Source organism: Actinopolymorpha sp. B9G3 (genome assembly GCF_040120725.1).
Taxonomy (GTDB): Bacteria; Actinomycetota; Actinomycetes; order Propionibacteriales; family Actinopolymorphaceae; genus Thermasporomyces.
Genome location: NZ_JBEEAB010000013.1, coordinates 1 through 56409, shown reverse-complemented (window position 1 = coordinate 56409; position 56409 = coordinate 1). Strand labels below are relative to the sequence as shown.

Below are 56409 nucleotides of genomic sequence, written 5' to 3'. Positions count from 1 at the left end.
GGCTTCGGCGCGCTGTCCTATGCGGCACGCAATCCCGGGTTCTTCCGTGCTGCCGCCTCGTACAGCGGCGTCGTCGACAACCGGCACACCCCCGGTGCAGCCGGGACGATCCTGGGTTTCGTCCGCCGATACAACCTGGATCCCCTTGCCCTGTGGGGCGATTCGGGTACGCAGGCTGACATCTGGGCCGCACACAACCCCGTCGACCTGGCCCACCGGCTGCGCAACATTCCCGTCTACCTGTCGTGCGGAAACGGCGAGAACGGACCGCTGGACCCGCCCGACGTCTCGGGCGGGATCGAGGTCCTGCTGGAACAGGAGAACCTGCTCCTGGCCGATCGGCTCGAGGAGGTCGGCGCACGACACGTGGTGACGCACTTCTACGGTCCAGGAACGCACGCGTGGGCGTACTGGGAACGCGAGCTCCGCTTGTCCCTACCGCTCCTGCTCGAAGCCCTGCGCTGACGCCGAGTGCGGTCAGGCGGCGCTGTGGGATGAGGAGGCCCTTCCTACGAACCTTTCCCATGAAGGGCCCCCTCACCCACGAGGAAGCGCTGGGCATGAGTTTGCGGCATTGACGCATCCCGCGGCTTTCGTTGCTGGTTCACCCCAAGTTCCCGCAATCAGGTGAGAAGAGCCGTAGCCTTGGCGTGGGGTCATCCGTTGACCACTGTGGGGATGGGACCACACAGCTCATCCAGGCCGCCGGCTCTACCCGACCGGTTGGACCGCCGGCCGCTGAAAGGAGCGTCATGAGCACCGCTGCCGTCGACATCGCCGATTCCCCCACGGTCGTTGTCGCGCCCGCTGAGCCCGTCACTCGCGTCGAAATCCTTGATGTCCTCGATGACGCCTTCGCCGTTGGCCCGGCGTCGCGTGGACAGCTGGTGAACGCCGCACGAGCACAGGGCGCTCGCGCAGAGCTTGTCGCACTGCTCGAGGAACTGCCCGACCGTCAGTACGTCCACCAGCGTCAGCTCTGGGTCCACATGCCGAACGTTCCGGTCGGCCTCTGAGCAGTCGGACAACCAGTTCGAGGGCTGCGCAGGTCGGGACCCGCACCACCCTCCAACGCAGCTGAGGCAGACGCCTCGGCGACGTTCTCGCGGCATCGGAGAACGTCGCCGATCCGTTTGCCGCGAAGCAGTGTCGGCGCTGCCCGGTCAGCCGGCAGACGGCGTCCACCGGCGGGTGAGCCTCAGCCGCCGATGATGAGGCTCATCGCCTCCGCCCGGGTCGCCGCATCGCGCAACTGTCCCCGCACGGCAGAGGTGACCGTCTTCGCCCCTGGCTTGCGTACTCCCCGCATGGTCATGCACAAGTGCTCACACTCGATCACGACGATCACGCCTCGAGGCCGAAGGATCTCCTCCAGCGCGTCGGCGATCTGGCTCGTCAACCGCTCCTGCACCTGTGGGCGCTTGGCAAACACGTCCACGAGCCGGGCGAGCTTCGAGAGCCCGGTGATCTGTCCCTGGGTATTGGGAATGTAGCCGACGTGCGCCGATCCGGTGAACGGCACCAAATGATGCTCACACACCGACCAGACCTCGATGTCCTTGACGAGCACCATCTCGTCGTGCCCGATGTCGAACGTCGTGGTGAGGACTCCCGCCGCGGTCATCCGCAGCCCGGCGAACATCTCCGCGTAGGTCCGGGCCACCCGGGCCGGTGTGTCCTTCAACCCGTCACGATCGGGATTCTCGCCGATGGCGAGCAACAGCTCACGGACCGCCCGCTCGGCGCGTTCGTGGTCGAACGGCGGTACGTCGGCCGGGCTCCCATCCGTCGCGTTCACCGCTGCCGTGCTCTCGTCCGGCACATCCGCACCTGGTGGGCTCACGCTGCCGCTGGGCTCACGCGGGTCCGGCTGCCGGGCCAGGCTCGCCCGGAGGTGCGCCCGTACGGCCCTCCTGGACGTCAGGCTCGCCATCCGGCGCCGGGCCGATCACGAGACCACCTTCCGGGCCCTGGCCGTTGGGCGACAGCGCCGCCTTCGGCGTCTCGACCGGTGGGATCTCCGACGGCCGCCGGGTCGGCGAGCCGGTCCAGGCCGGCCGGATCTCCCGGCGCCGCACCGGCTCGAAGACCGTGGCGAGCTCTGCCTTGTCGAGGGTCTCGTGCTCGAGGAGCTCCAGGACGAGGTTGTCGAGGACGTCACGGTTCTCGACCAGGACGTCGAAGGCCTCCTGGTGCGCCGCGTCGACCAGCCGGCGGACCTCCTCGTCGACGAGCGCGGCCACTTCCTCGGAGTAGTTGCGCTGGTGGCCCAGCTCGCGGCCGAGGAACGGCTCGGAGTTGCTGTCGCCGAACTTGATCGCGCCGAGGCGTTCGGTCATGCCGTACTGCGTGACCATCGCCCGGGCCAGTCCGGTCGCCTTCTCGATGTCGTTGGCCGCACCGGTTGTCGGGTCGTGGAAGACCAGCTCCTCGGCGGCCCGGCCACCCATCATGTAGGCGAGCTTGTCGAGCATCTCCGAGCGCGTGGTGCTGTACTTGTCCTCGTCGGGCAGCGCCATCGTGTAACCGAGGGCCCGCCCGCGCGGCAGGATCGTGACCTTGTGCACCGGGTCGTTGCCGGGCAGGGCCGTGGCGACCAGGGCGTGTCCGCCTTCGTGGTAGGCGGTGATCTTCTTCTCCTTGTCGCTCATCAACCGGGTCCGCTTCTGCGGTCCGGCGATGACCCGGTCGATCGCCTCGTCGAGGGCGTCGTCGTCGACGAGCTTCTTGTTCTGCCGGGCGGTGAGCAGGGCCGCCTCGTTCAGGACGTTGGCGAGGTCGGCACCGGAGAATCCGGGAGTACGACGCGCCACGGCGAGCAGGTCGACGTTCGGCTCGACGGGCTTGCCACGGGCGTGGACCTGGAGAATCTTGTGGCGGCCGATGAGGTCGGGCGCCTCGACGCTGATCTGCCGGTCGAACCGGCCCGGGCGCAGCAGCGCCGGGTCGAGGATGTCGGGCCGGTTGGTGGCCGCGATGAGAATCACACCGCCGCGGACGTCGAAACCGTCCATCTCGACCAGCAGCTGGTTGAGGGTCTGCTCGCGCTCGTCGTGCCCGCCACCGAGCCCGGCGCCACGGTGCCGGCCCACGGCGTCGATCTCGTCGATGAAGACGATGGCCGGCGCGTTGGCCTTGGCCTGCTCGAAGAGGTCGCGGACCCGGGATGCGCCGACACCGACGAACATCTCCACGAAGTCGGAGCCGGAGATGGAGTAGAACGGCACGCCCGCCTCGCCGGCCACCGCACGGGCCAGGAGGGTCTTGCCTGTGCCGGGCGGGCCGTAGAGCAGGACGCCCTTGGGGATCTTGGCGCCGACCGCCTGGAACTTCGCGGGCTCCTGGAGGAACTCCTTGATCTCCCCGAGCTCCTCGATCGCCTCGTCACAGCCCGCGACGTCGGCAAACGTCGACTTCGGGGTGTCCTTGCTGATCAGCTTGGCCTTGGACTTGCCGAAGTTCATCACCCGGCTGCCGCCGCCCTGGAACTGGTTCATCAGGAAGAGGAACAGCAGGGCGATGAGGATGAACGGCAACAGGGTGGAGATGAGCGAGCCGAGCAGGCTGGGCCGGGAGATCTCGACGTCGTAGCCCTCGGGGAGCTTGTTCTGGTCGGCCTTCTGCTGCAGCAGCTTCTGCAGCTCGAGGTCCTGGCCGTTGACCCAGGCGGCCTTCATCTTCTCGCCGCCCTTGGTGGTCACCCTGATCTCCTGGTCGGTGCCGCCGACGATCACCGCCGACGTGACCTTGTCCGACCGGATCTGGTCGACCACCTTGTAGGTGTCGGTCTGTTGGAAACCGCCCGATCGGGTCACGAGGTCGCCGATGAACAGGATCACGATGATGAGCACAGCGATCCAGAAGATCGGCCCACGGAAGAAGCGCTTAAGGTCCATACTCCCGGGACTTGCGGCCCCGTCCCTCCTGCTCATCCACCCAGAAACGCCGAGTAGGCGCTGCGGTTCTCCAGAACGACGTCGGTCATTCGAGTGGTCACCGCATCACACTCGCCCCACGGCGTGGGGAGAGTACGACCGTACACCGGGCTTATTGCCGGTACGGCAGCGGCGTACTCGAAGTTCTCCTCCTCATCAGCGAAACGTTGCAGCCGAGGTCGGGTGTTCCCAGCGGCTTCGGACAGGCCGGCCGAGCACGCCCATTTGGGATACCTGGCGCCACCCGGATCGGGCCCGGGCGTGGCAAATGCGCTCGAGCCCATGATCATCGCGAGGGATGACCAGCATCGTCAAACGCTGGTGTAGACGTGCGGCGCGAGAGTACCGACACAACGCAGGTTGCGGTACTTCTCGTTGTGATCGAGGCCATATCCGACCACGAACTCGTCAGGTATGTCGAATCCGACGTACTTCACCGAAACCGACATCTTCACCGCCTCCGGCTTGCGCAGGAGGGTGCAGATCTCGACCGACGCCGGACCGCGGGAGCGGAGGTTCGTGACCAGCCACGACAGGGTGAGGCCGGTGTCGATGATGTCCTCGACGATCAGCACGTTGCGGCCGGTGATGTCGGTGTCGAGGTCCTTGAGAATGCGTACGACCCCCGAGGACTCGGTACCCGAGCCGTAGGAGGAGTAGGCCACCCAGTCCATCTCCACGTGGCGGCCGAGGGCGCGGGCGAAGTCGGCCATCACCATGACGGCACCCTTGAGTACGCCGACCAGGAGGAGGTCCTGTCCTGCGTAGTCTCGTTCGACCGCGGCGGCGAGTTCGCGAACTTTGGCCTGGATCTGGTCCTCGGGAAGCAGGACGGTCTTGAGGTCGTGGTCGATCTGGTCGGGATCCACGTGGGGTCTCCGGCGAGTGTCGAACGGACGGTGGAGGAGAAGTACTCGGCGAGGCACAGCTGTAGCTGTCTGTACCTGTGGGCGCCTCGAACCTCACTGCGATGGCCAGCGTGCCACAGCAGGTTCGGACTCGGACGGTCAGCCCTGTCCGTCGACTCGCGCTGGTTGGTGGGGCGATCAGGCGGAGCCGTAAATGACCACGCTGAGCAGGCCCTCGGTACGCGGACCATGCGTCGGCACCTGTCCTGGCACCACGAGCCTGCTCAGCGTGGTCATTCGCGGCGCGCAGGCTGCTCAGCGTGGTCATTCGCGACACCGAGCCTGCTCAGCGTGGTCATTCGCGACACCGAGCCTGCTCAGCGTGGTCATTTGCCACGAGGGTGGTGGGACGCGGCGGTGAAGCAGAGCAGGTCGGTACGACGGTGCGCCCGGACCCCACCCGGCAGGTCGACCCAGGCCTGGCCACGCCACTCGACGACCAGCGCGTCCACGGCGGCGACGTGGCTCGCGAACAGGTCCGTGCCCGGGCAGCCGGCGCGGAGTGCGGCCCGGTGGATGACCCGCCGCCGGACGGCCGCGGGCACCGCCACCAGCCGGTCGACGTGCAGGGCGAGGTTCGGCGCCGTGTCGTCCGTCACGCAGTCGGCGTACGCACGATCCGCCCACGCGTCGAGGGCGTCGGCATCGTCGCGGAGCAGGTCGGCGGTACGGGCGAGCGCGGAGGCGACGCCCGGGCCCAGCTCGCGTTCCAGCACCGGAAGGACCCGCTGCCGCACGCGCACCCGCGTGTACGCCGGATCCGTGTTGTGCGGGTCGTCCCAGATGGCGAGCCCTTCGGCGGTGCAGGCGGCACGGGTCGTCTCGCGGTCGAGGCCGAGAAGCGGACGGCGGTACGCACCACCTGCGAGGGCGCGGCCCGGCATCCCGGAGAGAGACCGGGCACCGGATCCGCGAGCCAACCCGAGAAGGACGGTCTCGGCCTGGTCGTCTCGAGTATGACCCAGCAGCACGGCGACGGCACCCAGCCGCGCGGCGGCCTCGTCGAGCGCGGAGTAGCGGGCGCGGCGGGCGGCGGCTTCCGGACCTCCGGATCCGTCGACGCGCACTCTCGCGATCTCGACCGGATCCAGCCCGAGGGAACGCAGGAGGTCCGCGACAGCGGCAGCGCGTTCGGCCGAGCCGTCCTGCAGGCCGTGGTCGACCGTCACCCCACCCACCCGCCACGCACCCCGACGCGCCTCGAACGCCGCGGCGGCCGCGAGCGCGGTCGAGTCGGCACCGCCCGAGCCGGCCACCAGGACGAGCACGCCGGCGTCGAGGTCGGCGAGCGACCGCCGGACGGCCAGGCGTACGGCCGCCACCGCCGGGTGGGGACCCATCACCGCCGACCGGGGACCTGGCTCGCCCAGACCCGTTCGGTCACCGCGCCGCGTCCCACGTCGCTGCCGTCCTAGTTTCTAGGACGTGCCGCGCATGCGGCTCACCCATGCGTCCGGGTCGGCGATCTCCGCCTTGCTGGGCAGATGGTCCGGCGATTCCCAGACCTTGTTGAAGCCTTCCTGCCCGGCCGAAGACACGACCGCGCGGACGAACGCGGCGCCGTCGCGGTACTGCCGAAGCTTGGCATCGAGACCCAGGACCCGCTTGAGGAACTGGTCGAGCCAGTTGCCGCCACCGCGCCGCTGCTGGAACCGCTCACGGATCGTCGCGACCGACGCGATGACCTCCGGGCCGACACCGTCCATCACGACGTCGGCATGGCCCTCGAGCAGCGACATCACCGCGGTGACCCGGTCGATGATCTCCCGCTGGGCAGGCGTCTGGACGAGGTCGATGAACGACACCTCGTCACCGCCACCGCGGGCGATCCGGCCGAGTTGTTCGACACCCTGGCGGAGCTGGGAGAACATCGCGCCCGGGTCGAGGTCGGTGTGCTCGAGGAACCCGCGGATCTCTCCTCGCAGGTGGTCGCGCAACCAGGGGACGGCGGTGAACTGCACCCGGTGCGTCTCCTCGTGCAGGCACACCCACAGACGGAAGTCGTGCGGGTCGACGCCGAGGTCGCGTTCGATGTGGACGACGTTGGGCGCGACCAGCAGCAGCCGTCCCGCCGGCGCCAGGCTGGGTACGAGATCGCCGCCGCTCGACGTCGCACCACCACCACGACCACCATTGCCACCGCCGTTGCCACCGCCGTCAGGAGTGGCGCCCGGTTGGCCCGGCGCCGCGGCACCGTCGTCGGAGCTGGTCCGCGGCGCGGGGACCGCGCCCACCGTGTCGTCGGACCAGAACGGGTCGAACTGCCCCAGGACCTTGCTGGAAAGGAACGCGAGCAGGGCGCCGGCCTCGACCCCTGTCACCCGGGAGCCGAACGCACCCATCATCCCGCCGGTGGCATCGCTCCGGCGTTCCCGGACCTTCTCGACCAGGGGTTCGAGGATCTGCCGAAACGCATCGACGTTCGCCTGGACCCAGCCCACCCGGTCGACCACGACGACTGGCGCCCGGGCACCGCTGGCGTGCAGGCCGGTGTAGGTGCGGACATGCCCCTCTGCCTTGCGGGCGAACTCGCGGAGATCCGCCACGACCTCACGGGCCTCGTCGAGGCTGACGTCGGGTCCGGGTCGCAGCAGGCGGTGAGCGGTGGTGAGGGCAACGTCCCAGTCGACCATCTCGCCGCCGTCGGATCCTGCACCGTTGCGGTCTCGGGTGTCTCCGGGCCCTGGGCTGTCGGGGTCCGGGGTCCACCCCGGTCCTGCACGGTTGCTCATGGCCTCCACCGTACGCGGTCGGGCAGCGCCGGCTCGGACTGATCCGGAAGTGCCCGACACACTCGCTAACGGCAGCCGCAGCTGGCGAGTGCGGACGCGGCCTGGTCGATCGAGGGGCGCGGATCGTTCTGTCGTGCCTGGTCCGACATGACGGCGAAAGCCAGTAGGGCACCGTCCTTCGTCGTCACGACGCCGGCGAGCGACGAGACCGCGCTCAACGTGCCGGTCTTGGCGCGGACGATCCCGACACCCGGCGCGGACGCGTCACCGGCGAACCGGTCGTCCAGGCTGCCGGTGTAGCCCGCCACCGGGAGACCGGTCACCACGGCTCGCAGGTCGGGGAACTCCGGCCGCGCGGCCGCCGCGAGTGTCTGGGTGAGGACGTCCGCGCTGATCCGGTTGTCCCGCGACAGGCCACTTCCGTCGTACAGCTTGATGCCGGAGAGGCCCTCCACGCCCAGCCGGCTGAGGACGGCCTTGATCGCCTCCCCCGCTCCGGCGAAGGTCGCCGGCCGCCTCTCGGCAACCGCCACGTGGCGGGCGAGAACCTCGGCGCCGTCGTTGTCGCTGACGAGCAGAACGTGTTCGACGATGTCGGCGAGCGGTGGCGAGGAGACGGCGGCGAGCTCGCGGGCCTTGGCGGGGGCTTTGGACCGGGCGAGTTCGCCGCGGACGGTGATGCCCGCCTTCCGCAGCATCTGGAGGTACGCCTGGGCGGCTGTCATCGCCGGATCCGCCGCGCGGGGGCGGTGGGAGGGCCACGAGACCTTCGCCTCGTCGACCCAGAGCGCGGAGACCGGTCCGACCACACCGGTCGGGACGTACTGGCTCTCCCACGTCGGGCTCACCGGCTCGCGGAAGAGCGTGTCGTCGACGCGGACCGTCACCTGGGTGGTGCCGGACGCGCGCAACTGCCGGGCGGTGCGTACGGCCAGGTCCTCGATCGTCACGGGCACTCCCGTGCCGCGCGTCGCGTCCGTGGCGCGGGCCCGGGCGGCCGCGGTCGCGAGGAGCGGGTCGCCGCCGCCGACCAGCACGATCTCGCCTGGCACCGCTCCCGCCACCACCGTCGTCCTGAAGCGGTGCTCCGGACCGAGCACCGCGAGGACCGCCGCGCTCGTGAGGATCTTGGTCGTGGACGCCGGGATGTAGGCACCCGCGGGGTCCTTGCCGTAGAGCAACCGGCCGGTTCCGAGGTCACGCACGGCCACCGAGGCGTGCGGGCCGAGGTTGACCGGACCGATCGCCGCCGCGAGCGCACGCTCCAGACCGGCCCTGGTCGGCACTTCCGACCGGCCGGTAAGGGGAGCCAGCACCGGCCCGGCGGGTGGCCGGGTCGGGGTGGGACTCGGTGTCGGCCTGCCGACCGGCGTCGACGTCGCCGGCGTCGCGGGCCCTTGGCCCGCGCCCGCCCAGCTGAACGTCACACCGCCGGTATAGACCGCGCCGGCACCGGCCCCCACTCCCGTCAGGACGAGCAGCACCACCATCGTCAGTGCCCGCCGGCCGCGCGGTCGCTTCGGTTGTTCGGTCACGCTGGCTGACCCTTCCCCTGTTCTCACGTGCGTACGCCGGCCAGGAAACGCCGGCGGGCGCTCGTGACACCCCCGGAACGGTGAGGAGCCGGCGTGCCGGCGCCCTTCCGCACCACATACCCCGGTGGAGGGACCTTACGTGCCGGGCCCGACACCGCGTCACACGGGCGTACCCTCCGGGTTCTTCCCTCCGCCGCCGGCACAGCCCGACCACACCGCGCGGTGTGGTCGGTGTACCCCGAGGAGGTGTGCGGTGAAAAGCTGGGTCCGGCATTGATCTCACACCGGTCAGGAGCTGTCGTGGACGTCGACGTGACGATCGAGATTCCCAAGGGCCAGCGGAACAAGTACGAGATGGACCACGCCACAGGGCGGATCCGCCTCGACCGCACGCTCTTCACCGCGACGCAGTACCCCGCCGACTACGGCTTCATCGAGCACACGCTCGGCCAGGACGGCGACCCGCTCGACGCCCTTGTCCTGCTGCAGGAGCCGACGTTTCCCGGCTGCCTGATCCTCTCCCGCCCCATCGGGATGTTCCGGATGCGGGACGAGAAGGGCCGCGACGACAAGGTGCTCTGCGTACCCGCGGGCGACCCGAGACTCGACCACCTGCGCGAGATCGACCAGGTGGCCGAGTTCGACCGGCTGGAGATCGAGCACTTCTTCACCGTCTACAAGGCGCTCGAGCCCGGGAAGTCGGTCGAGGGCGCCACCTGGGTCGGCCGGGCCGAGGCGGAAGCGGAGATCGTCGCCTCGCAGCAGCGTCTGCGCGATACCCCGCAATCCCACGCATGAGTACCGGAACGGCTACCAACGCCCTGCCGGGCAGAAGGAGAGGGTCACCGTGGCTCTGACAGTCGACGAACGCGAGCAGTTCCTGGCCGAGCCGCACATCGCTGCCCTGGCGGTCGTCTCCGGGCAGGATCGCGGCCCGCTGACGGTTCCGATGTGGTACCAGTACACCCCCGGCGGGGAGGCGTGGATCCTCACCGGGGTCGACTCCCGCAAGACCGCACTCCTCAAGGCGGCCGGGCGGTTCACGCTCATGGTGGACCGGGTGACCCCGACCATCCGGTACGTCTCCGCCGAGGGTCCGGTGACCCGGATCGTCCCCGGGACGACGGAACATCTGCAGGAGATGGCGGGACGATACGTGCCGGAGGACAAGCGCGCCGCCTACGTCGAGGTCGCCCTCGCCGAGCACGGCGAGCAGGTCGCCATCTTCATGCGGCCGGAGCGCTGGGTCTCCTCCGACCTGGGCAGCCTCTGAACGACGCGTCAGCGTTGGGTCCGCCGGGTGTCAGGTCGGGCGGACCAGTCGTACGAGGTCGCCGAGCTTCGCGTTCAGGCGTACACCCGCGTCACCGCAGTTGACCGCGAGCGCGAGCCGGCCGTCGGAGTCGAGGTAGACGACCAGCTCCCCCACCGCGACGTCGGCGAAGGTCCGCCCCACCTGGGCATGGTCCACCAGGTCACCGACCTGGACATCAACCGTGCCTTGCGTACCCAGCGCGCCGACGGCGGCGAGCTCGGCCGGCCCACCGGCAAGCTGGACATTGCCGAACCGGTCGAGGTAGGTGACCTCCGCCGTCAGCGCGTCGCCGGCGAGCTCGCAGCGTGGCGCCGGCAGCCGGACCAACTCTGCCGGCGGCAGCGGTTCGCCGACCCGCCCGACCTCGCCGCCGCTCGCGAGATGGCCGGCAACCGGCGCGAAGACATCCCTTCCGTGGAAGGTCGGATCGACGTCGGGCAGCCAGAGCGCGACGTTGGTGAGGGCGTACGCCTGACGGACACCGCCGAGGATCTCGGCGGCCGGGATGAGCAGGCCGTTGTCGGGTCCGAGGAGCAGGCTCGGTCCGGCGAGCAGGGCGACACCCCGGCGCGACGTACCCACTCCAGGATCGACGACACCGACGTAGATCGCCGGCGGAAGGTAGGGCGCCACCCGGGCGAGCACCGCGGCGCCGTGCCGCACGTTCTGCGGCGGGACATCGTGGCTCACGTCGAGCACCCGGGTATCAGGCGCCGAGCGGGCCAGAATTCCGTGGCACACGGCGACGAACCCGTCCCGGGTGCCGTAGTCGGTGAGGAACGCGATGAGCCTGCGCATGAGGCTCACAGTCTCCCAGGACGCTCAGCGGACCTGCGCGACGTGGGTGGGCGTCCCCATGTACCACAGGGACCTCCGCTCGACATCGCGTCCCGGTCGTGGAGCATGGACCATCCGGCCGCGCCCGAGGTACATCGCCACATGGTGGATCGTGTTCGAGTCCTCCGGATCGCTGGCCCAGAACACCAGATCGCCCCGGCGGAGCGCGGCCAGCCGGATCCGCTTCGACTGCCAGTACTGGCCGCGGGCGAAGTGCGGCATCGAAACACCCGCCGCCTCCCACGCCCGCATCGTCAGCCCGGAACAGTCCCAGCTGTCGGGTCCGTCGGCGCCGAAGACGTACGGCTCACCGAGCTGGGCGAGCGCGTACCCCACCGCACGCTCACGTTGCCGCGTGGTCGGACCGCCGCCACCGCCGCCACCGTCATCACCGTCGTCCGGCGGCAGGTCGCGCCGCCTTTCCTCCGCCCGCTTGCGCGCCTCTTCGGCACGCTGCCGGGCCCTGCGTTCGAGCGCGTGCTGACGCGCGGCCGCGAGTCGTACGGACACGCGTTCGAGCCTCGCGAGCCGGACCAGCAACGCGCGCTTCTGGGCGGTGAGGCTGTCGACCGACCGTGACTGTGACGCGACCGAGGCCTTCACCTGCCGCCGGGCAGTGTCCGCCGCGGCGGCGGCCCTGCGTCCGATGTCGAGGGCGTCTCGTGCCTGGGCCTCGAAAACGGCCGACACCGACTGGCTGACGCGAAGCGCTTCGTACCGGCTCGCGACCGTGGCGGACACCATGGTCATGGTGATCGTCTGGTCCAGCAGGTCTTCCGGCCCGGCGGCATCGAGGTAGGTCGACATCGGGCCCAACCCCGGATCGAGTCGGTACGTCGCGGCCGCGATCTCGGCAACCGCCTGGCGGCGCCGTTCGGTCGTGCGCCTGGCCGCTGAGGCCTGTGCCGTCGTCACCCGTACCGCGTCCGCGGCCTGCGTCCGCCGATAGACGGCCGTGCTGTAGTGCTCCACCGCCTGCTGGGCGGCGACGTCGAGCCGGCGAAGGCGGTTGTCCGCGCGGGCGAGGCGTGCCTGGAGCTGGCCGAGCGACGACGCCGCGGCCCGTGCGCGCACCTGAGCGTCATGGACCAGTTGGGAGCTCGGGACCGTTTCCTGGCCCGCGCCAGATCCGGAGCCCTCGCCAGATCCGGAGCCCGTACCGGGTTCCGCGGCAGCTCCCGCTGGTAGGCCGACGACAAGGACGCCCGCCAGGGCGAGTGCGGCCACGCGGCCCGTGCGTCGCGAGTCAGCCAGGTCCACGACGTCGCCTCCCTTCGTACGTAGGACAAAAGGTCGGGGCCAGGCTGGGACGAACACCACCTGCACTGTGTCTTTTACGTACCTACGCCGCGCCGAACACGAAACGCGTCCCGAACGGGTCATCGACGGTGGAACCGGGTGCCCAGGCTGAAGCACAGGCATGTCTTTTCCTCACCTGGGCGCGAAGACCGGCGGCATCCGGAAGGGCGCGGGACCGCTGCGGGTATGGCCCTTTCGTACCCACGGGCCTGATCGTGCGTGGGTGGGACACCAGGGGTGGGACGGTGAGTGAAGAGATCCCCGCGCTGCGAAGGAGCCCGCGTGGGCTGAAGCGCGTCGGCGGGCTGTGGGGCGAGACCCTGGCGGAGTTCCTGGGTACGTTCGTCCTCATCCTCTTCGGCGACGGCGCGGTCGCGATGGCTGTCGCCGGCCTGCCCGGCTCGGGCCGCACGGGTGGACCGACGGTCATCTTCGAGGCCGCGGGTGACTGGCTCCTGATCGCGTTCGGATGGGCGTTCGCGGTGACGTTCGGGGTGTACGTCGCGGGAGGGGTCAGCGGGGCACACATCAACCCGGCCGTCACGCTGGGGTTCGCGGTGCGCCGGCAGTTCCCGTGGTCGAAGGTCGGTCCGTACGTCGTCGCCCAGGTGCTCGGCGCGTTCGCCGGAGCGGCGGTCGTCTACGCCGTGTACGAATCGGCGATCAACGCCTACAACACGGCTGCGCACACACCTCGGGGGTCCGGCGAAGCACTCAGTACGTTCTCGATCTTCGCGACGGTACCAGCGGGCTACTTCCACGGAAGCTGGGTCGGGCCGTTCGTCGACCAGGTAGTCGGCACTGCCCTCCTGCTCCTGCTCATCGTCGCCGTCATCGACCGGCGGAACATGGCGGTTCAGGCGAACATGGGGCCGTTCATCATCGGCCTGATCGTCGCCGCCATCGGCATCTCGTACGGCGCGAACGCGGGCTACGCCATCAACCCCGCCCGCGACTTCGGACCGCGCGTCTTCGCGTGGCTGGCGGGTTGGGGTGAGACCGCGTTACCTGGTACGGATCCGGGGGCGTTCAGCTGGTACTTCTGGATCCCGATCGTCGGGCCGCTCGTGGGCGGTGTGATCGGGGTACTCGTCTACGACTTCTTCATCGGCGACGTGTTGGCCGCCCGGCGTACCGGTCCGCCCGCGGGTCGGGCCCGACCACCGGATGACAGCTGATCACCGTGCTGGGTGGAGCCCGTCCGAGCTCCTGTGCTCAACCGTCGATGTACCACTGCTCCATGCTGATGTTGACGACGATTCCGAACACTTCTTCCTTGACACCTTCCGGCACATTCTTGACGCGCTTGGTCCAGAACGTCGGATAGTAGGAGCGCTCGACCGGGTTGAACGTCCAGACATTGTCGCGATGACTCTCGAGGATGCCCTCCAGGGCGGCCTTGCCCTCTGGCGAGCCGATCGTTGCGGACATGAACTGTCCGTGCAGCTCGAAAAGTTCCTTGACCTCGGGAATGGGCTCCTCGCCGTCCTCGCCCTGGGTGCTGTTCCACAAGGCCCAGAGCGGACCCCAGTAGGTTCCCGGAAGATAGTCGTCCCACCCGGCACTCGACCACATGTCATGGGCAGCCCAGAGGCCAGTCGCCTTGATCTGGTTCGCCTCCTGGCGCTCGCCGGCAACTGTCGCATCGAGCTTGCGCACCGTGGTGAAGACGCCGACCTTCTTCCAGTGTTCAGCGATGAGCTCGCTCATCGGGATGTGGTCCTCGGAAGCGTCCTGGACTTCGAACGGAATGCGGAAGCGTGTCCCGTCGGGGCCCAGCCGAAATCCGTCGCCGTCCTTCTCGGCGAGCCCCATGTCATCCAGCAGCCGGTTCGCCTCCGCCACGTCGTACTTTCCGTTGCTCGTCTGCGTGGGAATGCTGGCGAACTCACCGAGGTAGAAGTTCTCGATGATCTCCTCACGGTTGATGGCCAGGTCCAGCGCCCGGCGGAAGTTGACGTCGCGCACGACCTCGCGCCACACCTTGTCGGGATGGGTCAGGTTCAGCGCGAAGCTGATCGGGAGCCGGTGCATCCGCGCCACATGCATGGTGACCTCGCCCTTGTCCGCCTTCTCCGCGATCAGCGAGATCTGCCGCAGCGACGCCCGCTCACCCAGATAGTCGAACTCACCGAACAACGCCCGCGAGGTCAACGTCTCCTTGTCCTGCACCAGCTGCGAACGAAGCTCGTCGATGTACGGCAGCTGACTCCCCGCCGAGTCGAGCTTGAAATAGTACGGATTACGTTCGAAGCCGAACACCCCGTCGCTGGCCTTCGACATCACCCACGCCGTCAACGTCGGATGCCCCATGAACTGCTCGTTCGAGACGTCGAGCCAGGCGCCCATCTGCTTGGCGATGAACAGGTTGAACCACTGGTCGGCGGGAATCGACTCCTCCTTCAGCATCTCCCGCAACTTCGCCTTGTCCGCGTACTTCTCGTGGAACTGCTCCAGGTAGTGCCTCGGCTTGATGATGTCGCCGTAACTGCGCCACTGGGCGATCCCGACCTGCGCGGGAAAAGTGCCGTACTCCGCGTCGAAGGTCAGGCTGAACGTGAAGTCGTCGATCACCTCCAACTTCGCCGGCGCATTGCTCGTACGACGGGCCGCCTGCAGATAGTCCGGGAAGATCGGCGTGATCTCCTTGTTATAAAGCACATCCTCGAACGCGAACCGCACATCCTCGGTCGTCACCGGCTCACCGTCGGACCACTTCAACCCGTCCCGCATGTGGAACGTGAACACGGTGTTGTCGTTGTTCGCCTCGTAACCGGCGACCACATTGCCCACGAGCGTCTCGCCCTGTGCATAACCAAACCCGTTGGGTGCCCAGAGCATGGGCTCGATGTTGCCGAGGAAGACGTGCGGGTCGAAGTTCGGCAACTCCTGGGGAAGCTGGAGCGTCCCGCCGTACTTGCCCTGCGCCAGCTTGACGAACTTCTCGTCCACCAGCACGCCCGGCCGGACGACGAACGGCTCCTTCGGCAGCCGCTCCGCAAGCGGCGGCAGGTCACCGGACTTCACCCGAGCCGCGAGAACAGGCGATTCCTTGTACTGACCCGGCTTGGGGGTGCCTCCTGCACCACCGCCGCCGTTCGAACCCGTGCCGTCCTGCCCGGAGCAGCCCCCCACCACGACACCGGCCGCGACAACGCCGAGAAACCTCCTGCGCGAAAGATCATGCATCGTCAAGACTCCTCCTCGGGGTCTCATGCGGCCCCATACTTCGTCCGAATCCCCGGCCGGGCTCAGCTGCGTGGGCGGGGGAACGTTTCGCCGTCGAGCGGGTCGCCCGGCCGAAGGCCCAGCGGATCGGTGACGACGTGCGGTGCGCCGGTGTACGTCGTCGCCGCGTCCATGTAGATGGACACATGCGCGAGCCTCGCCTGATCGGTGCGGTTGGGCAGCGCCATGTGCCCGGTGTAGCTGGAGTGGAACGTGCAGTCCCCGGCTCGCAACGGGACCGTCACCCGGGGAGACCAGCGCAGCGAGGGGTCGACCGTGAACAGGTCCTCCTCGTCGCGCAGGTTCTGCGGCCGGAACCCGGTCAGCCGTTGCGTTCCGGGCAGGAACGTCATGCAACCGCGTTCGGGTGGTACGTCGACCAGAGCGATCCACGCCGACACCGAGAGCCGGTCACCGGCGTGCGGCCAGTACGGCCGGTCCTGGTGGAACTCCGTCGCCACGTCGTTGTGCGGTTCCTTCACCAGCATGTGGTCGTGCCAGATGCGTACGGATGTCCCGATGAGCTGCTCGGCGACGCCCGCCACGCGGGGATGCAGCGTCAGCTCACGGATCGTGGGATCGCGTTGCCAGACGTTGACCAGCTGGGTGAAGACCCCACCTCCGGCATTGCTCTCCGAACGATGGGCTTCGAGGTACGCCTCGGCCGCGGCGCGGAACCTGTCGACCTCCGCGGGTGCGAGTACTCCACGGACTCGGACGAAACCATCCTGGCGATACGACTCGACCAGCGCCGTGGGAATGGCGCCGGTGGCCGGGTCGACGTCGCCGCGTCGTACGTCCGTCTCGTCGGTGGTCATGTGAGCCTCCCAGGACCGGGTGTCGGTGCCTGCCCCCAGGCTGGCCCTCTCCCCGGTGACGCGGCTAGGCCGATCCCGACCAGCACTCGGACGATCCTGACCTCGCCGACCGGAGCCGGTGGTCCCGTCGGCATCCGAAACCGGCGTACGATCCCTCGATGGCGTCGGCAGCCAGCGGACCCGCACCGGTCTACCGCGAGCACGACCTGTTCCGTGCCGCGGCCCTGCCGGTGCTCGCCGGCATCTACGACCTCGAGGGCGGCACCGAGATCCACGGGCACGACTTCTGCGAGATCGCCGTCGTGGGCGGAGGGACCGGCCGGCACGTGTGTGCGCAGGGAGAGGAGGAGGTACGCCGGGGAGCCGTGTTCGTCCTGCGCCCGGGCGCCTGGCACGGCTTCGTCGCCTGCGATCACCTCGTCGTCGCCAACACCTGCGTCTCCATGTCCGCGCTCCGGACGGATCTTGGCTTCCTGCGTGACGATCCGGGCGTCCGGGACCTGTTGTGGACCGGGCCGCTGGCCACCGGGAGCCACGGCGTTCTGCGGAGGAGGATCAGTGCCACCGACGCCGACGACACGATCGCCGAGATCGACCTCCTGCGGCAGCGGCTGGCCGCGCCTCCCACGTCCCCACCGGCGCACCGGATCGTGCTGCTCGGACAGTTGCTCGGCGTGCTCGGCCGGATCGCGGGCGGTGTAGCGGGCATGGACGCCGGTGCGGACGGCGACCCGTCGGCGCGGGCCGCCGGTACGGTCCACCCCGCGGTCGCCGCCGCATGCGCGCACCTCGACACCGAGCCCGAGCATCCCTGGCAGGTGGCGGATCTGGCCCGGCTGGTGAGCCTGGATCCGACATATCTCACGAGGCTGTTCCGGCGACATGTCGGGCTGTCACCGATCGCGTACCTCTCGCGGCTGCGGGCGGAGAATGCGGCAGGAATGCTGGCCCGGACAACGCTGCCGGTGGCCCGGGTGGGTGCCCTCGTGGGTTGGCCGGATCCGACGTACTTCGCCCGCCGGTTCCGGTCCCTCGTCGGGCTCACCCCGACCGCGTATCGCCGCCACCTTTCCCTCTCGACCGACACCCACGAGGCTCCGCGCGTCGTCGGAGGTTTTCCCGGCGCGAAGCGATCCCACAGCTCGGAGTAACGTGCCGGCTCGTGACAGACACCTCATCGACCATCCGGCGGGTCACGGGCGAGGAACTGCTCGCCACCGCGTACCCCCTGCAGGACTACGCCTTCGGCGCCACCCCGGTGGCCGCCGCGCCCCAGGTCGACGGCTGGCGGCGGTCTCTGGCCTACCGCGAGGACAACGTGACGCTGGTGTCGTTCACCGGCGCCGAGGCCTCCGCCACCGCGGTGGGGATCCCGATGCGCCAGCACGTCCGCGGCCGGACGCTCCCCATGCTCGGTGTGAGTGGTGTGGCGACGCATCCCGCGGCCCGGCGGCAGGGGCATGTCGCCCGCCTGCTCACCAGGCTGCACGGCGAGATGCGCGACAGCGGACACGTGGTCAGCACCCTCTATCCGTACCGGATGTCGTTCTACGAACGCGCGGGCTACGTCGGCTTCCCCAAGCCGCGCAGCATCCGGCTCTTCCCTGACGGACTCCACCGGATCCGCCACGCGGAGGTGCCGGGGGGCGAGCTGAGTCTGCACCGGATCGGTGCCGCGTTCGACGACTACCACCGCTTCATCGAACAACTGCTCGGCGAGCGCCACGGCTTCTCGGTGCCCCCTCGCCGTAGCGTCACCGAGCTTCGCGACTCGGACAGCCACTGGGTGATCCTCGCCCGCCAGGACGACGAGGTGGTCGGCGCGCTCCTCTACCGTACGAACGGATTCGGCCACGAGTTGCAGGGTTCCCGGTTCCTCAGCCGCGGTCTGGCCGGTCGGGTGTTGCTGCTGCAGTGGTTGGGGCTGCACGCCGAGCAGTACTCCGCTTTCACCTTCGAACTGCCGCCGGACGGCCGGCCGGACCTGTGGTACACCGACATCCGCTACACCGACGAAACCAAGATCGCCAGCCCGCTCCACAGTGCACCGATGGGCCGGGTGCTGTCCGTCGAAGGGCTCGCCGGGATCTCGGTCGGCTCCTCACGCGTGCGGGTCGAGGTCGTCGACGATCCGTTCGTCGCGGGGACGTGGCTGCTCGACGGTACGACAAGCGAGTTGGAGGTCAGCTCCGAGCCGACCCGATCCGGCGGCGCAGGCTCGGGTTCCGGCGCGGGCTCGGGGCCACCCACCGCGACGCTGACGTCCCACGGCCTGGCCGCGCTCGTCTACGGCGTACTCGATCCGGCGGAGGTCGCGCTGCAGGGCTACGGAAAGATCGACACCGAAGCGGCCCAGGCCCTGCGCACGCTGTTTCCCCCAGCGACGCCGTACCTCTTCGCGAGCTTCTGACCGGCGACAGTGCCCGACGGCCCACGGCGCCAGTCAGGTGATGGTCGCAGGTCGTCCGAGTCCGGCGGAACGTCCACGATTCGCAGACGCCGGCCCGGTTGATGGACGACGATCGACGTATGAAGGGCGACCGGGTCGAGATCGTGATCGATGCCGGTGGCGAGACGCGGACCTACGAGGTGATCGCCACCCGGATGGGCCGGCGCGTCGAGATCACGACCGGCCGGGGAATCATCGAGGTGAGCGAGGTGACGAGAGGCGGCACCCCCGTCCGCACCGCGCGATTCATGGCCAGCCGGGTGCTCGCCCTGGTCGAACATCCCGCCTCCCGTGTACGCCTCACCGACGACGAGGTGCCCACCCAGCGCCAGCCACCGCGAGACGGACCGCCGTTCCGATGATCGTGATCGTGTCCGTGATCAGGCCCCCCACCGCGCGACCATGAGCGTGCCCGACGCATGAGCCTGACCGCCGCGCGACTCGCGGGGAGGTTCCACCATGGCCGCCGTGTGATCAACGATCCGCGGGAATACCCTTATGTCCCTCATGTCTGCCTTGTCGCGCCCTGACGTCCGGTCCTGCTGATGCAGGCGTTCGATCGACGTCTGCTGCGCTACGCCCGCGCCACGCGTGGCTACCTCACCTCCATGGTGGCGATCGGGATCACCCAGGCGAGCCTCATCCTTGCGCAGGCGTACGTGCTCGCGACCGTCCTCGTGCTGGCGTTCGAACAGCAGCGGGACCTCACGGCACTCGCCGTACCCCTCGTGATTCTCCTTCTCACGATCTGCGCCCGCGCGTTGCTGGCGTGGGCGGCTGAGGTAGCCGCGCACCGGACCTCGACCGCTGTCAAGCAGGAGCTGCGCCAACACCTGTTACACCATGTCGTACGCCTCGGGCCGCGCTGGCTGGCAGGCGAGCGGAGCGGTGAGCTGGCGAGTCTTACGACGCGCGGGATCGACGCGCTGGACTCGTACTTTTCGCGCTACCTTCCGCAGCTCGTTCTGGCCGGGCTGATACCCGTCGCGGTGATCGCCATGCTGGCCGGTACGGATCGGGCGAGTGCGCTCGTCGTGATCGTGACCGTGCCGCTGATCCCGGCGTTCATGGTGCTGGTCGGCGTCGCCACCCGCCGCCGGGTGAATCGGCAGTGGGACGCCCTGCAGGCACTTGCGCACCATTTCCTCGACATCCTGTCCGGGTTGGGCACGCTCAAGGCCTTCGGCAGGTCCAGGGCGCAGTCGACGATCATCGCCCGTCTCGCCGACCAGCAGCGCCGGGCGAGCCTCTCGACCATGAGGGTGGCGTTCCTGACGTCGCTGGCACTGGAGCTCACCGCCGCGTTGTCGTTCGTCGTCGTGGCGGTCGCGATCGCCGTGCGGGTCGCCGGGGGCGAGCTCGACCTGCGGACGGCACTCTTCGTCCTGCTGCTGGTGCCGGAGGCGTACTGGCCGCTGCGACAAGGCGCCGCGCACTATCACGCCAGCGCCGAAGGTCTCAGCGCCGCTGCGGACATGTTCAGCGTCCTGGAACAACCGGTCCCGGGGCCGAGCCTCACCGCCGATCGACCGCGCGCCGGCCACTACCACCAGCCGGTACCCGATCCGCGTACCGCAGCGATCCGGCTCGACGACGTCACCGTCCTCGGCAGCGATCGGGCGCACCCACCGCTCGAGGACCTGTCGGTGGAGCTGGCGCCAGGCCAGGTCACCGGTCTCGTGGCGCCAAGTGGGGCGGGCAAGTCGACCGTGCTCGCTTTGCTGCTCGGCTTCGTTCGTCCCGACCATGGCCGGGTCCTTGTCGACGACATCGATCTCGCGACGCTCGACGCCGACGCCTGGCGAAGCCGGATCGGGTGGCTCCCGCAGGATCCGGTGCTGTTCGCCGGTACGGTCGCCGACAACATCGCCCTCCGCGACCCGCACGCCGACGCCGACGCCATCGCCCGGGCGGCCAGGTCGGCCGCGGTCGACGTCTCGATGACGCTGGAGATCGGTGAACGCGGGCTCGGCCTGTCCGCCGGTCAGCGCCGCCGGGTCGCGCTGGCCCGCGCGTTGTTGCGCGACGCACCCCTGCTGCTGCTCGACGAGCCGACCGAAGGTGTCGATCCCGAGACCGAGACCGCGTTGCTCCAGGCTCTTCCCGCGGTCCTCACCGGACGTACGGTCATCCTCGTCACCCACCGGCCCGGCCTGCTGCGGTTGTGCCATCACGTCGTACGCCTTGATCGGCTGGGAGTGCCCGCATGACCCACTGGCGCGACGACACTGCGGGGGACGACACTGCGGGCGTTGACGCTGCGGGCGACGGCGTTGCGGACTTTGACGCCCCTGACCTCGATGCTGACGCCGCCGACGACCGCGGGTCAGCCGGCCGCCGCGCAAGCTCCGACCGCCGGGCGACGGGTCGGCGGCCGAGCTCCGTCCGCTGGCTGGTCCGCGCCGCTCGACCGGAACTGCTGCGCCTGTGCTGTGCGGCGGTCCTGGGCTCGGCCGCGTTGGGCTGCGCGATCGGGCTCGCGGCGACGTCGGCCTATCTGGTGTCCCGGGCAGCGCAGCAGCCGCCGATCGTGACCCTCACGGTGGCCATCGTCTGCGTACGCGCGTTCGGCCTCAGCCGTGGCGTACTCCGCTACGTCGAACGCCTGATCAGCCACGACGCCGCGTTCCGGGTGATGGCCCGCACGCGGGTCCGGGTGTACGACGACCTGGAGCTGGCCGCACCGGCTGGCCTTGGCCGGCTGCACAGCGGGGACGCACTCGGGCGGCTCGTCCACGACGTCGATGCCGTCCAGGACCTGCTGGTTCGCGGCCTGCTGCCGATCGGCGTGGCCGTGATCAGCGGTACGGCAGCCACGGTCGGGCTCGGTTACTTCCTTCCCGCCGGCGGTGCGGTCCTTGCTGCCGGCCTCCTCTTCGCCGGTGTCGTCACGCCACTGGTGGCGCTCAGGGCCGCGAAGGTCGCTGATCGGCGGGTGGCGCCGGCGCGGGGAACGCTCACCGGTTCGGTCGTCGAACTCCTCAGCGGGCTGGCCGACCTGACCGCCCACAGTGCCGCTCATCGCTGGCTCGAACGCCTCGACGCCGAAGACAGCGAGCTCACCCTGCGGGCGAAGCGGACGGCGGCGTCGGCCAGCGCGGCTGCCGCCATGACGACGGCAGCCGCCGGCCTGACGGTGCTCGGCGAGCTGGTGGTGGGCATCCCCGCGGTCCGGTCCGGCGAGGTGTCCGGCGTCCTCCTTCCCGTGCTGGCGCTGACCGCGCTCGCGGCGTTCGAGGTGGCAACTCCGTTGCCGATGGCGTTCCACCAGCTCGCCCGCGGACTACGGGCGGTCGACCGGCTCCGCGCCCTCGCCGACCTGCCGAGGCCATCGACGGATGACGGCCACCTGCCGGCGCCCGTCGGATCGTTGACGCTCGAGATCCGTGACCTGGCAGTGCGGTGGCCGGGGGCGGCAGCGCCCACGCTGTACGAGATCGACCTGACGCTCGAACCAGGCAAACGGGTGGCGATCGTCGGCGAGAGCGGCGCCGGTAAGAGCACGCTCGTCACGGCGATCCTGGGGTTCCTGCCACCAGAGACGGGGAGCATCCAGGTCGTCGGTGCCGGTGGCGAAAGCGTCGATCTGGCGGCGCTTGACGACGGAGCACGTCGAAACGCGATCGCCGCGTGCGCGCAGGATGCGCATCTGTTCGACGCGACGATCCGCAACAACCTGCTGCTCGGCCGTCCTGACGCGACCGAGGAGCAGCTGTCGGAGGCGTTGGAGCGGGCCCGGATGTGGCGGTGGGTCGGTCGGCTTCCCCTGGGCCTCGACACCCCGGTGGGTGAACGGGGCGTACGACTCTCCGGCGGCGAACGCCAGCGCCTCGCCCTCGCGCGGACGCTCCTCGCCGATCCGGCCATCCTGTTGCTGGACGAGCCCACCGCACACGTCGACGACGCCACGGCGTCCGCGCTGATGCGGGATCTGCTGGTGGCCACGCAGGGACGGACGACTCTGCTGGTCACGCACCGGCTGGCCGGGCTCAGCGTGGTGGACGAGATCATCGTGTTGGCGGGCGGACGGGTGGTCCAGCGAGGAGCCCCGACCGATCTGATCCATGCCAGCGGGCCCTACCGGCGCATGTGGCTGCGCTCGGCCGCCAAGGACGCGCCCAACGAACACGCGGCGACGATGCAGATCTCGCTTCCTCCGCGCATCCGGTCCTGACCTCTCATCCGAGTCATCCGAGCCGAGCCGTGATACCGGGCCCCGGCCCCACGCCAGGGCTACCGGGTGGCTGCGGAATGATCGGACAGACATGAATATCCCCACGATGCACGGTGGGTTCACCGTGCATCGTGGGGAATCTACGCGTGTTGCTGGCGGGTCCGGGCCGTTCGATCGCGGGGTTCGGTTCGCTCCGCGTCGGATCGATGTCCGTACGCACTCACCAGCGTCAGCTGGTGAGGTACATCTCGAAGGCTTCCCTCGCCAGCTGCGACACGGTCTTGCCGTCTCTGGCCGCGCGCTCCTCCGCCTGCGCGCGCAACGACGGCGGCGCCCGGAACGTTACCTGCGGCGACCTGCCCTGTCCCCCCAAGGACGGACGTCCCCGTCCGGCCTTCACGACGTTCGCTTGCCCGTCGGCATCGGCGCGCTGGCCCGGGATGCAGGCGGCCGAACCGTCCGCGGCGGCACCCTGCGGCGCGGATTCGACGTCAGGCGACACATCGAGCGTGTAGTTCTGCTCCATCGGTTGCTACTCCTCTTCCCTCTTCGAAAGGCCCCAGGAATTGCCAGCATCTCGTTCTGGTGTGCTCCTACCGTTGTATTGCTCCAATTCGAGTCGCGTAATCTCCGGGTGATGAACTTCGAATGCGGGGCTATCTGACCGGATGCGCGGCATCGACGTGAAGTTGTGCCGTGGCGGCGGACATGACGTCGCCCACTCGAGCGAGCGCCCCCAGCCCCATGGGTCGTCGACTCCCACCAGCGGGTTCCGCCGGGATAGGACGACGTTGAGCAGGAAGGGCAGAGTCGACATGCCGAGCAGGAACGCACCCACCGACGAGATGATGTTGAGCGTCGTGAAACCGTCCCCCGGCAGGTAGTCGACGTACCTTCTCGGCATTCCCTCCGCGCCCAGCCAGTGCTGGACCAGGAATGTCGTATGAAAGCCAACGAACAATGTCCAGAAATGCACCTTGCCGAGCGTTTCGTCGAGCATCCGGCCGGTCATCTTGGGCCACCAGAAGTAGAAGCCCGCGAACATCGCGAACACGACAGTGCCAAACACGACATAGTGGAAGTGACCGACCACGAAGTAGGTGTCGGTGACGGTGAAGTCCATCGGCGGCGACGCCAGGATCACTCCGGTCATCCCGCCGAACAGGAACGTCACCAGGAAGCCGACCGACCAGAGCATGGGGGTCTCGAAGGTCATCGACCCACGCCACATCGTGCCGATCCAGTTGAAGAACTTGATTCCGGTCGGAACGGCGATGAGGAAGCTCAACAGCGAGAAGAACGGCAGGTAGACGCTGCCCGTGGCGAACATGTGATGTGCCCACACGGTCATCGACAGCAACGCGATGGCGATCGTCGCCGCGACCATGCCGGAGTACCCGAAGAGGGGTTTGCGACTGAACACCGGAATCACTTCGGTCACGATGCCGAAGAACGGCAACGCGATGATGTAGACCTCGGGATGGCCGAAGAACCAGAACAGGTGCTGCCACAGGATCGGCCCGCCGGTCGCGGCATCGAAGACGTGGGCGCCGAGTCGCCGGTCAGCCTCGAGTTCGAGCAGCGCTCCAGCGAGGATCGGGAACGCCATGATGACCATCACGCTGGTGATCAACGTGTTCCAGGTGAAGATCGGCATTCGGAACATCGTCATGCCGGGCGCACGCAGGCACATGATCGTCGTGATGAAGTTGACGCCACCAAGGATCGTGCCGAGCCCGGCGAGATAGAGACCCATCACCCACAGGTCCGCGCCGATGGTCGGCGAATGGACGACACTGTTGAGGGTGGCGTAGCCGGTCCACCCGAAACTCGCTGCGCCGTTCGGGGTGATGAATCCTGCCAGGACGATCAGCCCACCGAACAGGAACATCCAGTAGCTGAGCATGTTCAGTCGCGGGAACGCCACATCGGGTGCGCCGATCTGCAGCGGCATGATGACGTTGGCGAACCCGACGAACAGCGGTGTGGCGAACAGCAACAGCATGATCGTGCCGTGCATGGTGAAGAGCTGGTTGTAGATCTCCGGGCCCTTGACCGTGCCGAGAACCTGCATACCGGGCACCGCGAGCTCCGCCCGCATCAACATCGCCATCAGGCCGGCGACGAGAAAGAAGGAGAACGACGTCGCGAGATAGAGCTTTCCGATGACCTTGTGGTCGGTGGAGGTGATCCAGCTGACGACGATCGCGCCCAACGAACGCCCCGAAGGCGTTACTGGCGCCTCGTGCGCTGGCGATCGAACTGTCGCCACCGAAGATCCCCCGCCCTTCGATTACGGGGGAAGGCTTGCCCGCAGGGCAAAAAACCAAACGCCGGGTGAAGTAACGATTTCCAGTGTGCCCCGAGAAGCCGGCCGCGAAGGTGACCGAGCGGGTTCAGTCCCCCTGGCGTAGGCACAGCCCGGGGGCGCGGGCACGCGGTCGGGGTATCGGGTTCGCATCCCGGGCCGAAGCATGCCAGGCTGTACGTATGGCCGGCCAAGATCAGAAGCGTGGCAGCGCCTCCAAGGCAGCTGCGCAGGCGCCCAAGAACTCCGCAACCCCGGAGCCAGTCGCCGAGTCCGATCCCGACTCCGCGGCGGAGGCTTCAGCTGCTGGCGCGGGCGACGCGGGGTCCGCGGACCCGAGCGACGACGTACGCCGCAAGTTCCGCGAGAGCCTGCAGCGCAAGCAGAAGCAGCAGGGCGAACACCGCTCCGCCGAGGGCAGTGGCAAGGGCGGCTCGAAGGTGCACGACGGTTTCGGTCCGACGACCGGGCGCCGCTCGTTCCGCCGCAAGAGCGGTAGCTGAGCCAGACGACCCATGTACCATCTGGTACACGGGTCGTCATGAGATCGACGTTCGCGCGCACTCCACCGCCCCGCCCGCCGTGGTCTACGCACTCCTCACCGACGGTGCGAGTTGGCCACACTGGTCGCCCATGGTGACGTTCGGACTGGAACAGCCCGGCGACGGCGGCGGCGAGGAGGTGGGCGCCATCCGGGTCTTCCGCAGCAGGTGGGCAGTTTCGCGGGAACGAGTCGTGGAACTACGGCCGGATCGCCGGCTCTCCTACACCCTGCTGAGCGGGATACCGGTCCGCGACTACCGCGCGGATGTCGATCTCGAACAGAGCGACGACGGTACGACCATTCGTTGGCATTCGACTTTCGATGCCAAGGTGCCGGGAACCGGCTGGTTCTATCGCCGGATCCTCGGCGGCTTTGTCAGGGCATGCGCCCAGGGCCTGGCCGATCACGCCGGCGCCCTGCACAAATCAGCATCGGCGTAGATCGGTTCGCGAGATCACCAACGCGGTCCGGCCTGGACCAGTACGCACGAGAAATCGGGAAGATTGGCGGGACCTGCGACGGGGAAACAGCCTCTACGCGGGGGTGTGGAGCTACCCATCGCTGCGCACCTCCGCGCAGCCCCTTCTTTCGTTCACGACGTTGTCAATCCGTCGTTGACAGCCCGTACTCGTACCCCATCGAAAACGGGCCAGATCGCGCACCCCCGCAGGCACTCGTGTCCGCGCGACGGAGAAGCTAACGATTCAGCTCTCATGCCGGAATGGCCCAGCGAGTTCTCCTATGGGTTCGTTACGATCCGTTGCTGGGTATTTCACCCGCATGTCATTGTTGTCGGCTTGCGCCGGCGGGGGGATCGTGAGGACATCCGGCCAGCTTCAGACCGCGCGGACGGCGGACGCCGCCACGGCAGTCCGGCTCGGCGTGGTCATTCTCACGCTCGGCGACCGGCCCGCCGAACTCGCTGCCCTGTTGCGTTCTGTCGCAGCTCAGGCCGGACCACCGATGCGGATCGTCGTCATCGGCAATGGCACTGTCCTCCCCGCCCTTCCCCCCGGCGTCGAGGGCATCGACCTACCGCGAAACCTGGGCGTGTCGGGTGGGCGCAACGCTGCGCTGTCGGCGCTGCGGTCCCGTGGCGGTGTCGACGTCGTGATGTACCTCGACGACGACGGGCTGCTGCCCGATCCGACGTCGGCCTCTCGGGTGCGTACCGCGTTCGCCACCGATCCGAGCCTCGGCATCGTCAGCTTCCGCATCGCTGACGAACAAGGCGTCACGCAGCGGCGCCACATTCCCCGCCTGCGAGCCAACGATCCGTTCCGGGCCTCCCAGGTCACGACGTTCCTCGGCGGAGGCGCCGCCGTACGCATGGCGGTGCTCGACCAGATCGGTGACTGGCCGACCGAGTACTTCTACGCCCACGAGGAGACCGACCTCGCCTGGCGCGCACTCGATGCTGGGTGGCGGATCGAGTACCGACCTGACATCGAGCTCCGACATCCGCGTACGCACCCGAGCCGGCACGCGGTCTACTACCGGTTCAACGCCCGCAACCGGGTCTGGCTCGCCCGCCGCCACCTGCCGGCGATCCTGGTGCCGATCTACCTCAGCATGTGGATCGTGATCACGGTCATCCGCCGCCCGCCGCTCGCCGGCCTGCGTGCCTGGTGGGGTGGGTTCGCCGAGGGGTGGACGTCGCGCTGTGGCCGGCGCCGGCCGATCCGCTGGCGCACGGTGTGGCACATGACCAGGCTCGGCCGGCCTCCGATCGTGTGACCAGCGTTCCGTACTACGAGCCTCAGAACGTCGTCGTGAGGTCGCAGGCCTGACCCGTCTCGGCGGAGCGGTATGCCGAGGAGATGATGTCGATGACGTGCCGGGCATGCTCGGCCGAGACCGGGGACGGCCGGTCGTCGCGTACCCAGTCGACGAGCTGCATGATGTCCTCGAAGACATGTGCCTCGTCGAGTTCGCGATGCGGGCCCACCACGTGCGGAAGCACCCACTGCCGACCGATCCATTCCGCCGAGGCCTGGTCGACGATCTCCTTGCCGGGGAACTCCAGCGCCTCGCCGTTGCGCTCCATACCGATGATCGAGCCCTCGGTGCCGAAAAAGCTGCCGTAGAAGCCCTTGTTGATCGAACCGGCCGCCGTGCCGTAGGCCATCGCGAACAGTCCGTCGCCGAAGTCGAGCAGCATCACGGTGTTGTCGTGGGCGTCGCACTGGACCGCCCTGCCCTGGAACATCCGCTCCGGAATCCGGGTGGCCGACATCGCGGTGATCCGACGCGCCGGCCCGAGGACGGACGTCAGCGCGTGCAGGGAGTACACCGTCATGTCATAGAGCGGGCCACCTCCTGGCCGGCGGAAGTACCACGACGGATCGATCGTCGAGGCACCACTGGGTTTGGTGCGCTCAGGCTCCTGTTCATGGTAGGTGCCGAAAGCGGCACCGCACGTCGCCCAGCACAGAGTCCCGATCGCGCCGCCGGCGATCAGTTCCCGCACGTGAGCATGCTGGGGCCGGAGGATCTCTCCGGGCGAAGCGACGATTCTCAGCCCGCCGGCGTGGGCGCGGTCGATGAGGTCGGTCGCCTCGGCCACGGTCGTCGTCAAGGACTTGTTGACGTGGAGGTGCTTGCCCGCGTCGAGCGCGTCCCGACACTGCTCGTAGTGCAGCCCGATAGGTGAGGCAATGGTCAGCGCGTCGACCTCGCCGCGTTCGAGGAGATCGGAATAGTCGGTGAACGCCTGGGGAATCCCGAACCGGGCGGCCACCTCGGCTGCCCGGCCTTCGGCCGGGTCACAGACGGCCTGAACACGTACGCGGTCCTGCACGTCGTCCTGGCTGAGGTGGGGCAGAATCCCTCGCTGGGCAAGGGTTCCCGCGCCGACCACGCCGATGCGTACCGGATCTGTCAACGTTCCTCCAAGTGATGCGACGCACGTGACGCTCCGCGGCCAGGCGGCCTACCAGTTCGTGAACGAACCGTCGGCCCGCCGCAGCAACGGCAGTTTGGCGCTGCCGCGGAACTCCCGCGCCCGCGCCGCCTCCCGGTCGAACTCCACGCCAAGACCCGGTGCGTCATGAGGAAACAGTGAACCACGCCTGAGCTCGAACGCCTGGACGGGGAAGATCTCGGTGTCGATGCCCGGTGGGTACGCCTGCTCCTGGATACCGAACGGCGTCATCGCGAGGTTGAAGTGCAGGCACGCGGCGGTGCTCACCACGCCCAACGGATTGTGGACCGCAGTACGAATTCCGTGCGTCTCACAGCTCGCGGCGACTTTCACCGCCTCGGTGAGGCCACCGACGATGCACAGATCGATCCGTGCGTAGTCAATCAGGTCCTCTTCGATCAGCGGCCGGAACGCGACCTTCGAATCCAGCTGTTCGCCGGCGGCGAGGGGCACCCTGGTCGAACGCCTCAACTGCCGGTAACCCTCGACGTACTCCGACCTCAACGGGTCCTCGACGAAGAACGGGTGCAGTTCGGTGACGGCGTCGCAGAAGTACTGTGCCTCGGGAAGTCCCAACCTGGTATGGATGTCGATCAACAGTTCGATGTCCGGCCCGAACTCCTCCCGCAGGGCACGGGTGAATTCCACCGCCTGACGCGCGGAACGCCGTGGTTCGAGTATTCCGTTCTCGTCATTGGGGCTGTAGCGCAGGTGTTTCCAGCCGGCATCGACAGCCGCGCGCGCCGGGGCCAACCAGTCACTCGCATCGCCGAGCCCGCTGTCACCGCCACGAGTGGCCCGCAGGTGGGTGTAGCAGGGTACGGAGTCGCGGACCCGACCCCCGAGGAGGTTGTAGACCGGTTGGTCGAGCGCCTTGCCTTTGATGTCCCACAACGCGATGTCGACCGCGGAGAGCGCTGCCGCGATGGCGCCGCGGGCTGGAAAGAACCGTCCGCGCGACATGACCTGCCACAGGTGCTCGATCCGGAACGGATCCTGTCCGACGATCAGGTCCCGGAAGGCTACGCAGGCCGCGGCCTCTGCCGCCTCGTGGCCCGACACGCCAGCCTCACCGACGCCGTAGATCCCCTCGTCGGTGTCGACGACGACGATCAGGGACGACCGGCGCTCTCCCGCGATCGGATATGCCGACACGTCGGTGATCTTCACGAGCCTGCTCCTCTCACCGTACCCGCCTGGCTGCAGGCACACCGAGCCGACGCGCGAGACGACAGCGGCAGCCGGTTCCCCTTACCTCATTCGATTTTTCAACGTATCCGACCCGGCGGTCGCCCAGCCAGCGAGCGGCAACACCTGGCCATCGCCGCTGACAAGCGCCGTGGCCATGCCTGCGAGGCTACCCTTCGCCCGCCGCGGGTTCACCGAGAACGCGCGTGAGATTGCCATGCCCTCGGTCACGATGCGTTCGAACCGGCACGGGCTGTCGATGATGACGCTGATCCCCTGACAGAGCAGGGATTCCGCGAGTGACCAGGTGCCTTCGTACCCGATCCTTCCGGCGTCGTGCCATGCGAGCCCGATATCCAACGCCGTCGACTTGAGTACGTCGATGTCGAGCGTGACCGCGCCGGATGTGCGGGCCAGCGGTCCAGCGATGGTGCTCTTGCCGGCGTCGCTCTTGCCCGCCATCTGCAGGAGGAACCGCGACGCCTTCTGGGTGGGCGGCGACTGCGACGCGGCATTGGCATTGGTACTCGACCTCCACATGCACAAGAGACAACCCGCCACGGGACGCACCATGGCCCCCGCTTGCACTTCGGATGCCAACAGCGGTCAGCCTTATGGCGGCCAGGCCGTTCCGGGGTTATCGTCCGCGCACCAGGTACACCTGTCGGTCGAGACCCGCCCGACGAGGAGGTCGCGATGGCCGGAGAAACCACGTCGACGTCCACATCCGATGCGACAGTCCTGAATCCCCTGCCCGATCCCGCTCCGGGTGGACGCGGCTACCTGTGGGCGGCGGGCCTGGTCGGCGTTGTCCTTGCCGGAGTCCTGGGCCTGGTGGCGTGGGGATTCTTCTCGGTCCCTGGAACCGACCCGGTCCGCGCCGGTGGCTGGTATTTCGCGATCTCCCTTCTGATCATCGTCCCGGCCGCGGTCGTCGTCCTCGTGCTGAGCTGGGGTGTCATCGTCCTCATCCGGAGGATGGGAGCGCGCGGCTGGCCGGGGCCCGTGCAGGCCACGCCCGCGGTCGCGCTGGTGCTCTGGCTGGTGTTCGTACTTGCCAGGTTCCTGCTGGCCGGCCCTGAGGAGTAACCCGCGGACCGCCGCACTCGGCGTACGTCGCGGCAGGTGCCCGGAGACCGCGCCGACCTGGCCCGGTGCGCTCGCGGAGCTCGCACCGGCGTCCGTCGATCGTCCGAGCCGACTCTCAGCTGGGTCGGCTCGTCAGAACGGTGGCGGGTCGCCGTCGGCGAGGGGGTCGGGGTCGGTGAGGCGTGGTGGTTCGGTCCGGTAGGTGCGTCCGTGTGGGTCGGTGAAGGTGAAATGCCCCGGTGTCGGCTGCTGGAGCTTCCACTCGGCTTCGCTCTTGAGGGTGTGGTGGCGCGGGCAGAGCGGGCCGCTGTTGTCGACGGAGGTCTCGCCGCCGTCGGCATGGTCGGTGGTGTGATCGAGCTGGCACGTGTTCGCCGGACGGCGACACGTTGACCAGACGCAGCGTTGATTGAGCGCTTCGACCAACTCTGCGGCGAGTCCGCGGAGGAACCTGCGTGGGACAGGGTGAAGGGACAGTAATCGCCCGGTGACCGGATGCGTCACCCCCACCGTGAACAGGGCATCAGGGTTGTCCAGGTGGTTGGCCATGATCCGGCGGGCGGTTTCGAGCAGGATCGGCCCGTAGCCGCCGAGTTCGGCGGGCTGTCCGGACAGGTTGAGCAGGGCGAGGAGCGGGATGGTGAGTTGAATCTTCGCCCTGGTCCGCACCAGCGGCCGCTGGAACCCCGCAGACTGCCGGTCCGCGTGTTCCTGCCCATCCGGCTGGCCGTCGGAGACGCCCTCGTCACGCCCGGAACAGGCATCGCCGCCACCTTCCTGGTCGTCGCGGCCGGGCGGGCCGCTCGAAACGGCTGCGCCGCTCGAACCGGCTGGGCCGCTCGAACCGGCTGGATCGGGACGGTACGTGGCGGGTTTGCAGTCGGGGCAAGGGCAGTACCGGTCGTGATGCTCGTGGTCGCAGCCGGTGTGCGAGCAGCCCGGATCGGTGTCGGTGGCGTCGCTCCCGGCGGGACTCGAACCGTCAGCGGCCGCCCGGCTGGCGTCGCCACTGCCGCAGGTGGTGATGTCGGCGCGGCCGGACAGCAGGCTGGCGGCGATGTCGGCGCGAAGCTGGGGCAGGGTGCGTTCGTCGCCGGCAGACTTCATCGATCGTGCCATGGCGTCCAGGTAGGTGTGCGCCTCGACCGCCTGGTCCGCAGGTATCCCGTGCAGCCGCAGGTCGGCCACCCCGTCGATCGCTGGATACACGTCGACACCACGGTTGGCCCGAGCCCGCTTGTGCCTGAGTACGGCTGCTTCCGGGTTGATCTTGAGCACTTCGGCTTCGACCCGGATTCGCAACAATCCCGCCCGCAGCCCCAACACGTCCGGGAACAGGGCGTCCTCCACCGCACGCCGCTCCTGCGCGGTTTCCAGAACGCGGATCCGTTCGCCGATCGCGCGAGCGTCGGCGAGCTCGAGCTGACCGGCAGCCAGAGCCGCACGGGTCCGGGGCATAGTTCTCAGGAGCAGGGCGAGGTCGAGGTACCAGTCGGCGTGATAGGCCGACCACCCCAACAACTGCTCCAACAAGGCCGAACCATGGGGCTCCGGCACCGCTGATCGGTCCGCCGGACCATCGACCAGACCGGCCGGACAATAGGCGAGTGCGGCCGCGTCGGCCAGACAGGCCGCCTCCAGGGAGGAGATCAGCTTCCGCCGCGCGCGGATCAGCTCCTCCAGCTCGTAGCCGTTACACGCATCACGATCAACCCGCGCCGACGCAGCCGCCAAGCCGGGACCGGGCACCATCTCGGTGAACCCCTCCGGCAGTGGTGAGACGCGCACCCCCGTGTCGCTCATGCGTTCGACTATAGTCCAAAATGATCATTGCGGCAACCAGCGGAACCGCACGCGTGGAAGTAGAAATCCCTTACGCTGTTGGCGAAACCCACGTTCTGACCCCCCACACGGCACCCACTGCGCCGGCCCGCCCAACCCCTCGGCGACCCGGTGGCTCATCCCACCGACACGCGTACCCGCTGATCTGTGTCGGCGGCGGTACGAGATGCTGGGTGGATGCCCACGACCGTCTACACAGATGGCGCCTGTCTGCAGAACCCGGACGGCCCGGGTGGTTGGGCATGGGCCGTGCCCGGCGGCGCACATGCGAGCGGTGCCGACCCGAAGACCACCAACCAGCGGATGGAACTCATGGCCGCGTTGTCGGCGGTACGCGCGCTGGACGGCCCGCTGACCGTTGTCAGTGACTCGCTGTACGTCGTGAACTGCTTCAACAAGCGCTGGTACGCCTCCTGGGAACGCAAGGGCTGGACGAACGCCGCCCGCCAGCCGGTCGCGAACCAGGACCTGTGGCGGCCACTGGTCGAGCTGTTCCATGCCCGCAACGGGAAACTCACCTTCCAGTGGGTACGAGGCCACAGCGGCGATGCGATGAACGACCTCGTCGACCGGCTCGCCGCCGAGGCGGCACGTACCCAGACGGGACGGTCGGGTTCACGCCCGCCGGCGGAGCTGGGACCGCCCGACAAGCCCGAACGCAAGCGCAGCACGGCCGCGTTCGGTAAGGCGGTCAGCGGTCTCGCCGCACCGGCCGGCTACCGGGTGGTCGTCTTCGGGCCTCGGCCGCCACAACTCGGTGGGTACGACGACAATCCCGTCGCCGCCCAGGTCGGCCGCAAACTGACCGAGATCCTCGCGGGGCTCCGTGCCGTACATCCCGACCTCGTGGTGCTCACCGGTCTTGGTCTCGGCGCGGAGCAGCTCGGAGCGCAGGCGGCGGCGCGGGCGAAGGTGCCGTACGTCCCGGTGCTCGCGTTCCCCAACCCCGACGAGGTGTGGCCGCAGGCCCGCCGGGCGAGCTTCCGGGAGCTGGTGGACGCGGCCTCGGCCAGCCTCACGTTCTCCCCGGACAAGCCGACGTCCACGCAGGTGGCGGCCCGCGTCATCGCCCGCCGCAACGACTGGCTCGTCGCCCAGGCCGACTGCGCGCTGGTCGTGTGGGATGGCAAGGACCGCGCGCTGGGCACCCGGGTCAAGGCGCTCGAGAAGCGGATCCCCGACGACGTGTGGATCATCCCGCCGGAAGCCTGACCACCCTTCGGTCCCGAGATGTCTGTGAGACTGGCCGCCATGAGCACCGAGGATGGTGGGCTCATGCGGTCATGGCGACCTTGAGCCGCCCGGGAGCCGGCGTGGCGGCGAGGTCGTACGCCTTCTGCGCCTCGGTGACCGGCAGGGCATGCGTCACGTACGCCGGCAGCGGTCGCGCGGCGAGCAGCTCGAGCGCCCGGCCGAGGTAGGGCACCCAATGATCGTGCGGCGTCGTACCCGCTGTCATCGAGAGGTTCTTGCGGAAGAACGTCCTGAACGGCACCACGTGGTCCTCGGTGTCGACCACCCCGAACGCCAGCACGTGCCCGCCGGGTGCCGCCGCGCGCACGGCGTCGGCGAGGGTCGCGGTCTGGTGGCCGACCGCCTCCACACACAGATCCACCCGGTCGTCGTCGGCGAGCCCGGCAACCCATGCCGACGCGGTGGACGCGACCGACTCGTCCAGGCCGTAGTCGGCCGCCACCTCGGTCCGGTCAACCGGGTCGACGCCGACGACGGACCGCGCCCCCCGGGCCTTCAGTACGTGGGCGAACAGCAGGCCGATCGGCCCGAGGCCGAGCACCGCGACGGTACGACCGGCGACGTCGGGTGCCCGGTCGACCGCGCTGAGGACCGTGGCGAGGGGCTGGGCCGCGATCGCCTGCAGGTCAGGCAACCGGTCGGGCAACTGACCGGGCAACTGGTCAGGTACGGCGCACACCAGGAAGTCCGACGTGACGGAGTACTCCCGCAGGCCCTGTACTCCCCGCGCGACGCCCACCACGCGATCGCCGGCTCGAAACCGCGCGCTCGCGCTCGCGACCACCTCCGCGACGATCTCGTGGAGCGGATAGCCCGGGCCCAGCTGGTCGTGGCCGTCCGCCGGGGCCGCGCCGGTGAACTTGGGTACGTCGCTGCCGCAGATGCCGCCGACGAGGAAGCGGAGCAGGAGGTCACCCGGCCGCAGGTCCGCCGGTCGCGGCGGGTCGACGTCGACGTCACGTATCCTGCCTGGCCCGTCAAGCTGGTACGCCCACATTGCTCGACCGTAACCCACGATCGACGTCGTACGTCCGACCGGGAACGGCAGGCCCTCGAGCTTCTCCTCGCAGAGCTCGGCCAGGCGCTGCCGCGCGGGCGTTGAGTGGTGGTCGACCTTGACGGGAACGATTGGGCTGCCACCAGCCCTCTGACCGACGGCTTGGAACGACTGACTGTCGCCAGGGGCCGCCTTGGACGCTGACGAGGGCTTACGGCTGGATCGACGACCCGCCGCAGTCGCGTGACCGCGTGGAGGCACTGGACGCCCTTCGTCGCGACTTCGTCAACCACGCGTTGAACGCGGCCGGATCGCGTAACCTGCTCTATCGTCGTGCGTTACTTCACCTAGGTCGCTTACCTGCTGCACAGAGCACCAGCACAACAAGCGATGTACGCCGTGCGACCGCGAAACCACAAAGCGGAGCGGCGCGGTGAGCGACCGGGCGCAATGGTGCGTCACGCGCGAACGGGGTCCCGAAGGTGGGGCCCCTTTTTGCTGTTTTCCAGGGGAGGGAAACCAGTGACCACATGGTGGATTGACCTGAGCATTCAAACCGGTCACCCGATCGTTCCACCCGAGATCTGCCAGCAGTTGCAGAAGGAGATCGGATACGGAGCGACAGTGGGGAACACCACTCCGCCCGGGGACCTCTCCGTCAGTGTCCACATGGATGCGAACAGTCTCCCGGGTGCTGTCATGGCAGCGGCCGAAACGGTCACGACGCACTTGGCACGGCACCAACTCGGCGGCCACATCACGGAGGTGGAAGCCTGTACCGAGGATGAGTTCGTACGACGTGCCAGGCTGGAGATGCAGGCCGAGGAAGCACAGCCCGCCGTCGTGCGCGCGGGACGCGGCAGGCATCGAAAAGGTCGGTAGGAAGGCGACTCCGGCAATTACAGCGTGACGGGGAGTTCGCATCGGTTCACCCATTCAACCAGGAGGAGATCCATGGGAATCGGGACAGGCATCTTCTTGATCGCTGTCGGCGCCGCTTTGACATGGGCGGTCAACATCGACCTTCCGTACGTCAGCGATGACGCGCTCGGGCTCGTCCTCGTACTCGCTGGAATCGCCTCTGTCGTCGTGTCGGTGATTCTCAAAGCGGAACGTCCGGAAGCTGGCGTGGGAACTGGAATCCTGCTCTTCGCCGTCGGCGCCGTCCTTGCCTGGGCGGTTCACGTCGACCTGCCCTACATCGAGGACTACGCGATGGGCGCGATTCTCATGGTGGCGGGCATCATCGCCATCGTCGCGACCGTCGTGATGAGCAGGCAGCGAGGCGATGAAGGTCGGGAGGCTATGCCGGACCGCTACTGACAGGATCGGCAGCATCTCTCGCCGAGTGGGTCAGAACACTTGCCCGTGAAGACCCACGGCGCGACGCGGGATAGCCAGGCCGGGGCTTCGGCGCTCAGCCGTCGCCTCCGCCACCTCCCCCACCTCCGCCACCGCCGTCGCCTCCGCCGCCACCGCCGGAGTAAGGGAATGACCCGTACTGCGGCCGGGGATACCGCGACTCCGAATCTCCCCTGGACTGCAGCCGCTCGCTGCCGGAGTCCCAGGTCAGCATTTCGCGCTTCCTGCGCTGGCGCATGTTGAGATAGCCCAGCACAGCCAGGACGACCAGAATCCCCGCAGACACCCACAGCACGGTCATGGACGGAGAGTGACAGCGGCGGCCGACTCCTGTCCAGATCCTCTGGCCCCATCCCAGCCACACGCCCCACTGGATGGGACATCCGGTGGAATCGTGCACTGCCGTACTCGTGTACGGGCGCGAAACCGCACTCGGGGCATCGGGGAGGCACCGCGGTGAACCACCCCGGTGCCTTTCCGGACCTGGCGTGACCGCGCACCGAGAAGCGTCCTGGTCAACAGGTCCACGATTCGGCGTACCATCTGGCACACTCAATTGGTGTCGATGGACGAGTTGCGTGTCGGCGATGCCGAGCGTGACGACGCGCTGCGCATGCTCGCCGAGCATCTGGCAGCGGGGCGCCTCGACATCGACGAGCACAGCGAGCGCTCCTCACAGATCATCTCGGCACGCACCAGGGGTGAGATCAGGAAGGTGTTCGTCGATCTCCCCGAGCCGCATCCCCTTCTCGGCCGCTCGCCGGCCCCGGGCACCGGTCGCGGCGTCGCATCCGGCCAGCCGAGCCCGGCGGATGCCAGGCTGGCCGTTCGTTCTCGCAAAGCCGCAGCAATGCGCACGTTCGCCGCCGGGCTGACGCCGCTCGTGTGGTGCGTCTGCATCGCGGTGTTCGTGATGACTGACGTCGGCTGGTGGATGTTTCTCGTGCCGATCGCCTACTCGGCGTTACTGTCAGCCTGGGAGCAGGCGAGCGGAGGCAAGCACCCAGCCAAGAGCCCAGAAGAGAGCCACGACAAGCCCCACACCGACCCTCGAGCCGACAACCGGCCGAACGAATGACTCCCTGAGAGTCCCGCCATGGCTGTGCCCATCCACGCAACGCTCTGACCGTTGGCGGACAGCAGAACTCGGCAGCGCGGCCCGCGCGGCACGCGACCTCCACTGCGGATCGCCACCGACCTGTGGTGGACTCTTGGGCATGTCCGCGACGAAACCGCCAGAGCTGGCGATGCTGTGGGAAGCCAGCGATCCTCACGATGCCCTTCGCCAGCGCTTCGGGTTCACCGATGCGGAAGAGGCCTGCCAGTGGCTTGGCGTCGTACTGGCGAAACACTGGGGTTTGCAGGTGAACTCCTGCGAGCGTCTCGTGATCAGCGCGGGCAACGCACTGGCGTGGCTGACGACGGACACGCACCGGCTGGTCGCGAAGTGGTCGGTCGTGGCGAGCCTCTTTCCTCGACTGGCCGAACTGGCTCGGCTCACCGACTGGCTGGCACGCCGAGGTCTCCCGGTGTCCGGGCCCGTTCCGGCGCTGGACGGAAGCCACCAGGTCAAGATCGACGGTGTATCGCTCGGACTCCAGGAAGTGGTGGACGGTGCCCATCTCGACGTAACAGACCAGGACCAGGTGTATGCAGCCGGCGGCGTCCTGGCCGATCTCCACCTGGCGCTCGCCCACTATCCCGATGTCACACCTGTCGTCGCGGTGAGCGCCCGGCGTGAACGGCAGCCCCTTCGGGTACTGATGAGTCGTACGATCGAGAGTTGCGGTCGAGCCGTCCCGGCCACGGACGCGCTTCGCGACTGGCTCGACACCGCGCCACCGGACCACGATCTCTCCGTTCACCTCGTTCACAACGACATCCGGTCCGCCAACATCCTGTGCGCGGGATCGACGATCAGGGCGGTGCTCGACTTCGAGGAGGTCACGCTCGACCATCCCGTCGTCGACCTCGCTCATGGCGCCGTCATGCTCGGCACCCGGTTCAGGAACTGGGGCCCGGTGTCGCCGGAGACCCACCAGGCATTCATTGCTGGCTACCAGTCCCGACGCCGACTCTCCGAAACCGAGGAGGCCTGGCTGGGCGCGCTCGTGCTGTCGGGCACCCTGGGATTCGTTCGTCCCGGAATGGAGGATCCCGCCGGCTGGACAACATCGGCTCACCTGGCAGCGGAGGCGCTGCGATGAGTCAGGTGCCGAGGTACTTCGCCTCGGCGACGGCGGGCGGCGTCGGCCGCCTCGTACGAACTATTCGAACGGGAGTGGTTCGTAGCTGGCGCCGTAGGGGGCATCCGGTCGATCGAACTCGCCCATCAGGGCGCGGCACATCGGGGTCGTACGTTCCAGGAACGCCTCGGAGTTGGTGAACCGGTCGGCGGGCCGGACCCACGGCGGGCTGTAGACGTAGTGCGCCGTGTAGCGGTCGCGCTCACCGTCGTGGCGGTACGTGCGGTGCCACACCCCGTTGTGGAACAACAGCACCGAACCGATCGGCGCGCAGATCACGTGGCCGATCGGGACGTCACCCCGGTTCGTCCGGATGTCGGGCGGCAACGGCACCTGGCTGCGGTGGCTGCCCGGGATCAGCTCCATGTTGCCGGTGCCCGGCTCGGTCTGGTCGGTCAGCAGGAACGATGCCCGCACCTGGATCAGCGGTACCGGGTATCCGACCTGATTGAAGTTGTACGCACTCGACCCGTCCTGGTGCCAGCCACCCACTCCACCGTGTGCCGGCTGCATCGTGTTCCAGCTGGCCTGCAGGATGAACCGGTCGCCGAACAGCCCGCGGCCCTTCGGCAGGACCGCCGGATGGTCGATCAGCCGCTCCAGACACGACTCGGTCTCGTATCCGCGCCCGATCTGCCCGAACTCCCGGTCCCGTGCGGCGTGAAGCCGCTGTGAGGCGTCGTAGCACTCTGCGGCCTCGTCGGCGGACAGTACGTCGGGGATCACCAGGTATCCCCACGACTCGAACACAAACCGATCAAGGTCGGTGAACGGCCCTGGTGCGACCTCGGGATTCAACATGTGTTCGATGCTCCGTTCACTGCAGGTGTACCGGCCGGGAGGCACGGCCGCTCAGTCACGATCCCCCAGGCGTGACGTACGCGCCAGCGGGTCTTCCGCGAACGGCCGCGACCGGTGACGGCGTTCCACGCCTACTCGGGGCTGCACTCATGGGCGGTGCCTTACCTGTCTCGCAGCCGCTCGAGCTCGTCCGCCCGGCGCAGGTCCTTCGGACGTCCGACGGCCCGGCGCATGAGAACGAGATCCTCCAGGCGCAGGTAGCGGACCTCGAAGCCGTCCGGGCCGGACGCGCTCGATGCACGGCCGAGGAAGTCCCGGACCGGAAGTGCACCCCAGGGCAACGCTGGAGTGCAGCAGTCACCGCTCGCCTGCGGCGACTCGAACTGGACCTTGGCGCGGAGGAAGGCTTCCGGCCCGAGCGCGATGGGCACTCCGTCATCGTCAAGCAGGTGGCTGCCCACGGCGGCGAAGGCGGCCGACCGCGCTCCCGCCTGCGACGGATCCCCGCGGTCAGCTCGGCCGACCCGTGCAGGATCCCCGCGACCTGTCCGATCACCACGGTCCGTGCCCCGGCCCGGCTCAGTGCTCGCAGGAGGGGGAAGGGGTCGAAGCCGAGCGCACTGTCGGTGGCGAAGGTGCCCAGGATCTCGTCCGCGTCGTCGTGGGTCCGCCCGGTGGCCGGCCGAGCACAGGTCTGCACACGGGCACGCTCCACGGCAGCACGCAGAAGCTCCAGAGGTCTATGACTCACCCGCACATGGAACACCAACCCGCCTGCAAGCACAGATGATCTGCGACATGACGCGCGTGTGCCGGTCAGCTGTCTTTTCTCCTGGCCTCGGGGAGCACTGCCGGTGCGCGGCCGCTACCGCGCTGGAGTTGCTCCACGGTTCGCTGAACGACTGCGATGCGCCGGACCAACGGGCCGGCAGGTACCTCGACGAGCTCGAACCCGTACTGGCGATAGGTGTCCTCATGCAGCTGCTCGAAGATCAAGGAGTCCTCGAAGGTGATCCGTCTGGCCGCTGTCGCCTGGATGGCGCCCTGGTTCCGGACGAAGAACACGGTCGTTGAATAGACGGCGTGTTGAACAATCCGGTCGACCTCAGCAGCCAGAAGGGGTGATGTCGGGAACCGTAGGTAGCGGCTCAGTGCCAGGGTGCAGATGGGTGAGCGGTCAAAGTAGATGACGTCCGCTTCCGCGCCCCGCGCGCGGCTTTCCCGCTGGCGTTGCAGGCCAACGATCGCATCGATGAAACGCGGGTCCTTCGATGGTTCGTCGTCGCCGAGTGACTGCCGTAGGGCTATGACGTCCGTTGCCGCTTCTTCGACTACGACCTGTCCGTTGGCCTCCAGCCCGCGCAGTAGGGCGGTCTTTCCTGCGCCCGGCGTGCCAGTGAGGATGTATCTGTGCATGGCTGATTCCCTGTGTCGGCGGATGTGAATTGACTCGTGTGAGGGCGAAAAGGGGTGGGGCGATCCTGGGCGCGCCTAGGTGGTCTGTGACCTGACCTGGAAGGAACGGCAGAAGATCGAGAGCGATTGGCTCAATCGGTCGGAAGCGGTCGCCGTTCCGTCACTATAGCCTGCCGGTGCGATAGCAGTCACGCGCCGCCGTACCTGCCTGAGCCGTCCCGCCGCACCATGCGTGAGCTCGCGCCCGGGTCAGCGCAGATCCAATCGCATGAGCACCCGGGGAAACCCTCCGGAGACGGAGTTGGTGTCGGCCGCCTTGCTGAAGCCGGCCCTCTCGAACAGCACGCGGGTGCCGACGTAGGCCATCGTGGGATCAACCTTCTCGCCCTTGTTGTCGACCGGATATCCCTCGATCGCTGGCGCACGACGTGACCGCGCGTACGCCACGGCGCCGTCGAGCAGGACGTGGGAGATGCCCTTGCCGCGGTGGCCGGGACGCACGCGGATGCACCACACCGACCAGACAGGCAAGTCGTCGACGTGCGGGATCTTCCTCGAGCGCGCGAATGGAAGCTCCGCTCGGAGTGCGACAGCGGCCCACCCGACGACTTCGCCGTCCTGATAGCCCAGGACGCCCGGTGCGACCTTTCGGGAGCACAGCTTTCTGACATGATCGCCCCGTCGGCGCCCGACGAGCTCTCGGTTGGTCTTCGAGTCAACCCGATGGCTGAGGCACCAACACACCGAAGAATCTGGATTCTTGGGACCGAGCATAATCGCTACGTCGTCGAACCGTGCCGCGGTCGCAGGCCTCACCTCGATGCTCACGTACTCACGTTAGTTCACTGGCGCTTGGTTCGGCGGCCGCCGAACCAAGCGCCTGCCCCGCGCGGTCACGCCTTGGAATACAGGACAGAGCCTGGCGCCGATGCCGTCTAGGTTGGTCACATCACACGCCGACGACGAAGGAGCTGAGCATGCCGGCGGCCCACAGCCTTCGGTGCGACGGGTGTTCGGCCCTCGTGGAGGGGTCCGATCTCGAGGCGTTCAGCGATGCCTACGTTGCACACACCCGCTCCCACCACCCGGACTGGCCGTTCCCCGAGATTGCCATCCGCAACTTCGCCGAGGCGACGCAACGTCTCACCGGATCGACGAAGCGCCTCGACACCATCGGCGCCGTGACCATCGAACCGGTCGCAGCCTCGCGTATCCCCGACTGGCTCGCCTTCTTCGACCATGACGCATTTGCCGGCAACCCTGTCGACGCTGTGTGCTACTGCTGCGGGCCGCACGTGTTCGAACGCGGCCAGGAACGTGGGGGCGAGCTACGTCCATGGAGGCAGAATCGTGAGCTGATGATCAGTCTCCTCGAGAGCGGGCGGGTATTCGGCTATCTCGCGTACGCCGACGACCGGCCGGCCGGCTGGGTCAATGCCTCGACGCGAGTGGAGTGCTCCATGTACCGGGTCGGCGATGGCGCCAACCCTCCCGACGGCGACGTGATCTCCCTGTCGTGCTTTGGGATCGCACCGCCATACCGGGGCCATGGACTCGTCGACAGGCTGCTCCACCGGGTCCTCGCCGACGCTCCAGCCAGAGGGATGACCTGGGTCGAGGCCTATCCGTTCAACGACCAGCAGGCCGTCGACGAGGACAACTGGCGCGGCGCCCGATCGCTCTTCGACCGATACCAGTTCGAGCTTGTGGAGAAACGTGAGCAGTACACCGTGGTGCGCCGCCGCGTCGAGCCGGCGTAGCCCTGCCCGAAATTGCCTGTTTCTCCGCACGTATAGGACATGAGGTGTCCCATACTGCCGCCATTGTAGGAAACCGGATCGTAGGAAAGAGGCGTCGTAGGAAAGAGGCGTCGAGGCGGTGGCTGGAAGGTATGGAAGGTGATGACGCGTGACCATCGAGATCCGGAACGTCGTGTTCGCCTGTCCTGGAAACTCGCCGGAGAGCTACGATCGCGGCGCTAGACGGCTTGCGTCGTTCTATGCGGACCTGCTCGAGATGCGCATCGCTCGCGAAGACTGGTTCGTACTCGAGGACGAGAATGAACTGGACGGTCTCAATCTTGCCTTCGGTGACGGCCCAATCGACTATCGACCACCGCGATGGCCGGACCCGGAGCATCCGCAGCAGATGCACCTGGACATCTCTGTCCTCGACCTGGACGACGGCGAACAAAAGGCCTTGACGCTTGGTGCTTCCAGGCTTCAGGACCGGGGCTCCTACCGCTCCTACGCGGACCCGGACGGGCATCCCTTCTGCCTCTACCGTGACACCACGACTGACCCGACCAGACGTACGCGGCTCGGTCGGATCGAGCGCGTGGTCATCGACTGCTTCAGCCCACGAGCCTTCGCGCGGTTCTACGCCGCCCTGCTGGACATGCCAACGCGGGAACTCGACACGCCCGAGCGAGTCGTCATCGCCCGAAGTGACGGGCGTCTGCCGGCGGTGGCGTTCCAGCACGCCCAGTTCCCTGCTCCACGATGGCCGGACCCCGCCTATCCGCAACAGGTCCACCTTGACCTCCGCGTCCTCGACCCCGAGGCGGCCCGCCTGAGTGCCGCACGGAAGCTCGCTGAGGATCTTGGCGCTGTCAAACTGCACGAGGGAAGTACGCACAATGTGTACGCCGACCCGGCAGGCCACCCCTTCTGCATCTAGTACTGCAACGGCACTTCCTGGTGTCGTTGCAGTACTAGCCGCCGAACTAACCTCTCTCACCGGAAAGATGGTTCCTGACATCGCGCATGACCAACGCACCGAGTTCGTCGAGAACTGTCTCGACATCTTTGCGACTGGGATCAGGAATGGTCGGGGCCGCGCGACCGGGTCGGGACGGTTCGCCGATCCACGCAAGAGCCCGGCCGGCATGCTCGGCATACTCCGGATGATGCCGGGTGAGCATCCCGGCACCCGATGTGCGTGCTGTCGTCCACGTTCGGTCGGTGATGGAGTACAACACTGCAGCAGCCATGAGGAGCCTGCGACCCACCAATGCGGCGACCGCCTGGACGTCGCTTGGTGACGTGGCGTCCTGCAGTTGTTGGCGAAAGCCGGCGATCATGCCTTCCAGATCGCCGACGAACTCACGTGCGAGCGCCTTGTCTGGCCGGCACCGCGGAAGGTCTGTCCGGAGATCGACTCCGGCGATGCTGACGCAGTAGTGCTTGAGGAAACAACGGTTAGCCTCTGCTGCCGGTGTTGGGGCAAGAAAACTCTCCAGCGAGCCGGCACCGATCGCGACGTCTCTCACCGTGGGGCGATACAGGTTGGTGAGGTCCTCGGTGAGGTGGTGGCACATCTCGACCGCGTGTTCAGTGGTGACTACGGCCAGCAAATCCACGTCTGAGCCAGGTGGTACGGCCTGGCCAGTAGCCACGCTCCCGTAGAGGTAGAGGCCGTGTAGGTCTTGTTGCAGGGTTGCCCTGATCCTTGTCGACACCTCCGCGAGCACAGCATCGAAGGGTGCGCGAACCTTGGCGAGGTCCACACCAGTCGTGATGTAGCCGGCCTCGTCGAGTCCTTCGTCCGGGTCCGCTGCCACTGTCTGCGCGTCCCTCCAATGCCGTCGTGGACGTCGTGGACGTCGTGGGCGTCGTGGCCGGTCGTACGCTGACACGGCCTACCCAGAGGCGCGAGCAGACCAACAGCACGAGGAGAACCATGCCAGGTGCCGTCACACTCATTCGGTCCGAGCGGCTGTCGGACGTCGCGGAGTACGCGTACGCGGCAACCGCATCGCCGAGGTCGCGGCTGATCTTCCTGGCGGGCGCGTGCCCGTTGAACGAGGAGGGGTCGACCGCGGCCGTCGGTGACTACGCCGGACAGGCGGCCAAGGCGATGGACAACCTCCGCACCGCGCTCGCCGCCGCCGGGGCGACGTTGCGGGACGTCGTGAAGACGACCGTCCTGGTCGCCTCCACCGAACGACGGGATCTGGTCACGTCGTGGCAGGTGGTCAGGGACGCGTTCGGTGAGCACGATGCGCCCAGCACGCTGATGGGTGTCACCGTCCTCGGATACCGCGACCAGCTCGTCGAGATCGAGGCTGTCGCCGCCGTCCTCGACTCTGATTGACCGTGCCCACTCACCGCTTAGGCAAGGCTCTTGCGCATGACCGTGATCATCGTTTCGTAGCGGGTGACCGTGCCGTCCGGCGCCTCCTCGTCCCAGGCGCCAGGTTCGCGGCCGGTGACGACGTAGCCGAGGCGCTCATAGAGTGTGCGTGGCCGTGATCTGTTCTCGTCGAAGCCCAGCTCGGCCAAGGTGAGGCCGCGCCCGCGGATCCGCTGCTCCAAGGCCTGGATGAGGACTGTGCCGATGCCGCAGGAATGCAGCGCCGCGTCGACCGAGAGCTGCCACAGCACGGGGATACCTGAGGGCTTGGCGTAGTCGACCCCGCCGGTCGCCACCGGAATACCAGACGGTGGGCAGACAGCGAGGAAGTCGACCTCGCCGCGCTTCGCCCGGTCGAGCGCCTCGAGTGTGCCCTCGAGATAGGTTTTGGTCCACCCGGCGAAGCCCGGATACAAATCCTCGGCGGTCAGGTCTCTCACGGTGAGCGGCAGCACGACTTCGGGCATGCGCGTCACCTTGTCACCCTTGGGCGGGCAAACCGCCACAGGAAAAACTCGCAACTGGATCAAAGGTTGTCAGAACGGCCCGCGGCGAGTCGGGACCACTGTGCCGTCGGCCGTCCGTCGGTCCGGAACTGCTGACCGGCGGTGGCGTACGGCTGAGGCCAGCCGGTCGGCGAGTCCTCCCAGGTCTCCTGCCGGCCGTACACGGTGAGATCGAGCAGGTGGTAGCTCGTGGCGCCGGCCTCGGTCCCGCGGCCGGTCGACCAGTACGTCTCGAACACCCGGTCGCCGTCACGCAGGTAGCAGACGTAGCCGCCGAAGTCGCGCCCCGCGAGCAACGCGTCCCCCGAGTCGCGCGCCGAGTACCACGGCATCTTCCAGCCCATGAAGTCCCGGTAGCGGGCACTTTCGGCGTACGTTCCTTGGCAGAACGTCGCGTATGTCACGTCGCGGCTGTGCAGATAGGACAGCTCCAGCGCGTGCCCGGTGAAGAACGTGCAGCCCTCACACTGGTCCGCCGCAGGCTTGCCGTCGTGCCACATGTGGAGGTACGTGATCAGCTGCCGCCGCCCCTCGAACACCTCGATCAGGGGCACCGGGCCCTGCGCACCGACCAGCGGGACCTGCGCGTCCACCTCGACCATCGGCAGTCGCCGCCGGGCGGCCGCGATCGCGTCGCCCTCGCGGGTGTGCGCCTTCTCCCGCACCAGCAGCCGGTCGACCTCGGCCTGCCAGGTTGCCCGGTCGACGATCTGGGGCATCGGGTCCGTGCTGTTTGCGTTCATCGGTTCACCTCTCCCTTGTCTGGCCGCCGCGTCGCCGGCCCTCGGAAGGTACGACCTGCCGGACGACCCAAACTCATCGGCGAGGCACCGCCTGCGCGTCCTCATGGGTGAAACCGGGTGCGTCCTCCATGCCTGTCGGTGCCGGCTGACAGGCTGGGCTGCATGGACGACGGTGAGCTGGTCGATGTCGGAGGCGTGACGCTGTTCGTACGCCAGCTCGGTGAACGTCGGCGAGACAAGCCCTCCTTGGTGGTGCTGCACGGTGGGCCGGACGTCGGTCACAGCTACCTGCTGCCCGGGTTCGAACCCTTGGCTGGTGACCATCACGTGGTCCTCTTCGACTTTCGCGGTTGCGGACGGAGCAGCCGCAACCTTCCCGAGCAAGCTCTGCAGCCGGAGTACGTCATCGAGGACGCCCGCCAGTTGATCGACATCCTCGAGTTGGGGCAGGTGGACCTGCTCGGCTTCTCGTCCGGCGGGCGCGGTGCCGTCCAGTTCGTCGACAAGCATCCTGAGCAGGTGCGGCGGCTGGTCATGGCCTCCACCTCGGTCTACAGCTCCGCCGACAACGAGCCGTACCTCGAGAACTGGGAGGAGTACCAACGGCGGCAACGCGCGGAGGACGCCCAGAACGGGGCGCTACGAAACTCGACGATCTTCGTCTGGAACCTCGACCTGGCACCCGCTTACCTCAACCTGCTGGACGGCCTGGACGAGGGTGACTGGAGTTACGAGGCCTATCTCGCCGGGCGGATGCATCCATGGTTCTACGGTGACCCCGAGGACATCCTGCGAACATCCGGCAAGCCGGTCCTCATCCTGCACGGAGAGAAGGACATGGGCTTTCCGGTACAGCTGGCCCAGCGCCTGCACGCCGCGGTGCCCCACAGCGAGCTGGTGACCATCGAGGACGCCGCCCACATGTGCCACTTCGAGAAACCCGATATCTGGGCACAGCACATTCGTGATTTCCTGGACCGCGCCTGAGTCACCGGAGGTCAGCAGAATCCGCATGGACGACGAGTAGCGGAAGGACCCGCCTGACGTGTCTGACCGTAATCTGGACCCACCCGAAACTCCTCCCGTCGACATGGACCTCGCGTCGGTACGTCGTGAGCTGCACCTGTCCGCCGACGCTGTGACGTGGTTGGAGCAGATCGACCGGCCTGTCGCATCGCTCGGACCGGAGTTACCCGACGATGCGGTGGCTGCACACCAGTTGGAACGCCTCGGCGTCGACGAGGTGGACCGGAGTGAGACGCTGGCAGCTCGACCCGATCCGGACACCCATCCGGCGTTGTGGTGGGTGCTCGACCGCGCCCACCACGCGCTCCTCGCCATCATGGGCAAGGCTGTGCCGATCGAAGGCCACTCCGGATGGCCGGTGCGGTTCTCCCCCGAGACCGGGTTGGTCGGCCGGTATCTACCGGTCTGGATGTATCTGGCCACCATCCCTGACGTACGTCGTTACCACGCCGCGCGCGGGATCCCCGATGAGGTGTCGTGGAGCAGCCTCTCGACTGGCCTTGTCGCAGTGATGGAGAAGCACCGATCGGTGACCGGGTTCGGCGGCATCGGACTGTTCGGGTTCGGGACGAGTGCACTGCTCCACTTCCGAGGGGCGCAGTACAGGCTCGGACAGCTGGAATTCACTCGAGGTGCCATCTCACTGTCAGATGGCCCGTGTGGTTACGCGCTCTCCGTCCACATCCCACCAGTCCGCCCACTGTCTCCGACGTTGTGCGACGAGGCGTTCGCCCAGGCAAGTGAATTCTTCTCGCGGCACTTTCCCGAGGAGCCGGTGACGTTCTTCACCTGCGAGTCCTGGCTCCTGGATCCCCAGCTCGCCGACTACCTACCGGAGACCTCCAACATCATCCAGTTCCAACGGCGCTTCCACCTGCTACCTGTCCACTCCGAAGCGGAGCCACCACAGGCCGATGGGGACGTCGCAGAGTACGTGTTCGGCCGGTCCCACCGCGACCTCGACGACTACCCCCAGGAAACGACGCTGCAACGCGCGTACGTTGCCCACCTTCGATCCGGCGGCCACTGGCACGAGCGCACGGGATGGATGCCAAGCTCGTACGTCACCAACCGATAATGGCGCGATGGGCGTAGAGGAGCTGACGCAGGAGGAGGTCCTGGCATTCCTGGCCGGACGGTCGGGCACCGCAGAGGACCTCGAAGCGCTTTCGGGCGGGGCGTGGTCATCGGCGTGGGCCTACCGGGCAGGCGGCGAAGAGCTGGTAGTCCGCTTCGGTCAGGACATGGCCTGGTATGAGGCTGACCGGATGGCCATGGCTTTCGGCGGCCCAGATCTGCCCGTGCCGGACGTCAGAGAGGTGGGCACTACCCCGTCCGGACGTGCGTATGCCATCTCGGTCCGTCACCACGGGAACTTCCTGGAGGACACCCCGGCGGAGCTGGCCGATGCGATCGGCCCCACCCTCACCCGCCTGCTCGTCGCTCTCTACCAAACGCCGCCGTGCCCTGGTTCTCCGGTGGTGTGGCACCAGCCTGCCGGGTCCGCCGGCAGCTGGCGGGAGTTCCTCCTCGCCGGCCTGGTCGACGATCCGGAGAAACTGGTGCACGGATGGAGCGCCACCCTGGCTGGCGACCGGGAGCTGGCCGCGCTGTCCGCGGCGGTCACCGAACGCGTGTCCGCCCTCGTGGATGCCTGCCCGGAGCGCCGGGACCTGGTACACGGGGACCTGTTGCACGGCAACGTGCTGGTGAGCCCGGACGCTCAGCGGGTCGAAGCGGTGCTGTCCTGGAAGTGTTCGGTGCGCGGTGACTTCCTCTTCGATGCCGCCTGGTGCACCTTCTGGGCACCGTGGCACCCGGGCATTGCCGCTGCCGACCCACTGTCCCGACTACTTCGCGACCCGAGCGTGCGGGCCGAGCACAGCGCGCTCCTCGACGCCGCTGCCCGCCACCACTGCTATGAGCTGCACATCGGATTCACCCACCTGGGGTGGAATGTGTGGACCGGAAACCAGGACGCTCTCGCCGCCACAGCACGGCGTCTCGCCGAGGTCCTCGAACGCGGTCCCGTCTGCACCTGACGTACCGCTACCAACCGGGACTCTCCCAGCCGGTCGACGATTGGCGGCAGGAACCGCCTTGCTACGACGAACGGAGGTAGGTAGTCGTTGACCATCGATCGCACCGGCGTCGAAGCGGTCCTTCTCGATATCGGCGGAGTGTTCCTTGTCCCCGATCCAGTGGGGATCATCGAGGCGTTCCGCCCCTTCGGCGGCACCGAGGACGTTGAGGTTGTCATTCGGGCGCAGTATCGGGCAATGGCGGCTGGTGGCCGGTCCGAGGGCATGAACGAGCCCGCCTGGCGGGTCTACCAGCGGAAGCTGGCGGCGGGATGCGGAGTCAGCACCGAGCATTGCGACGAGGCTGGCCAACACTGGTTCGAGGCGAACAAGCACACGGCGCGCGGGCCGTCGGAATCCATCCGTTCCATATCGATCCGTACGACGACTGCCACCAGGTCGATGACCACGATCACGCCGCCGACGTCGCCGACCTGGCCGACAAGCTCGTACCGCGGTAGAGCTGACCGGATCCTGCCCATCGCCCGGAGTGCACGCGGGCCCTCCATGGAAACTGGGGGTCCCACGTCCGGCCACCACCGGTCAGGATTGACCGGTCATTGCTCACGCCATCCGGGTGCCCAAGTTTGCTCCATCCCACGGCTATCCTGCCGTGATGGTCGAGGTCCCAGAGGAGTTCGCGCGGAACACCATTGGTCGTGAGGGCGATCCCGGGCGAGCCTGGGTGGCGTCCCTGCCGGGCTTGGTGGACGAGTTCCTGCAGCAGTGGAGCTGCACACCCACTGGACCGGTCACAAGTGGCGGTGTCGGGATCATTCTGCCGGTGCAGCGTCACGATGGTTCGCCCGCTGTGCTGAAGATCTCCTTCACCCATCCAGGCAACATGTACGAAGCTCATGCCTTCGCCGTCTGGGGTGGGCGCGGCGCGGTGCTGCTGTACGAGCGGGACGACGCCAGGTTTGCCATGCTGTTGGAGCAGGCGGAATGGCAGACGTTGGACGACCTCGGCGACGTCGACGCAGCAACGGTCGTGATAGGCCAGCTCGCCCGACGTCTAGCCATTCCGGCCCCGCCCGACCTGCCGCGGCTGTCCGATCGGGCCGACGAGTGGGAACAGACGCTCCGCGAGGATGCCGAGGAGTTGGGCCATCCGCTGTCACATCGTGCGCTGGGCGCAGCCGTCGCGACCATCCAGGATCTCTGCCGCAAGCAACCCGACACGATGGCCCATGGTGACTTGCACTTTGGAAACGTCGTACGAGCCCAGCGCGAGCCGTGGCTGGTCGTTGACCCTAAGGGACTGGCAGGAGACCTCGCCTTCGACGCACTCCGCGTCCTCGCAGGCGGAGCAGACAGCCTGCTCGCCGCCGATGACCTAGGCGCAGAGGTACGACGCCGATTGTCGATATTCGCCGACGCCGCCGAAATCGACCGCGAACGAGCCACCCGCTGGGCACAGACTGACGCCGCAATGGCCGCACTCAGCGGCCGGAAAGGCGGGCATCCAGACTGGCGTGTGCAGGCGTGCGAGCAGGTAGCCGAGCTTCTGGCTTGACGCGCCGAACGGCTCGGTTCCGCCGACCACAGCTCCAGCAACCGGCGACCTGATCTACCGGACTGCGATGAACCTCAGCCTCCCGGAGTGACCATGCTTCGCCGCCTGCAATGACCCCGGGGATGGCGCGGGGATGGTCCGTTAGGCTGCCTGGGATGAGGGTCTTCCAACCCGGTGAGGTCATTGATCGCCGTGAGGTGCTTCACGGGTTGCCGTGGCTGGTGGTTCCGGTACGCGTCATCCACGACAGCGGCGACGTGGTTGCCGTCTACCTCCGCGAAGGAACCCCGCTGATCTTCCCCGATCACCCCTTCGGGCCGCATCCCTGGTACAGCCGTGACCGGTGGACGGCCACCAGCGTCCTGCATCTGCATCGCCCGGGCGATGCTCACGCGATCTGGGGGTTCTACGAGGCCGGCATGTTCACGGGCTGGTATGTCAACTTCCAGGCCCCCGCTCACCGGTGGTCACACGGGTTCGACACCCATGACCACGGTGTAGATATCTGGCTGCCCGGTGGCGGCCCCGACTGGCAGTGGAAAGACCGCGACCACGTGGACCAACTTGTCCAGGTCGGACGACTCACCGCCGAGGAAGCGTCCCATGTATGGGCTGAGACGGAGCGGGTAAGCAGTGCGCTGGACAGGGGCGAACGCTGGTGGAGTGACTGGGACAGCTGGCAACCAGACCCGGGCCTGGAAACACCGTCTGTCGAGGCGTCCGTCGCGCGGCTGAGTCGAGCCGAACCTTAGCCTTCTCTGATCGGCCCTTGACTTGGGCACGCGGAGGGCACCTGACCTTGTTATCCGTAGAGCGGGGCAACCTGATCGAGAGCTGGTCGTCCGCTCTGTTGGTCGTCGACCTGGTGCCCGTCGTCGCCCGCCGAAGTTTATGTGTTCTGCCGCGCTCAGGATGTCATGCGAGACGTTGAGGTTTGTCTGCGTCTGGTCCGTTGTCCCGCGGCACCTGTCGCTGGCCTACCACAGACCGTCTCGGCTCCGTCCTAGGGTAAGCAGCGAGCGACCTGTGATCCGGAAGATCGATTAATGTAGCGAGGACCACCAGCAAACGATGCTTGGAGGCATGGCAGATGACCAAGGCCTGGATATCCCCCAGCGAGTTCGTACAGAGCCTTCCCAAGGCGACTGTCTATGCATGTCTCTACTTCACGGACGAGAGCGGGCGGCCGCTTCAACTTCGCTCGTCCTATGGAGTCGCACGTTGGCAGATCCCAGGGGGAAACATGGACGATGGAGAGACCCCATGGCAGACGGCTGTACGCGAGACCCGGGAAGAGACCGGTCTAGTGATCACCAAGAAGTCCCCGCTGCTGTTGACCCATTTCATCACGCCCAGGCACAACTGGCCGCATAGCCATATCGGGTTCCTCTTCGATGGCGGAACCCTCACAGCCGACCAGCTCGAACACATCGTGCTCGACCCGAGCGAACACACCGAGTGGAAGGTCCAGAGCCTGGCAGCCTGGGAGAAACACGAAGGCGTGTCCCAGCTTGCCTTTGCGCGGCTGAAGGCACTGGAGGCCGCTCGAAGTTCGGGCCTCGCCGGATACCTCGAGACAGTGCACTAATCCAGCCAGCTGCGAAGAAAGCCCGGCGTTTACGAACGTCACCCCTTGGCATAGAAGTGGGAGCCCGCCCCTCCTCGTACGCGACCCCGGCACGATCAAGGCGAAGCCCGACGCAGGAGCCGGTGACCGCAGGCCGAGTGTCAAGCATGTGGTGGCACGGATCCGTTGTCCTGTCCCGGATGCGCTCGAATGGTGTGCATGCCAATGTGGATGGACATCCACTAACTCACCATCGCGAGCCACCGGCGATAGGCGCTGGTAAATGGCTCTTCGGTAGTGACGGCTGCCATTAAGCGTTGCGCCGCGACGCGGGTGCCGTCGATGACCTCGGCGGTATATCCGTACTTCCGTTGATGTTCTTCAAACTCATCCGCATCGAGCAGTTCGACCACGCCCGAGCCGCGGTGCCGCACCACGTCGAGATCGACGTCAACCATCGTCACGTGGTCGGGGCGGGCCCAGTACGGCGTGGTGGCGAGGTCGATGTAGATCTCGAACTTCGCCAGCTCCGCGTTGAAGCTGGCCACCCACCACCGTTCCCGCGGGAAGAGCGACACGTGTGCGGCGGGCATCGTCACGGACGCCTCGGAACCCCGCTGCCAGATCGTCCCCACCGGTGCGCCGAGCCACACCCCGTGCTCATCCTCGCCAAGTCGGCGCAGCCATGCATGCCAGTGCAGGCCACCGTCGTACTTGCGGAAGACCACCCGTACCTTGCCGACTTCATCCTCGCGTTCGTACGTCACGGAAGGCACGCTATCGGTAGCTCAACAGAGTGACGCTGATGACCAGCGGTCACCTGACCCCTGGCCGACCCGAACGGTTTCCGGTTTTGCGTCATTGGCTGAGACAGTCCGCTCAGGCGGAACGAGGTCGGCACCCGGATGGCCAGCTTGGAGGACGTCGAGAACCGCCTACTTGACGCAGCCTTCGGTCAGAAGCGCGGTCGGCCACTTCTTCTTCTCCATCACGACATCGACGCCACCGCCACAGCGGATCCAGGCCTCGCCCTCGCGCTTGAGCAGGACCGCGGACACCGGATAGCCGCGCGGCACGTCGACGGTGAACACGCCGTCGTTTTCCAGGTCCGGATTTGCGCCCTGGAAATCCACCATGTCGCGCGCGCCGATGACGCGTCCGTACACGTCCTCAACCCGGATACGGAGCTCCCGCCAGCGGTTCTCGGCGTAGGGCTCGAAAGTAAGCGTCCATGGCACGGTTTCGTCCGGCCACGGCGGAAGATCGGCATCTCCGCGCTCGATGAGACGATAGGTCAGATCCAGGTGTGGACCATCCGACTTGTCCAGTGGGATTGACACGCGGTAGGTGCCGCTGGTGACCGACCCGGAGTCGGTCGTCGGATACAGCAGCAGGGCGAATGGAACGCCGTCCGGGTCGGGGATCTGCATGGGCCACCCAGCGGCGGCGCACGGATCGCCCGTCATCTGTTTCCCCTTGGCCGTCCATCCGAGGCCACAGGTGCCAGTCACACCCAACGCTGCGCCGCCCCCCTCACGCTCTGCCTTGCCCTCGAACTGCACCAGGCCAGGGATCGGCGTCGCCTCGTCGGCGTCCAGGCGGGCCAGAGTCCACAGCATGCTGCCCTTGCGTAGGGTGCCGGCCGGCAAAGCTTCGACCGTGATGCCGTCATCCCCACTGATCTCCGCCGACTCGACGAGCACATCCAGTGAAACGTCGTTCGAGAGTGCGATCGGGGACTCGGTTCCGCAACCAGCCATCACGGCGACGACGGACATCGCAGCCGTGACTCGCGCCCATCGAATCCACGACACGACGATCCCGCCCATGTGCCAACGCCCCGGTGAGGTCCAAGGCTGCCGTGAATCTAGGACCCGAGGATTCCGGCGTCAACGCCCTTTGATGATGTCCACGACCCGCGCGGCGCCCTTGGACGTCGACGAAGAGTCCGGCTTGGTTCGAGATATCACGCAAGGCCTTCGAGCTAGTTGGGCGGTCGCCGGCGGGGCCTGACCTTCTATCCGTAGAGGCAGGCAGCTTGATCGCGAGCTGCGGGTTTACGCTCCGGCGCTCGTCGACCGGGTGCTCGTCGTCGCCCGGCGTTGCAGGTCGTTGGCGTCTCGCTGGGGTCAGTGTGGTGCATGTGTCGGGGCTGGCCGGCTAGTCGATCGCCGGCCTACCCACTGCGGTGCAGGCCACGATGCTCTGCTCCCCCGGATCGATGAACAGGATGTAGTTCCAGCCATCAGGCGTCGGCCCTACCTGGCCCAGCTCTACGGGCGAGGCTCCGAGATCATGTAGACACTGAACCGTCTGGGCAAGTCCGAGAGTCGGGACGTCGTTCGCTCGGGTTTGTCTCAAGCGGACCCCATAGATCTTGGCCAGGGCGTGACGCCGGGACGGCGCCGTACAGGCTGTAGGCGGCGCCGTTGAGCAGGGCGTCGTGGCACTTGCGGCATGCCGGATCCGTCTTCGGGGCGAGGAGCGCCAGAAGTTCCGCACGGCTCATCTCCATCAGTGCAGGATCCCAGGCGAGCGCCATCGGATCCAAAATTCCATCCGGACCTTCTGCCGGCTTCCACAGACGTCCGTCACGCGGCGGCGGACAGACCGGAACGTCCGCGCAAGTCCAGGTCCGTCCAGACCCGGTGTTAGCAGCGGCGTTGGCGCTGATCTCGGCCCTCAAGTACATCGGGACAGGGCCGCGGGAGTTACAGCTGGTGGAAGTCGTAGAACACCGAGACCGGCGCCTCGACGGCGAGTGGCTGCATGGGAAAGCAGCTGGCGATGTCGCGCATATCGGCTTGGCGGTCGAGCCGCTCCAGGAATGTCGCCGCGGCGTCCGGCCGGACCTCGCCGTGGCGGTCGAGGAACTGACCCCAGAGCGGCATGTTGCGGAACCGGGGACCGGCAGGCTTTGCCGTCTCGACGTAGGCCGCTGGGAAGCAGCGCCGGTATGCGGCGAGGTTGTAGAGCCAGGACACGCCAGCTACGCGCGCCGACGTCTCCGCGTGGGCATGGACGTGCCGGAACAGTGCGCGCAGTTCGGCATGTCGCGCCGGCAGGCGGTCGCGGCTGAGTGGCGAGCGGCCGGGCGGCTCGGCGTTGTGAAAGCGCAGCCGGATGCGGTCGTCGCCGAGCTGCGCATAGCCGAAGCAGCCGAAGCGGCCAACCAGCGCCGGGACCTCCACCTCGCGCGGCCGACTCAGGGCGAAGCGATAGGTCCATTCGCCGCCATCGGCCTCGCTTTCCACGCCGACGAGATAGGCCTGCCAGACCGGATGCCTCGGATCGAAATCGCGGCCGAGACCGAAGCGGATGTAGAGGTTGGTGCAGTCGAGCAATGCCTGCTCGAGCGGCAGGCCCGACAGGCTGGCGATGCGGATGGCGAAGCGCCATTGCAGGTCGAAGAACGCCTTGGAGTAGGTCACGGCGAAAACCTAACGACACCCCGACTGGTTCCGGCTGACTGGTGATGCTGGAACAAGCCGCCCGCCGTGAAGGCTCCCCTGTTGCCCGACGTTCGGCATGAGCATGTAGGCGTCGTTGCTGGTGAGCGTGCGTGGGTGTGAGAAAGCCCCGCCGGGTTGGTGTTCGGCGGGGCTTGGTGTTCAGGTTGTCGGCTGGTTGATCATT

At 67.7% G+C, this 56409-nt stretch carries 57 protein-coding genes (1 of these 57 only partly in view); 28 read left to right on the top strand and 29 right to left on the bottom strand.

Annotation, left to right across the window (positions count from 1 at the left end):
- Together ABNF93_RS21840 and ABNF93_RS21835 are read left to right on the top strand one after the other, a co-directional pair.
- Nucleotides 1-465, top strand: partial view of an alpha/beta hydrolase gene (locus ABNF93_RS21840; RefSeq protein WP_349329992.1) — the end only. The gene continues 594 nt to the left of window position 1, outside the view; only the last 465 of its 1059 coding nucleotides appear in the window; the start codon falls outside the window, past its left edge; the stop codon is at nt 463-465.
- 287 nt (nt 466-752) lie between these two features.
- Entirely contained in the window at nt 753-1016 is a 264-nt protein-coding gene (locus ABNF93_RS21835) for a DUF2795 domain-containing protein (RefSeq protein ID WP_349329991.1), read from the top strand.
- Nucleotides 1017-1198: 182 nt separating this feature from the next.
- Here ABNF93_RS21835 and folE read toward each other — a convergent pair whose 3' ends face one another.
- The 7 genes from folE to dacB form a co-directional block, all read right to left on the bottom strand.
- Nucleotides 1199-1798: a GTP cyclohydrolase I FolE gene (gene folE / locus ABNF93_RS21830; protein ID WP_349330115.1), complete on the bottom strand. Its 600-nt coding sequence runs from the start codon at nt 1796-1798 to the stop codon at nt 1199-1201.
- Between the two features lie 58 nt (nt 1799-1856).
- Nucleotides 1857-3896 (bottom strand): ATP-dependent zinc metalloprotease FtsH, encoded by a 2040-nt coding sequence (ftsH, locus tag ABNF93_RS21825; protein ID WP_349329990.1) that lies wholly within the window; start codon nt 3894-3896, stop codon nt 1857-1859.
- A gap of 32 nt (nt 3897-3928) precedes the next feature.
- Nucleotides 3929-4225 carry a hypothetical protein gene (locus ABNF93_RS21820; protein WP_349329989.1) on the bottom strand — a complete coding sequence of 99 codons (297 nt, stop codon included), beginning with the start codon at nt 4223-4225 and terminating at the stop codon, nt 3929-3931.
- Between the two features lie 21 nt (nt 4226-4246).
- Nucleotides 4247-4804 (bottom strand): hypoxanthine phosphoribosyltransferase, encoded by a 558-nt coding sequence (gene hpt, locus ABNF93_RS21815; protein ID WP_349329988.1) that lies wholly within the window; start codon nt 4802-4804, stop codon nt 4247-4249.
- Nucleotides 4805-5169: 365 nt separating this feature from the next.
- Nucleotides 5170-6183, bottom strand: coding sequence for a tRNA lysidine(34) synthetase TilS (gene tilS / locus ABNF93_RS21810; protein ID WP_349329987.1), 1014 nt, complete (start codon nt 6181-6183; stop codon nt 5170-5172).
- Nucleotides 6184-6261: 78 nt separating this feature from the next.
- Entirely contained in the window at nt 6262-7575 is a 1314-nt protein-coding gene (locus tag ABNF93_RS21805) for an Rv3626c family coenzyme F420 biosynthesis-associated protein (protein ID WP_349329986.1), read from the bottom strand.
- A gap of 65 nt (nt 7576-7640) precedes the next feature.
- Entirely contained in the window at nt 7641-9110 is a 1470-nt protein-coding gene (dacB, locus tag ABNF93_RS21800; RefSeq protein ID WP_349329985.1) for a D-alanyl-D-alanine carboxypeptidase/D-alanyl-D-alanine endopeptidase, read from the bottom strand.
- Nucleotides 9111-9410: 300 nt separating this feature from the next.
- Here dacB and ABNF93_RS21795 point away from each other — a divergent pair, with 300 nt between their 5' ends.
- Nucleotides 9411-9908, top strand: coding sequence for an inorganic diphosphatase (locus ABNF93_RS21795; RefSeq protein ID WP_349329984.1), 498 nt, complete (start codon nt 9411-9413; stop codon nt 9906-9908).
- A gap of 49 nt (nt 9909-9957) precedes the next feature.
- Nucleotides 9958-10383: a pyridoxamine 5'-phosphate oxidase family protein gene (locus ABNF93_RS21790; protein WP_349329983.1), complete on the top strand. Its 426-nt coding sequence runs from the start codon at nt 9958-9960 to the stop codon at nt 10381-10383.
- Between the two features lie 30 nt (nt 10384-10413).
- Here ABNF93_RS21790 and ABNF93_RS21785 read toward each other — a convergent pair whose 3' ends face one another.
- Nucleotides 10414-11223 (bottom strand): SAM hydrolase/SAM-dependent halogenase family protein, encoded by an 810-nt coding sequence (locus ABNF93_RS21785; protein ID WP_349329982.1) that lies wholly within the window; start codon nt 11221-11223, stop codon nt 10414-10416.
- Between the two features lie 24 nt (nt 11224-11247).
- Nucleotides 11248-12522: a C40 family peptidase gene (locus ABNF93_RS21780; protein ID WP_349329981.1), complete on the bottom strand. Its 1275-nt coding sequence runs from the start codon at nt 12520-12522 to the stop codon at nt 11248-11250.
- 284 nt (nt 12523-12806) lie between these two features.
- Here ABNF93_RS21780 and ABNF93_RS21775 point away from each other — a divergent pair, with 284 nt between their 5' ends.
- Nucleotides 12807-13739 (top strand): MIP/aquaporin family protein, encoded by a 933-nt coding sequence (locus tag ABNF93_RS21775; protein ID WP_349329980.1) that lies wholly within the window; start codon nt 12807-12809, stop codon nt 13737-13739.
- Nucleotides 13740-13776: 37 nt separating this feature from the next.
- On the opposite strand, the gene ABNF93_RS21770 is transcribed toward ABNF93_RS21775, so the two are convergent.
- Nucleotides 13777-15750, bottom strand: a complete 1974-nt coding sequence (locus ABNF93_RS21770; protein ID WP_349329979.1) for an ABC transporter substrate-binding protein — start codon at nt 15748-15750, stop codon at nt 13777-13779.
- Nucleotides 15751-15812: 62 nt separating this feature from the next.
- Nucleotides 15813-16607: a phytanoyl-CoA dioxygenase family protein gene (locus tag ABNF93_RS21765; RefSeq protein ID WP_349329978.1), complete on the bottom strand. Its 795-nt coding sequence runs from the start codon at nt 16605-16607 to the stop codon at nt 15813-15815.
- Nucleotides 16608-16765: 158 nt separating this feature from the next.
- Here ABNF93_RS21765 and ABNF93_RS21760 point away from each other — a divergent pair, with 158 nt between their 5' ends.
- From ABNF93_RS21760 to cydC, 5 genes are all read left to right on the top strand, one after another.
- A complete protein-coding gene (locus ABNF93_RS21760) occupies nt 16766-17758 on the top strand; it encodes an AraC family transcriptional regulator (RefSeq protein WP_349329977.1) in 993 nt (330 codons plus the stop codon).
- A gap of 11 nt (nt 17759-17769) precedes the next feature.
- Entirely contained in the window at nt 17770-19017 is a 1248-nt protein-coding gene (locus tag ABNF93_RS21755; RefSeq protein WP_349329976.1) for a GNAT family N-acetyltransferase, read from the top strand.
- A gap of 119 nt (nt 19018-19136) precedes the next feature.
- A complete protein-coding gene (locus ABNF93_RS21750; protein WP_349329975.1) occupies nt 19137-19418 on the top strand; it encodes a DUF8836 family protein in 282 nt (93 codons plus the stop codon).
- Nucleotides 19419-19601: 183 nt separating this feature from the next.
- The gene (gene cydD / locus ABNF93_RS21745) at nt 19602-21266 is read left to right on the top strand and encodes a thiol reductant ABC exporter subunit CydD (protein ID WP_349329974.1); all 1665 of its coding nucleotides are present in this window, start codon (nt 19602-19604) and stop codon (nt 21264-21266) included.
- Entirely contained in the window at nt 21263-23230 is a 1968-nt protein-coding gene (gene cydC, locus ABNF93_RS21740) for a thiol reductant ABC exporter subunit CydC (protein ID WP_349329973.1), read from the top strand. Before cydD ends, cydC begins: the two co-directional genes overlap by 4 nt.
- Nucleotides 23231-23459: 229 nt before the next feature.
- Here cydC and ABNF93_RS21735 read toward each other — a convergent pair whose 3' ends face one another.
- Together ABNF93_RS21735 and ctaD are read right to left on the bottom strand one after the other, a co-directional pair.
- Nucleotides 23460-23756 carry a hypothetical protein gene (locus tag ABNF93_RS21735; protein WP_349329972.1) on the bottom strand — a complete coding sequence of 99 codons (297 nt, stop codon included), beginning with the start codon at nt 23754-23756 and terminating at the stop codon, nt 23460-23462.
- Nucleotides 23757-23762: 6 nt separating this feature from the next.
- Nucleotides 23763-25502, bottom strand: a complete 1740-nt coding sequence (gene ctaD, locus ABNF93_RS21730) for an aa3-type cytochrome oxidase subunit I (RefSeq protein ID WP_349329971.1) — start codon at nt 25500-25502, stop codon at nt 23763-23765.
- A 218-nt stretch (nt 25503-25720) separates the two neighbouring features.
- On the opposite strand from ctaD, the gene ABNF93_RS21725 reads away from it, so the two are divergent.
- From ABNF93_RS21725 to ABNF93_RS21715, 3 genes are all read left to right on the top strand, one after another.
- Nucleotides 25721-26041 carry a DUF5302 domain-containing protein gene (locus tag ABNF93_RS21725; RefSeq protein WP_349329970.1) on the top strand — a complete coding sequence of 107 codons (321 nt, stop codon included), beginning with the start codon at nt 25721-25723 and terminating at the stop codon, nt 26039-26041.
- The gene (locus tag ABNF93_RS21720; protein WP_349329969.1) at nt 25959-26522 is read left to right on the top strand and encodes an SRPBCC family protein; all 564 of its coding nucleotides are present in this window, start codon (nt 25959-25961) and stop codon (nt 26520-26522) included. Before ABNF93_RS21725 ends, ABNF93_RS21720 begins: the two co-directional genes overlap by 83 nt.
- 376 nt (nt 26523-26898) lie before the next feature.
- Complete coding sequence (locus ABNF93_RS21715) at nt 26899-27819, top strand: glycosyltransferase family 2 protein (protein WP_349329968.1); 921 nt, start codon at nt 26899-26901, stop codon at nt 27817-27819.
- Between the two features lie 22 nt (nt 27820-27841).
- Here the strand turns inward: ABNF93_RS21715 and ABNF93_RS21710 are convergent, their stop codons facing one another.
- The 3 genes from ABNF93_RS21710 to ABNF93_RS21700 form a co-directional block, all read right to left on the bottom strand.
- Nucleotides 27842-28966, bottom strand: a complete 1125-nt coding sequence (locus ABNF93_RS21710; RefSeq protein ID WP_349329967.1) for a Gfo/Idh/MocA family protein — start codon at nt 28964-28966, stop codon at nt 27842-27844.
- Nucleotides 28967-29014: 48 nt separating this feature from the next.
- On the bottom strand, nt 29015-30175 hold the full coding sequence (locus ABNF93_RS21705; protein ID WP_349329966.1) for a mandelate racemase/muconate lactonizing enzyme family protein: 1161 nt from the start codon (nt 30173-30175) through the stop codon (nt 29015-29017).
- Between the two features lie 81 nt (nt 30176-30256).
- On the bottom strand, nt 30257-30733 hold the full coding sequence (locus ABNF93_RS21700) for a P-loop nucleotide/nucleoside kinase family protein (RefSeq protein WP_349329965.1): 477 nt from the start codon (nt 30731-30733) through the stop codon (nt 30257-30259).
- Between the two features lie 156 nt (nt 30734-30889).
- On the opposite strand from ABNF93_RS21700, the gene ABNF93_RS21695 reads away from it, so the two are divergent.
- Complete coding sequence (locus ABNF93_RS21695) at nt 30890-31282, top strand: hypothetical protein (RefSeq protein ID WP_349329964.1); 393 nt, start codon at nt 30890-30892, stop codon at nt 31280-31282.
- A 132-nt stretch (nt 31283-31414) separates the two neighbouring features.
- Here ABNF93_RS21695 and ABNF93_RS21690 read toward each other — a convergent pair whose 3' ends face one another.
- Complete coding sequence (locus ABNF93_RS21690) at nt 31415-33085, bottom strand: HNH endonuclease signature motif containing protein (RefSeq protein WP_349329963.1); 1671 nt, start codon at nt 33083-33085, stop codon at nt 31415-31417.
- A 216-nt stretch (nt 33086-33301) separates the two neighbouring features.
- Here ABNF93_RS21690 and ABNF93_RS21685 point away from each other — a divergent pair, with 216 nt between their 5' ends.
- Complete coding sequence (locus ABNF93_RS21685; protein WP_349329962.1) at nt 33302-34336, top strand: ribonuclease H family protein; 1035 nt, start codon at nt 33302-33304, stop codon at nt 34334-34336.
- Nucleotides 34337-34397: 61 nt separating this feature from the next.
- On the opposite strand, the gene ABNF93_RS21680 is transcribed toward ABNF93_RS21685, so the two are convergent.
- A complete protein-coding gene (locus ABNF93_RS21680) occupies nt 34398-35636 on the bottom strand; it encodes a zinc-dependent alcohol dehydrogenase (RefSeq protein WP_349329961.1) in 1239 nt (412 codons plus the stop codon).
- 693 nt (nt 35637-36329) lie between these two features.
- Between ABNF93_RS21680 and ABNF93_RS21675 the strand changes: the two genes are divergently transcribed.
- Nucleotides 36330-36698, top strand: a complete 369-nt coding sequence (locus tag ABNF93_RS21675) for a hypothetical protein (RefSeq protein ID WP_349329960.1) — start codon at nt 36330-36332, stop codon at nt 36696-36698.
- Between the two features lie 94 nt (nt 36699-36792).
- Here ABNF93_RS21675 and ABNF93_RS21670 read toward each other — a convergent pair whose 3' ends face one another.
- A complete protein-coding gene (locus ABNF93_RS21670) occupies nt 36793-37038 on the bottom strand; it encodes a hypothetical protein (RefSeq protein WP_349329959.1) in 246 nt (81 codons plus the stop codon).
- 264 nt (nt 37039-37302) lie between these two features.
- Between ABNF93_RS21670 and ABNF93_RS21665 the strand changes: the two genes are divergently transcribed.
- The gene (locus ABNF93_RS21665) at nt 37303-37815 is read left to right on the top strand and encodes a DUF1707 SHOCT-like domain-containing protein (protein WP_349330114.1); all 513 of its coding nucleotides are present in this window, start codon (nt 37303-37305) and stop codon (nt 37813-37815) included.
- Nucleotides 37816-37954: 139 nt separating this feature from the next.
- Nucleotides 37955-38944, top strand: coding sequence for a phosphotransferase (locus tag ABNF93_RS21660; RefSeq protein WP_349329958.1), 990 nt, complete (start codon nt 37955-37957; stop codon nt 38942-38944).
- Between the two features lie 60 nt (nt 38945-39004).
- Here ABNF93_RS21660 and ABNF93_RS21655 read toward each other — a convergent pair whose 3' ends face one another.
- The 4 genes from ABNF93_RS21655 to ABNF93_RS21640 all read right to left on the bottom strand — a co-directional run bounded on the left by ABNF93_RS21655 (nt 39005) and on the right by ABNF93_RS21640 (nt 41974).
- On the bottom strand, nt 39005-39784 hold the full coding sequence (locus tag ABNF93_RS21655) for a phytanoyl-CoA dioxygenase family protein (protein WP_349329957.1): 780 nt from the start codon (nt 39782-39784) through the stop codon (nt 39005-39007).
- A gap of 161 nt (nt 39785-39945) precedes the next feature.
- Complete coding sequence (locus ABNF93_RS21650; protein ID WP_349329956.1) at nt 39946-40215, bottom strand: hypothetical protein; 270 nt, start codon at nt 40213-40215, stop codon at nt 39946-39948.
- Nucleotides 40216-40600: 385 nt separating this feature from the next.
- Nucleotides 40601-41200: an ATP/GTP-binding protein gene (locus ABNF93_RS21645; protein WP_349329955.1), complete on the bottom strand. Its 600-nt coding sequence runs from the start codon at nt 41198-41200 to the stop codon at nt 40601-40603.
- A gap of 249 nt (nt 41201-41449) precedes the next feature.
- A complete protein-coding gene (locus ABNF93_RS21640; protein ID WP_349330113.1) occupies nt 41450-41974 on the bottom strand; it encodes a GNAT family N-acetyltransferase in 525 nt (174 codons plus the stop codon).
- Between the two features lie 203 nt (nt 41975-42177).
- On the opposite strand from ABNF93_RS21640, the gene ABNF93_RS21635 reads away from it, so the two are divergent.
- Nucleotides 42178-42960, top strand: a complete 783-nt coding sequence (locus tag ABNF93_RS21635) for a GNAT family N-acetyltransferase (RefSeq protein ID WP_349329954.1) — start codon at nt 42178-42180, stop codon at nt 42958-42960.
- 148 nt (nt 42961-43108) lie between these two features.
- A complete protein-coding gene (locus ABNF93_RS21630) occupies nt 43109-43879 on the top strand; it encodes a VOC family protein (protein WP_349329953.1) in 771 nt (256 codons plus the stop codon).
- 46 nt (nt 43880-43925) lie between these two features.
- Here the strand turns inward: ABNF93_RS21630 and ABNF93_RS21625 are convergent, their stop codons facing one another.
- Nucleotides 43926-44762 (bottom strand): nucleotidyltransferase domain-containing protein, encoded by an 837-nt coding sequence (locus ABNF93_RS21625; RefSeq protein WP_349329952.1) that lies wholly within the window; start codon nt 44760-44762, stop codon nt 43926-43928.
- 119 nt (nt 44763-44881) lie between these two features.
- Here ABNF93_RS21625 and ABNF93_RS21620 point away from each other — a divergent pair, with 119 nt between their 5' ends.
- Complete coding sequence (locus ABNF93_RS21620; RefSeq protein ID WP_349329951.1) at nt 44882-45295, top strand: RidA family protein; 414 nt, start codon at nt 44882-44884, stop codon at nt 45293-45295.
- Nucleotides 45296-45312: 17 nt separating this feature from the next.
- Here ABNF93_RS21620 and ABNF93_RS21615 read toward each other — a convergent pair whose 3' ends face one another.
- Entirely contained in the window at nt 45313-45801 is a 489-nt protein-coding gene (locus ABNF93_RS21615; protein ID WP_349329950.1) for a GNAT family N-acetyltransferase, read from the bottom strand.
- 59 nt (nt 45802-45860) lie between these two features.
- A complete protein-coding gene (locus tag ABNF93_RS21610) occupies nt 45861-46583 on the bottom strand; it encodes a DUF899 family protein (protein ID WP_349329949.1) in 723 nt (240 codons plus the stop codon).
- A gap of 162 nt (nt 46584-46745) precedes the next feature.
- On the opposite strand from ABNF93_RS21610, the gene ABNF93_RS21605 reads away from it, so the two are divergent.
- The 7 genes from ABNF93_RS21605 to ABNF93_RS21575 all read left to right on the top strand — a co-directional run bounded on the left by ABNF93_RS21605 (nt 46746) and on the right by ABNF93_RS21575 (nt 52794).
- Nucleotides 46746-47570: an alpha/beta fold hydrolase gene (locus ABNF93_RS21605; RefSeq protein WP_349329948.1), complete on the top strand. Its 825-nt coding sequence runs from the start codon at nt 46746-46748 to the stop codon at nt 47568-47570.
- 58 nt (nt 47571-47628) lie between these two features.
- The gene (locus tag ABNF93_RS21600) at nt 47629-48687 is read left to right on the top strand and encodes an acyltransferase domain-containing protein (RefSeq protein ID WP_349329947.1); all 1059 of its coding nucleotides are present in this window, start codon (nt 47629-47631) and stop codon (nt 48685-48687) included.
- A 7-nt stretch (nt 48688-48694) separates the two neighbouring features.
- Entirely contained in the window at nt 48695-49651 is a 957-nt protein-coding gene (locus ABNF93_RS21595) for a phosphotransferase family protein (RefSeq protein ID WP_349329946.1), read from the top strand.
- A 311-nt stretch (nt 49652-49962) separates the two neighbouring features.
- Nucleotides 49963-50151, top strand: a complete 189-nt coding sequence (locus ABNF93_RS21590; protein ID WP_349329945.1) for a hypothetical protein — start codon at nt 49963-49965, stop codon at nt 50149-50151.
- 155 nt (nt 50152-50306) lie between these two features.
- A complete protein-coding gene (locus ABNF93_RS21585) occupies nt 50307-51206 on the top strand; it encodes an aminoglycoside phosphotransferase family protein (protein ID WP_349329944.1) in 900 nt (299 codons plus the stop codon).
- Between the two features lie 155 nt (nt 51207-51361).
- Nucleotides 51362-51958: a ribonuclease FAU-1 family protein gene (locus ABNF93_RS21580; protein ID WP_349329943.1), complete on the top strand. Its 597-nt coding sequence runs from the start codon at nt 51362-51364 to the stop codon at nt 51956-51958.
- A 338-nt stretch (nt 51959-52296) separates the two neighbouring features.
- Entirely contained in the window at nt 52297-52794 is a 498-nt protein-coding gene (locus ABNF93_RS21575; protein WP_349329942.1) for an NUDIX domain-containing protein, read from the top strand.
- Nucleotides 52795-53015: 221 nt separating this feature from the next.
- Here ABNF93_RS21575 and ABNF93_RS21570 read toward each other — a convergent pair whose 3' ends face one another.
- From ABNF93_RS21570 to ABNF93_RS21560, 3 genes are all read right to left on the bottom strand, one after another.
- Nucleotides 53016-53540, bottom strand: a complete 525-nt coding sequence (locus tag ABNF93_RS21570) for a DUF402 domain-containing protein (RefSeq protein ID WP_349329941.1) — start codon at nt 53538-53540, stop codon at nt 53016-53018.
- A 168-nt stretch (nt 53541-53708) separates the two neighbouring features.
- Entirely contained in the window at nt 53709-54602 is an 894-nt protein-coding gene (locus tag ABNF93_RS21565; RefSeq protein WP_349329940.1) for a hypothetical protein, read from the bottom strand.
- A gap of 882 nt (nt 54603-55484) precedes the next feature.
- Nucleotides 55485-56204, bottom strand: a complete 720-nt coding sequence (locus ABNF93_RS21560) for a hypothetical protein (protein WP_349329939.1) — start codon at nt 56202-56204, stop codon at nt 55485-55487.
- Nucleotides 56205-56409 lie beyond the last annotated feature (205 nt).

Excerpts from the sequence above, each read along its gene's own strand:
- ABNF93_RS21610 (WP_349329949.1), bottom strand. The coding sequence starts at position 46,583 with ATGAACGCAAACAGCACGGACCCGATGCCCCAGATCGTCGACCGGGCA.
- ABNF93_RS21750 (WP_349329975.1), top strand. The coding sequence starts at position 19,137 with ATGAAGGGCGACCGGGTCGAGATCGTGATCGATGCCGGTGGCGAGACG.
- ABNF93_RS21805 (WP_349329986.1), bottom strand. The coding sequence starts at position 7,575 with ATGAGCAACCGTGCAGGACCGGGGTGGACCCCGGACCCCGACAGCCCA.
- ABNF93_RS21580 (WP_349329943.1), top strand. The coding sequence starts at position 51,362 with ATGAGGGTCTTCCAACCCGGTGAGGTCATTGATCGCCGTGAGGTGCTT.
- ABNF93_RS21605 (WP_349329948.1), top strand. The coding sequence starts at position 46,746 with ATGGACGACGGTGAGCTGGTCGATGTCGGAGGCGTGACGCTGTTCGTA.
- ABNF93_RS21585 (WP_349329944.1), top strand. The coding sequence starts at position 50,307 with ATGGTCGAGGTCCCAGAGGAGTTCGCGCGGAACACCATTGGTCGTGAG.
- ABNF93_RS21620 (WP_349329951.1), top strand. The coding sequence starts at position 44,882 with ATGCCAGGTGCCGTCACACTCATTCGGTCCGAGCGGCTGTCGGACGTC.
- ABNF93_RS21575 (WP_349329942.1), top strand. The coding sequence starts at position 52,297 with ATGACCAAGGCCTGGATATCCCCCAGCGAGTTCGTACAGAGCCTTCCC.
- ABNF93_RS21595 (WP_349329946.1), top strand. The coding sequence starts at position 48,695 with ATGGGCGTAGAGGAGCTGACGCAGGAGGAGGTCCTGGCATTCCTGGCC.
- ABNF93_RS21590 (WP_349329945.1), top strand. The coding sequence starts at position 49,963 with ATGCGGAGTCAGCACCGAGCATTGCGACGAGGCTGGCCAACACTGGTT.
- ABNF93_RS21690 (WP_349329963.1), bottom strand. The coding sequence starts at position 33,085 with ATGAGCGACACGGGGGTGCGCGTCTCACCACTGCCGGAGGGGTTCACC.
- ABNF93_RS21725 (WP_349329970.1), top strand. The coding sequence starts at position 25,721 with ATGGCCGGCCAAGATCAGAAGCGTGGCAGCGCCTCCAAGGCAGCTGCG.
- ABNF93_RS21695 (WP_349329964.1), top strand. The coding sequence starts at position 30,890 with ATGGCCGGAGAAACCACGTCGACGTCCACATCCGATGCGACAGTCCTG.
- ABNF93_RS21820 (WP_349329989.1), bottom strand. The coding sequence starts at position 4,225 with ATGATCATGGGCTCGAGCGCATTTGCCACGCCCGGGCCCGATCCGGGT.
- ABNF93_RS21645 (WP_349329955.1), bottom strand. The coding sequence starts at position 41,200 with ATGCACAGATACATCCTCACTGGCACGCCGGGCGCAGGAAAGACCGCC.
- ABNF93_RS21770 (WP_349329979.1), bottom strand. The coding sequence starts at position 15,750 with ATGCATGATCTTTCGCGCAGGAGGTTTCTCGGCGTTGTCGCGGCCGGT.
- ABNF93_RS21615 (WP_349329950.1), bottom strand. The coding sequence starts at position 45,801 with ATGCCCGAAGTCGTGCTGCCGCTCACCGTGAGAGACCTGACCGCCGAG.
- ABNF93_RS21735 (WP_349329972.1), bottom strand. The coding sequence starts at position 23,756 with ATGGAGCAGAACTACACGCTCGATGTGTCGCCTGACGTCGAATCCGCG.
- cydC (WP_349329973.1), top strand. The coding sequence starts at position 21,263 with ATGACCCACTGGCGCGACGACACTGCGGGGGACGACACTGCGGGCGTT.
- ftsH (WP_349329990.1), bottom strand. The coding sequence starts at position 3,896 with ATGGACCTTAAGCGCTTCTTCCGTGGGCCGATCTTCTGGATCGCTGTG.
- ABNF93_RS21660 (WP_349329958.1), top strand. The coding sequence starts at position 37,955 with ATGTCCGCGACGAAACCGCCAGAGCTGGCGATGCTGTGGGAAGCCAGC.
- ABNF93_RS21635 (WP_349329954.1), top strand. The coding sequence starts at position 42,178 with ATGCCGGCGGCCCACAGCCTTCGGTGCGACGGGTGTTCGGCCCTCGTG.
- ABNF93_RS21835 (WP_349329991.1), top strand. The coding sequence starts at position 753 with ATGAGCACCGCTGCCGTCGACATCGCCGATTCCCCCACGGTCGTTGTC.
- ABNF93_RS21700 (WP_349329965.1), bottom strand. The coding sequence starts at position 30,733 with ATGTGGAGGTCGAGTACCAATGCCAATGCCGCGTCGCAGTCGCCGCCC.
- ABNF93_RS21685 (WP_349329962.1), top strand. The coding sequence starts at position 33,302 with ATGCCCACGACCGTCTACACAGATGGCGCCTGTCTGCAGAACCCGGAC.
- ABNF93_RS21760 (WP_349329977.1), top strand. The coding sequence starts at position 16,766 with ATGGCGTCGGCAGCCAGCGGACCCGCACCGGTCTACCGCGAGCACGAC.
- ABNF93_RS21565 (WP_349329940.1), bottom strand. The coding sequence starts at position 54,602 with ATGGGCGGGATCGTCGTGTCGTGGATTCGATGGGCGCGAGTCACGGCT.
- ABNF93_RS21640 (WP_349330113.1), bottom strand. The coding sequence starts at position 41,974 with ATGCTCGGTCCCAAGAATCCAGATTCTTCGGTGTGTTGGTGCCTCAGC.
- ABNF93_RS21675 (WP_349329960.1), top strand. The coding sequence starts at position 36,330 with ATGGGAATCGGGACAGGCATCTTCTTGATCGCTGTCGGCGCCGCTTTG.
- ABNF93_RS21670 (WP_349329959.1), bottom strand. The coding sequence starts at position 37,038 with ATGACCGTGCTGTGGGTGTCTGCGGGGATTCTGGTCGTCCTGGCTGTG.
- ABNF93_RS21665 (WP_349330114.1), top strand. The coding sequence starts at position 37,303 with ATGGACGAGTTGCGTGTCGGCGATGCCGAGCGTGACGACGCGCTGCGC.
- ABNF93_RS21785 (WP_349329982.1), bottom strand. The coding sequence starts at position 11,223 with ATGCGCAGGCTCATCGCGTTCCTCACCGACTACGGCACCCGGGACGGG.
- ABNF93_RS21655 (WP_349329957.1), bottom strand. The coding sequence starts at position 39,784 with ATGTTGAATCCCGAGGTCGCACCAGGGCCGTTCACCGACCTTGATCGG.
- tilS (WP_349329987.1), bottom strand. The coding sequence starts at position 6,183 with ATGGGTCCCCACCCGGCGGTGGCGGCCGTACGCCTGGCCGTCCGGCGG.
- ABNF93_RS21765 (WP_349329978.1), bottom strand. The coding sequence starts at position 16,607 with ATGACCACCGACGAGACGGACGTACGACGCGGCGACGTCGACCCGGCC.
- cydD (WP_349329974.1), top strand. The coding sequence starts at position 19,602 with ATGCAGGCGTTCGATCGACGTCTGCTGCGCTACGCCCGCGCCACGCGT.